This window comes from Streptomyces sp. CB02056 (assembly GCF_001905545.1).
In the GTDB taxonomy this organism is placed as follows: Bacteria; Actinomycetota; Actinomycetes; order Streptomycetales; family Streptomycetaceae; genus Kitasatospora.
This window is the reverse complement of record NZ_LIPD01000023.1, coordinates 652-56,634: the sequence shown is the minus strand read 5'-3', so window position 1 is coordinate 56,634 and position 55,983 is coordinate 652. Positions and strand designations below refer to the sequence as shown.

The window sequence follows — 55,983 nt, the reverse complement described above, 5'->3', positions numbered from 1 at the left end:
TGTTCGGCTCGTTCGAGGCCGTGGTCGTTCGGGTGGTTGGAGAGCTCGACCTCCACGTTCGTCCGGCGCATGACGGCCCGGAAGGAGTGGACGGAGGCGAGGAGGGTGCGCAGTTCCGCCACCGTCGAGGGCGGGTTGAGGCCGCCCCACAGCATCGCGCTGTGGTACCGGCCGCCCGCCCGGACCGGGATGACCGGGGACACGGTGCCGGGGGTGTGGCCCGGGGTGTGGTGCAGCTCGATCGTCGTGCTGCCGAGGGTGAGCTGCGCGCCGTCCGCGATGTCGAGGTCGCGGACGGGGGCGTCGGCGGGGCGGGTGCGGGCGAGGAGGTCCCAGTCGGCCGGGGACATGTGCACGCGGGCGCCGTAGCGGTCGGCGAGGGTCTGGGCGCCGCCGAAGTGGTCCGCGTGGCCGTGGGTCACGACGACGTGCCGGATCGCCGCCGGGTCGGCGCCGACCGCCCGCAGCCCGGGGACGACGACGCCCTCGGCATCGGCGGGTGAGGTGAGCGCGTCGATCAGCACGATGCCGTCGTCCGTCAGCACCGCCATCGCCGAGACCCAGCCCGCGCTCAGCAGCACCAGGTTGTCGAACAGCTTGACGGGCGCGGGCGCGGGCAGCGGGGGAAGGACGGAGCCGGGCGTCAGCGCCGTCACCAGGGCCCGCAGCACGGGGTCGTCGGCGGCGAGGCGGCGGGCGCGGTCGTAGTGCGGACGGCCGGCGGACGACGCCTTCACCGAAGAGGGGACGGCGGCCGAGGCCGTGCCTGGAAGGGCGGCCGGCGTGGCCCCGGCGGCGAGGCCGAGGACGGCGAGCTGGGCGAGACGGCGCCGGGTGAAGTCGGCGTCCGTGTCGGCCCGGCGGGTGGGTCGGATCATCGCGGTCGGGGCTCCTGGTCGGTCGGGAAGGGGCGCTCCTTCGGGAGGGGACGCTCCTTCGGGACGGATGCGGATACGGACGTCAGCCGAGGGCGCTGACGACGGTCTTCGTCGCCTGGGCGATCAGGGCGTCGTCGGAGGTGGCGTCCGCCTTGCCGCGGTCGGTCAGGACGACGATCACGATCGGGGCGCGCCCGCCCGACGGCCACGCCACGGCGACGTCGTTGCGGGTGCCGTAGCCCGCGTTGCCGGTCTTGTCGCCGATCCGCCAGTCGGCGGGCACCCCCGCGCGGATGTACGGGCCGCCGGTCGTGTTGCCGACCAGCCAGTCCGTCAGCAGCCCGCGTCGGCCTTCCGGGAGGATATCGCCGAGCACGTAGCGGCGCAGGTCGGCGGCGAGGACGCGCGGCGTGCTGGTGTCGCGGGTGTCGCCCGGGGTCGCCTCGTTGAGGGTGGGTTCGGTGCGGTCGACGCTGGTGGTCGAGTCGCCCAGGTCGCGCAGGGACTGCTGGACGGCCGCCGGGCCGCCGAGTTCGGCGAAGACGAGGTTGGCCGCGGTGTTGTCGCTGTACTGGATGGCGGCGGAGGCCAGGTCGCGCAGCTTCATGCCGGTCGCCACGTGCTGCGAGGTGATCGGTGCCCACGCCAGCACGTCCTCCTGGCGGTAGGGGACGACCTTGTCCAGGTCCGCGTCGGAGGCCTTGCGCAGCAGGGCCCCGGCGGCGAGCGACTTGATCGTGGACGCGAACGCGAAGCGCTCGTCGGTCCGGTGGACGACCTCCCGGCCGCTGCCGGTGTCCACCGCGTACACGCCGAGCCGGGCGCCGAACCGCTGCTCGAGTTCCGCGAAGGCCGCGTCCGCCGCGGCGGCGGAGGCCGCCCCCGCGCCCGCCGTCGCCGCCGTCGCAGTCGCGCCGGAGGCCGCCGCCGTCGAGGCGCCACCCGACGGGCCGCACCCGCCGACCAGCGCGGCCACGAGCAGGGCCACCGCGGGCAGCGCGGCGCGGGTGCGGACGCGGGTACGGGTGCCGGTGCCGGTACGGCGGAGGTCGGGCGTCATCAGTGGTCTCCCCAGGTGGTTCGTGTCATCACGGTCGCGCCCCGCGGCGGTGGTCCACACCGCCGCGATCCGCGCGATCACGCTCAGCTAAACAGGCCACGGGCTACCCAGTCCAAGACCGCAATCGTGAAGTGAGCGATAAGAAAACCCCTATGATTGCTGGCCATGGACCTGCTGGGGCATCTCCGCCACTTCCGCGCCGTCGCCGAGGAACGGCACTTCGGCCGCGCCGCCGAGCGCCTGCGGATCGCCCAGCCCTCGCTCTCCCAGCGGATCCAGCGCCTCGAACGCGAACTCGGCGTGACCCTGTTCGACCGCGGCCCGCGCGGCGTCGACCTCACCCCGGCGGGCCGGCTGCTGCTCGCCGAGGCCGAGGAGACCCTGGACAGCGCCGCCCGCCTCCTCGCCACCGCCGCCGACCTGCGCAGCGGACGGGCCGGCACCCTGCGCGCGGCCGTCCCGCCCGAACTCGGGCCGGCCACCCTCGCCGCGCTGCTCACCGGCTTCGAGGCCGCCTCCCCGGGCACCCGGCTCGAACTGCGGGAACTGCCGGTCGCGGCCGTGGTGCGCGAACTCGCCCAGCACACCGTCGACGTCGCCGTCGTCCGCCACCCCTGCCCGGCCGACGGACTGGCCTTCGGCCCCGTCCTGCACCAGCCGCTCGGGGCCCTGCTCGCCGCCGGCGGCCCGCACGCCGACCGCCCCGAGCTCGCGGTGGCCGACCTGACCGGCCTGCGCCTGGTCCTCTTCCCGCGCGCCACCGCCCCGGCCCTGTACGACGAGGTCCTCACCACGCTGACCAGGCACGGCTGCACCCCCGAAGCCGTCGTCGACCCGCCGGGACCGGACGTCGCGGGCGCGCTCGTGCTCACCGGCAGCGCCATCGCCCTGGTGCCGCGCACCACACCCCCACCGGGTACAGTCTGGCGTCCGCTCACCGGCACCCCGCTGGCCTGGCGGACCTCCACGGCCTGGCCGACCGGGCGGGGCGGGCCCGCCGTCCGGCTGTTCGCCCAGGCCGCCCACGAGGCGCTGACCGGACCCGGCGGCCTGCTGCCCCAGCCGCCCCACCGCCCCCCGCTCTACCCCCGGCCCGCAATGGAGTTCCCGCTGTGACCAGCGACCGCACCACAGCCCACCGCCCGGCCGCCGACCGGACCCCGCACGGCCGCGCCGCGCGCACCCGCATCGCCGCTGCCTTCGCCGACGCCGGCGTCACCGGCCGACTCCACGCACGCGACCTCGACACCGGCGCCGAGATCGGCCTCGGCGCCGACACCGCCGTCTCCACCGCCAGCGTCCACAAGCTCTGCCTGCTCGTGACGCTCTACCGCGAGGCCGCCGCCGGACGCATCGACCTCACCCGGCAGGTCGACGTCCCCGCCGCCGGCCGCACCCCCGGGTCCACCGGCCTCGGCGCCATGCTCGACGACGCCCGCCTCTCCCTGCGCGACCTCGCCTACCTCACCGCCGCCGTCAGCGACAACACCGCCGCCGACACCCTGTGGGACCGGATCGGCCTCGACACCGTCAACCGCACCATGGCCGACCTCGGCCTCACCCGCACCGTCGCCGTCCACAAACTCCGCGACCTCATCGCCGCCCTCGCCGAGGACACCGGCCCCGACTCCCCGGTCGACCCCGCCGTCGTCGCCCGCCTCAGAGTCCTCGACCCCGCCTTCACCAACCACAGCACCCCCCGCGACATGACCACCCTGCTCGCCGCCCTCTGGCACGGCGACGCCTGCCCCGGCGACCACGGCGCCGCCCTGCGACGCCTCCTCGGCCTCCAGGTCTGGCCCCACCGCCTGGCCTCCGGCTTCCCCTACGACGACGTCCGCGTCCACGGCAAGACCGGCACCCTCCCCACGCTGCGCCACGAGGTCGGCGTCGTCGAATACCCCGACGGCGGCCGCTACGCCCTCGCCGTCTTCACCCGCGCCGCCGCCACCACCATCACCCTGCCCGCCGCCGACGCCGCCATCGGCACCGCCGCCCGCCTCGCCGTCGACGCCCTCCGGGCCCAGGCGGCAGCCGGCCGGGCGCGCTGACCGGGCCCACCGCGTCCCGACCTCCGCCATCGCGTACCCGTCGGCGGTCGTCTGACGGCCCGTACGCCGAAGGGCGTCCCGACCCGGGCCCGAGGGCCGCGACGCCAACGGCACGACGGGCAGGACGAAGGCGACGGCCCACAGCCACGGGTGCCGCCACCGCGCGCGCCGGGCGCCGGTCACCGCCCCCCGGGGGACTCGTGACCACCAGGGTCGGGAACCACGCCGCCACAAAACCGCGGCCCACGGGGAATCGCGTGACCGCCGACAGCCGACAGCCGACAGCCGTCAATCCGGTCGACCCCCTCCTCACGCGTACCGGGGAAAATCCGCCCCTTCACCGGCCACGCACCGCGCCGGAGCGCTACGTTGACGGCCGCCGACCATGGGGAGAACCGCTGACATGACCATCGACAGGGCCGCCCTCGACAGCGCGATGAAGGCGGTCGTCGTCGCCGCGCACGCCGACGACCCGGCCGCGCTGTACCAGGCCGTGATGCCGCCGGCGGGCACGGACACGCCCCCGGCTGAGGTCACCGCCTGGTTCGGGACGCTCCTCATCCACCTGGCGCTCTCCGCCGCGACCACCTCGAAGCTGGAGCGCGGCTGCCCCCGGGAGGCCGTCTCGGGGTGGATCGGGGAGACGCTGGGCCCGCCGCCCACCCCGGCGCTGCTGCGCGCCGCGGATCCCGGTCGCATCGACCATGCCGAAGCGGTGAGCGCCGCCGCGGACTACTCCCGGTGCCACGAGTACACCGTCGACCTGATCCGGCTGGGCCTGGCCGAGCCGAACGAGGCACCGGACGAGCGGGGCGTCGACGCCCACTGCGCGGCGACGAACGACAGCAGGACGCGGATCACCGTGATCGCGATGCTCGGCCGCCTCGCCCCCGTCCCCGGCGGGCGGGCTTGACGCCGCTGCTCCGGCAGCGCCGGGCCGCCGGGCCGGTCGAGTCCGCCGCGCCCGGGCGCCCGCCCGGTGCCGGGGGAGGGCCGGAGCGGGACGACGAGGGGTCAGGGAGCGCGCTGATGCCCTGCCCTCGGCGGCGCGGCCACACGTTCGTATGCTTGCGCACGGGCGGTGGCGGCACCCCCGAACCCCGGACGGCGCCGCGCGCCGCGGACAGCGGAAAGGGGCGCGGGCATGCGGAAGCGGACGAGGCGTACGGCCTGGTCGCTCACCTACTTCCTGCTGGGCGGCGCGTGCCTGCTGATCGCCGTGGTGATGGCGACGGGCCTGGTGACGACGGGGGCCGCGCGCGGGCTGGGACCCCTGGTCCCGGTCCTGCTCCTCGGCATCCCGGGTGCGGTGCTGACGTTCCGCGCGCCGGTGTTCGGCGTCTCCTACGGGCCGGCCGGGGTGAAGTACTCCGGGCTGCTCGGAGCGCGCTCCTATGCGTGGGCGGACATCCGGGAGGTACGGGTGGCCGTCCTGGAGGGCAGGGTCTACACGTCCGACGTCCCGGAGCTGGTGCTGGCCTCCGGCGGGACGGACCCGCTGTACATGCTGGCGGGCCACAGCTCGGGCCGGACCAACAAGCGGGTCAAACGGCTGGTGGCCGAACTCGAGGCGGCGCGCGCGGCCGCGTCCTGACGCCGGTCGCCTCCACCGGCGGCACGCGGCACCGACATCTCCCGGCAAGGCCTCCCGACAGTCCCGACGCCGGTCACGGCCGCGCGGGGTCGGTGGTGCCGTCGCCGTTCGCGCTGCCCGGGCCGGCTGCCAAGTCCGGGCCCGGGCGGCGAGCGGCGTGCTCCGGGGACGGCGGTGTCGGCGGTGTCGGCGGGGTGAAGCCGAGGGAGGTCAGCAGGCCGACCGCCGCGTCGCGGTAGTGGGCGGGCAGCTCGCGGTAGATGGCGAGGGCCTCCTCCCAGGAGCGCAGGGCGTCGGCGTCGCGGCCGAGCGCCTGCTGGGCGGCGGCCAGGGCGGTCAGGGAGTTGGCGCGCTGGTCGGCGTATCCGGTGATGGTCCGGCCGACGGCCAGCGAGCGCTCCAGGTGGACCAGCGCCTCCTCGGGGCGGCCGGCGGCATAGCGGGCCATGCCGACGACGTTCAGGAGGCTGCACTCCGGGACGCCGCCCAGCCGGCGGATCTCCGGTGCGAGCAGCCGCTCGGCCAGGGCCTGTGCCTCCTCGGACCGGCCGAGCATCAGGAGGCTGCTGGCGAGGTTGGTCTCGCACAGCAGGACCGTCCACCGGGCGGCGCCCGGACCGTCCGCGGCCAGCAGGCGCAGGGCGCGTTCGAAGTGGTCGGCCGCCCCGGCGTAGTCCGCGCAGTTGAAGTGCGAGACCCCCAGGCTGGCCAGCACCAGTGCCTCGACGGCCCGGTCGCCGGCCGCGCGGACGAGTTCCAGGGCCTGCTCGTAGTGCCGGCGGGCCTGCGGCAGGTCGCCCGCGGAGCCCCAGGCGTGCCCCTGGTCGTTCAGGCTGAGGCCCAGGGCGAGCGGGTCGTCGAGCCGGCGGGCGGCGGCCACCGCGGTCCGGCTCACGGCCAGGCGTTCCGCGTGCGGCCCGGTCCGGTGCAGGTAGGGCCACAGCAGCGAGGGGAGCTTCCAGGCGACGTCGTCGTCCTCGTGCTCGAAGGCGTGGGCGGCGGTGGCCAGGAGGTTGGCCCGCTGCTCGTCGCACCACCGCAGCGCCTGGGCGGGGTCGGCGAAGGCGGTGGTCTCCAGGTCCCGGGGCGGCGGTGGCAGCGCCACGTGGGGCCGCCCCGGCACCAGCGTCCGGGTGGCGGCACAGGCGTGGTGGAGGCACCACGCGTACCAGCGCTCCAGGCAGAGGCGGCGGGAGCGTCGGCTCTCCTGCCGCGTGCCCTGCTCGGCGGCGAACAGGCGCAGCAGGTCGTGGAAGCGGTAGGTGTCGGCGCGGTGCTCGGTGAGGAGGTGGACGTCGGCCAGCCGGCGCAGGACCCGCGCGCCGCTCCCGCGCTCCAGGCCGCCGAGCACCTCGGCGACCGGCGCCGACAGGTCGACGGCGGGGCTCGTCGCGAGCAGCCCCAGCAGGCGTCGGGCGGGCCCGTCGAGCGCGTGGTAGGAGAAGGAGAAGGCCGTGCGCAGGCAGGCGGACCGGTCGTCGCCGTCCGCGCTGAGGACGTCGAGCCGGTTGCCGGCGAGTTCGGCGGCGAAGTCCGTGAGGTCGTGGTGCGGGCGGTCGCGCAGCCGGGCGGCGGCGAGCGCGACGGCCAGCGGGAGGTGGCCGCAGGCGTCGAGCAGCCGGGCGACGGCCTGCTCCCGGGCCTCGACGCGTTCGGCCCCGAGCACCCGGCGCACCAGGGCGCGGCCCTCGTCCGGGCTGAACTCCGCCAGCTCGATCCGCTGGGCGCCCTCCCGTACGACGAGGCCGGTGAGCCGCTCACGGCTGGTCACGAGGACCGCGCAGCCCCCGGCGCCGGGCAGCAGCGGACGGACCTGCGCGGCGTCCAGGGCGTTGTCCAGGACGATCAGGACCCGCCGGCCGGCCAGCGTGGACCGGTAGAGCGCCGCCGTCTCGTCGAGCCGGGCGGGGACGTCCTCGGCCGGCACGCCCAGGGCGCGCAGGAAGGAGCCCAGGACGGCGTGGGGGTGCTGCGGGCCGGTGGACGACCAGCCGTGCAGGTCGGTGAAGAGCTGGCCGTCGGGGAAGCGGTCCCGGGTGCGGTGGGCCCAGCGCAGTGCCAGGGCCGACTTGCCGGCCCCGGGGGCACCGGTGACGAGCGCGATGGCCCCGGGGGCCGGGGCACGGCCGCCCGGCCCCCCGGGGCCGACCAGGTGGCGTCCGAGGGCGCGAAGCTGCGCCTCGCGGCCGACGAAGGCGGGTGACTCCCAGGGGAGTTGGGCGGGACGCGGCAGGGGCCGCTGCACCGAGGCGGCCGGCCGCCTCGATGCGGCGGGCTCGCGGGGCGGGGCCGGGTTCGGCGCGCCGGAGCCCAGCAACTCCTGCTGGAGGCAGCGGAGTTCGGGCGACGGGTCGAGGCCCAGCTCCCGCGCGAGGTCGGCCGCGTACCGCCGGTACGCGGCCAGGCCCTCCGCCCGGCGCCCGCTGCGGAGCAGGGCCGTCAGCAGGTGCCGCACCAGGCCGTCGCGCAGGGGAGTGGCCCCGACCAGGCCGATGAGCTCCGGGACGATCCGCTCGTGCCAGCCGGCCGCCAGTTCCAGCTCGAAGAGCCGCTCCAGGGCGGCCATCCGCTGCTCCTCCAGGCCCGCGGCGATGGTGGCGAGGGCGCGGCCCGGCAGGCCGTCCAGGGCGGGGCCGCGCCACAGGTCCAGGGCCTCGCGCAGCAGGGGCGCGCCGTCGGCGCCCGCACGGGCGGCGGCGTCGACCCGGGCGGTGAACTCCCGCGCGTCGACGCGGACCCCGTCCGCGGCGAGGAGGTAGCCCGGCCCGTCGGTGCGGATCGGTGAGGGCCGCCGCGGGCCGGGCGAGAGCGCGCGGCGCAGCAGCCCGACCATGTTCCGGACCTGGCGGTCGGCGGTGGCGGGCGGGCACTCGTCCCACACCGCGTCGACGATCCGGGGCACGGACACCGTCCGGCCGACGTGGGCCACCAGCACGGCCAGGAGCGCCTGTTGGAGCCGGCCGCCGACGGCGAGCGGGCCGGAGTCCCGGGCCCGCACCTCCAGTGCTCCCAGGATCCTGAACTCCACCCCATGGCCTCCGACGATCGAACGGTGCCGTGCGTCGTCCTGCGCCCCGAGCCCCCGTGACGGGTGCGGCAGGGCCATCCTCGCCCGGGCGCGGCGGCGTGTCCATGGCGCCCTGGACGCGGCGCCGCGCTCCGGGGCGCCCTCCCGCGGCGTGATGGGGTCGTGAGGAATTCATGACGGCCTTGCGCAGGATCGTCACCGGGCCGGACGGCATCCCCCACGACGGACCGCCCCACCGTTCCCCGCCCGCACCAGCACCGGCACGGTTCCGGCCGCAGGGGTGCGGCCCATCCACCAGAGCACGGAGGAGAACAGATGACCCTCGTCCACCGGCCTCGCCGACGGACGGCGACGGCCGCGGCCGCCGCCACGATCATCATGACCCTGCTGGAGATCGGGGGCATCGGGGCCGGCACCGCCCACGCCGGCGCCCGCCCGCCGACGACGAGCTGCAACCCCGCCGTGGACCAGACCTGGCTGGACGTGACGTCCCTCCAGGTCGACCCCGTCGTCACCGACTTCCTCGCCGTCTACGTCGCCCCGGGAACCACCGGCCAGCGCACCGAGACCCTGGGCCGGGTGGACTCCGTCACCACCGTCGTCAACCGCAGCACCGAGATCAGCGTCTCGGCGAGCGTGCTCTTCGTCAAGATCGAGGCCAAGGTCGGCTTCTCCGTCCAGAAGACCACCTCGACCACCACCAGCACCACCGTCTCGACCACCTGGAACCTCAACCAGCCCGGCTACTACGGCCTCTACCGCGGCACCCGCCGGGTCCAGGGCGAGTACGCCAAGTTCGTCTGCGCCCAGACCGGCCCGACCACCGGCGTGTGGATCAACGCCTTCCCGGACGGCGGCGGAGGGAGCTTCACCACCTACGAGCTGCCGGAGATCGGCAGCGTCAACTGCGCCCAGACCGAACCGGCCGGCACCCTGCGCCGCACCGCCCAGATCCGGCTCTCCTGCTGACCCGCCCACCCCACACCACGACGGAGGAGCCCATGACGAACCCGCTGCGGCGCCGGACGACGGGCGCCCTGCGCACGCTCGGCGCCGGCATCCTGGCCGCGCTGGCCGGCGGCACGCTGCTCGCCGCTCCCGCGTCCGCCGACACCCCGCCGAAGTTCGGCTGGTCCGACTGGAACGGCTGGAGCTGCTCGGGGTACTACCGGATCAACACCCCGGCCGGGCAGGTCCTCGACATGAGCCAGGGCGGCACCTTCTTCGACGGAGCGCTCATCCAGTACCCCTGGAACGGCCAGCGCAACCAGCAGTGGGGCCTGTGCCGGTGGCCGGGCGTCCCCGAGGACACCAGCAGCTACGTGCTGCGCAACCGGCAGAACGGCGACTGCATCGGCAGCTACGACGGCGGGAGCGTGGACGCCTCCTGGATCAGCGTGTTCGACTGCTCGGGCGACATCGGCCCCAATCAGAAGTTCTGGAAGACCGTGGACCCGGCCTCCGGCGCCTTCGTCCTCAAGCTGCAGCACTCCGGCAACTGGCTCGCGGTCGCGGAGGCCGCCAACGCCAACTCCATCGTGGCCCAGTACTCCTACCGGGCGACGGCCTTCACCCTGCAGCAGCTGAACCCGTGACCCCCCGCCCGCCGGCCCGGCCCCCGGCCGGCGGGCGGCCACGGGGGAGTCAGGGGACGTAGAGGCTCCGGGCGCCGGTGGCGCTCTCGTCGTCACCGGCGCTGATGCGGCCGAGCTCCTCTCCGTCGCAGTCCGGCCCCGAGTAGAGGGTCACGGCCGTGTCGGTGTTGTTGTCGACGATGCTGGAGTCCTCCAGGGGGTAGCAGCCGGAGGGGTCCGTGTAGACCTCCGCGTTGTTGAGGTAGAGGTTTCCGGTGGCCGCGGCGGCCGGGCCGACGGGCAGGACCAGGGCGGCAGCGGCCATCAACGGGACGCCGAGGGCGGCGCGGCAGGTGATTCTCATACCCTGCGCATATCCATTCCGGGCCGGTGCCGTGGCCGGGACGGGCAGGCGTCGCCCTTGGAGGGCGGGCCCGATGGGCCGAATGCCGGGTGCCCCACAGTCGCCGCCGGCCCCGCACCCGGCCCGGGTGACGGCAGACTCGAACCGCCCGGCTCGGGAGCTGTGCTCCCGCCTCCCCGGCATCCCGTCGCCGACGTGCTGGAGCCGACTGCGGGCGGTGACCCGGCCCTGACGTCCCCGAGGGACTGTGCCGTCGCTGTAGCAGCCCTTGTTGTCGGACACCTCGCAGCACTCGCCCACCGGCACCACACCGTCCGACGGGCCCAGCCCCATGGCCGCGCCCGTCCGCTCCGCGCACAGCCACCAGGCCGGCGCCACCGCCCCGGTCGGGAGCGCCACCGCCAGCCCCCTCGTCACCGCACGCCACAGACCCCTCTCCTCATGCGGCTGCCGTCGGTGTCGCTGTCCGCACTGTCGCTTTCGCGGGTGCCGGTGCGCCCGGAGGGGTCAGGAGTAGTCGGTCTCGACGGTGAGCTGGGGCACCCAGGCCTGGTGGATACGGGAGTGGAGCGGGCCGCCGGGCGTGTAGTCGTACTCGTAGTACATGTACGGGGACCAGGAGAGCCGCATCGGACCCGAGCCGGGAACCGGCGGCGGGAGGGCCCGCGCGGTGAACGTCACGGACCGGCTGTCACCGGGCGCGATCGGGACCCGGGGGTGGAACACGGCGGTCTTGCCCGAGACGGAGCAGTCGGTGACATCGCCGCCGCAGCCGACGGCCTCGACGATGCCCGGTGTCACGTTCATCGGCCAGTTGGGCTCGATGTACTCGTAGGAGAACACGATGTCCGTGGTCTCGGTGTTGGTCAGGGTCATCGTGATGGTGAAGGTCTCACCGGGACGGACGGTCTGCCGGTCGATGGAGTAGCTGTCCCAGGTCGCCTCGGCGGACGCCGGAGACGTCAGCATCGCAAGCCCAACACCTAAGAGCAGGGCGATAGTTGTGGTGATCCTCTTCGTTCGGAAGGGTCTCATGGGGGAGAGGATACGAACGCTTCGGGCCGCTGTCCGCCGGTTCACGGCATCCGGTCGGAGCCGCACCGCCGGGCGGCGGCCCCGCAGCCGCCGGTACGGCGGGCTCCGCCTGGTGGCCTGACCTCCGCTGAAGTACGGCGCCGGTGCGCACGCCCGCCGCCGTACCCGCCGCGGGTTCAGCCGAAATCCGCGCGTTCGGCAGCGCGAACCGCTTGCCGGGCGAGCCCACGGTGAGTAGGAACTGGCCCATGCTGGCGGCGAACCCCATCGCCAGCGTGGAGACGTCGTTCGGGATGAGCCGCATGGTGTCGTAGACGGCGAGCCCCGCGCTGACCGACCCGCCGGGGCTGTTGATGTACAGGCCGATGTCGGAGCGCGGGTCCTCCGCCGACAGCAGCAACAGCTGTGCGCACACCCGGTTCGCCGACACGTCGTCGACCTGGGTGCCGAGGAGGACGATCCGCTGGGCGAGCAGCTGCGCCGCGAGGCGGTCGTCGAAAGGGCTGGACGGCGTCGGCCAGTTCGCGGACGGCGTGGTCGCCGACGGGGCGGTCCAGCTCGGAGGTGTCGTTCATGGCGCCCTTCGGTCCCGACCTGCGGTCAGCAGCCCGAAGGCTACCGGCGCTCTACCCCGAAGGCACCGGGGTTTCCGGCCGGTGCACCGGCACCGGCAACCCGGGGCGCGCCGCCCCTCGGCCCGGCAGGCCTGGGATCCGCTCCGGGGCGATCCCGAAGCCGCCGCGGTACGCGGCGAGGGTCCGTCCGAACACCGCATCACCCCCCCGCTGCACGGGCGTCACGCGATGGTCTCGCCGAGGTCGGTGAGTGTCGCGAGATTCGTCGCGGGGCGGCAAGGCGCATACCCCTTGTCGTTTGCCTTCGGTAGTTCGTTGTTCACCGCTTCGACCCCCCAATTGCCGATCGGCTCAGGTGCCGCCCGTCTGCTGGTATGTGCGACTCATAAACGACCTACAGAACCTTCATGGCGTCATGTAGAGTCTGCGCCGCCATGCATGACTGACACTCAGAAATGGATGGCTTGGGCAAACCGAGTCGAGGTCGAACCGACTTCGATATCAAGTCAATTCATATCGATCAACCACGGACTGTCCTGGTTTGCACCGCCTTTGATGCAAACTTACCCAGGAAAAGGAAATGCGCACAGAAGAACATCGCTGGCCCATCGCAGGGGGCGGGGCCATCGCCGTCACCGGCTTGGGAGCCGCCCTCACCGCCTCGGCCGACACCGTCTCGACCGCCGGCTCCGCGCCACCGGAAGGGGCCACGAAGGCTCCACCGCAGGCCCGTTTCCTCGCGGGGGCGCGTCGACGTGCCTCCGACCCCTCCCGCAGCTCCGGTGGATCCACGATAGGAAGTCCCATGTCCCGCAAGTCCCGGTCTCGTTCCCGACGGGCAGGTGTGCTGACTGCCGTTCTCGCCGCCGGTGCGCTGTCCACCCTCGGCACGGCCCCGGCGGGTGCCGTGGTCGGCGACGCGGCCGCGGCCGGCGCCTCCGCCACCACCGCGCGCCTGGTGATCGGTGACAGCCTGCGCGGCTGCACCGGCGCGCTGGTCGATCAGCTCTGGGTGATCAGCGCCGCGTCCTGCTTCTCCGACGACCCGGCGCAGCCGCAGGCGCTGGCCGCCGGCGCGCCGAAGTGGAAGACCACCGCCACGGTCGGCGCGACGTCGACCCAGGTCGTCGAGCTGGTGCCGGGTCAGGGCCGCGACCTGGTGATGGCCCGCCTGGCCACGCCCGTCCAGGGCGTCACGCCGCTGACGGTCGGCACCTCGGCGCCGGTCGCCGGTCAGTCGCTGACGGTGACCGGGTTCGGGCGCACCAAGACCGAGTGGGTGCCGCCCCAGGCGCACACCGGCTCGTTCAGCCTCGACACCGTGAGCGCGACCGGTGTGGGCATCACGGGTACGGGCGGCGCGGCGGTCTGCAAGGGCGACACCGGTGCCCCGGTGGTCCGCGAGGTCAACGGCAAGTCCGCCCTGGTCGGCGTCATCTCCCGTTCCTGGCAGGGTGGTTGCCTCGACACCCCCGCCGGTGAGACCCGCACCGGTGCCTACGCCACCCGCGTCGACGACCTCGCCGCGTGGGTGTCGGCCCAGACGAGCCGGTCGTACGAGATCCTCAACCCCGCCAGCGGACGCTGCCTCAACCTCAAGGGCGCCGGTCCGACCTGGCCGAACAACACCGAGATCATCGCCTGGGACTGCACCCTCGGCGCCAACAACGAGAAGTTCCAGCTCACCCCGGACGGGCTGCTGCGCAACCCCGCCAGCAACCGCTGCCTGAACGTCGCCGGTGCCGGGCCGTGGAACAACGGCAACCCGGTCATCCTCTTCGACTGCGTCGCCTCCGCGGGCAACGAGAAGTTCGAGTGGACCGCCGACGGCCAGCTGCGCAACCCCGCCAGCAACCGCTGCCTCAACGTCTTTGGCGCCGGCCCGTGGGCCAACGGCACACCGATCGTCCTGTGGGACTGCGTCGCCTCCGCGGGCAACGAGAAGTTCCAGCTCGTCGCCGACAACGAGATCCCCCACCCGGTCGGTCGGATCAAGAACCCTGCCAGCGACCGTTGCCTCAACATCTCGGGCGCCGGCCCGACCTGGCCGAACAGCACGCCGATCATCCTGTTCGACTGCAACGGCCAGAACAACGAGCTGTTCCAGCTCACCGCCGACGGGCAGCTCTACAACTACACCAGCAACCGCTGCCTGAACGTCGCCGGTGCCGGGCCGTGGAACAACGGCAACCCGGTCATCCTCTTCGACTGCGTCGCCTCCGCGGGCAACGAGAAGTTCGAGTGGACCGCCGAGGGCCAGCTGCGCAACCCCGCCAGCAACCGCTGCCTGAACGTCGCCGGCGCCGGCCCGGTCTGGAACAACGAAACCCCGATCGTCCTGTGGGACTGCACCGGCGACCCGAACGAGAAGTTCCAGCTCATCGCCGTACAGGCCTGACCGCAACCCCGGATCAAGAGTGGTGGGGTGGCCGTGGCCGGATGCCGCGGTCACCCTTCCGGTTTCGGCTGTTTCAGCGGTGGGCGGCCCGTGGAACGCGCCGTCGCCCCACCGTCGGCGGCGAGGTACCGCGCGGACGTGAGGTCCCGGATGGATTCGCTCCGGGGCGCGGTCCTGCCGCCGTCGTCCTGCCGTCGCCGCCTCGTCGCGCCGGCGGAACCTGGGGCGGAGCCTGTTCCCAAAGATCCGGGCACCATCTGGCCAGGTCAGGAATCGAACGTCGAATCGCAGGGCGGACTCCCGGTGTGCCAGGATCTGCTGCTGTGACCCGCGATCCTCTTGCCGGCCTGGACGATGTGCCCTGGGCCCAACTGCAGCACTCCTATGGCAAGGCCGACGATGTACCCGGACATCTCCGGGCGATGCAGACGGGGGATCGGGAGGGCCCGTACCCGTCGAGCGCGCTGCTCGCGAACAAGATCGTGCACCAGGGCACGCGGTCGCAGGCCGCGGTGCACACCGTCCCTTTTCTCGTGCGGATGGCGCTCGACCCGAGATCGGTCGACAGGCATCGGTTCGTCGGTCTGCTGGTCGCCATCGCGATCGGGCTGGACAACAACCATCTGCCGAACGGCTACAACCCTCGGGAAGACCGCGACTACCTGGCAAGGATGCGAGGCGAGGCCGACGACTGGGCCCGGTGGATCGCCGAGGCCGCGGACGACGAGCAGCGCAAGCAGCGCGAGGAGGGCTGCGAGCAGGTGCTCATCGACGCCGAAGCGGTGGTGGTGTGCTACGACGCCGTTCGGGAGGCGCTTCCCGCACTCGCCGTCCTGCTGACCTCGAACAGCCCTGAACTGCGCGCCGAGACGGCGAACCTGCTCGCGTGGTTCCCCGAGTCCGCGTCGACGTCGATCCCGCTGCTGAAGGCGTTCGTCGCCGACGAAGCCTCGCCGGGCGCCGCGGCGACGGGCCTGGTCGCCCTCGGGCTGCTCGGCGATCCGGCGGTCGTCCCCTTCGTCGAAAGCTACCTGGACAGCCCCGTCGTCGAACTGCGCTGGGCCTCCGCCTTCGCGTTGACCCGGCTCGGCATCGCCGGCCAAGCCGTCGTCGACGTGCTGGTCCGGGTCGTCGCCCGGCCGCCGGAAAGGACCGCGACGATGTCGTTCCTGAGTGGCTCCTACGGCGGCCTCGCAGTGACGGCCCTGGCCGAGATGCCCGAGGCCACGACGCTCCGGGCGGTCGATGCCATGCTGGCCGGCCTGGCTGACTGCGCGGGCGGCGACAGGCAGGGCGACAGGTACTACATCACGCACACGCTGTTCACGGCGGTCTTCCCGGGCGAACCAGCCGAACCGCCGCAGTCCTTCGGGGACCTGAGTGACGTGCAGCAACGTGTCGTGCGGTTCGTCGCCGACCAGGACGACGCCGGCTGGCCGTACCACATGACGGACGCCCTGAACCGGTGGAAGGTGCCGACCGGACACTCCGACCTGCGCGTCTACGTCGGGAGTGTCTAGGGCGTGTCTTCAAACTCGCGTCTGCGGGGCGACGCTCCCCCAGCCTTCGGCCGGGAGGTACCCCCAGGGCACAAGCGCACCTCGCCGCGTTGTCGTCGGTCGCCAATGGCCCCCAGCCTTCGGCCGGGAGGTGCCCCCACCGCAGTGGCCCCCTCCTCCGCCTTGCGATGCACGCACCCCAACGCCGCCCCGCCCGCCCTCCGGGCGGACGACGCGAGTTCGAAGACAGGCCCCAGGCCCGCCGACGGGTTGACCTCCGACGCCCGGCGCCGGTGGGACCGATCCGGCAGTGGAAACCGAAGCGCGGAGCTTCGCCTGAGCCTCTGCCCCCATCAGGACAACCCAGGACCGAATGCCTGGAGGCCGCCGTCCCGCGGGGTGATCGACGGCGTCCTGTGGGCAGGGCCGGGTGCCCGCCCTCGTCGACGGACTTGCCGGGCGGCACGGGACGTTCCCACACTTGAGTGATGCGAAGGGGGCGTCATGTGGGTGGTACCGGGCCTGCTGGTGGGGGCAGGGACGGCAGTGGCCGCGACCTGGCTGAATGCCGGCGTCTGGATGGGCAAGCTGTACGGCATCGAACGGCGCGCGAAGGGACGGGAGTTCGACCCCAGTGTGGAGGAAGTGGCCTGCCTGGCGGGCCACCTGGTGGAGCTGAGGCTTCTGAAGATGCACGACGCGGGCCGGATCGTCGTCTCCCGCTCGGGGGACGTCACCGCGACCGTGACCGCGACCGACCCGGAGGACTACTTCGAGGCGGCGGCCGTCCGCAGTCTCGGTCCCACCCGCACTGGTGACATGAGGACGCTGACCATGTGGTTGGACGACGACGCGCCGCCACACGCCGTGCGCCGCCGCCTGGTGGCAGCGGGTCTGCTCAATGACGCAAAGCTCCTCGACCGGGCGTCGCTGGCCGAGGAGTTGATGGTCCTGGTGTCCTTCGTGGTGGCCGCGGTGGGCGTGGCCGCCTTCGTGTACGCACTCGTGCGGGACGAGAGCTGGCTCCTCCCGCTGCTGGCCTTCCCCACGCTGTTCGCGGTGGCCCGGCTGGCCGTCGCACTGGTGGACATGTACGGGGACTTCAGTCGGCACACCGGGCTCGGCTCCCGGGTGCTCTCCGAAGCCCGGTCGGCCGACCGTCGCGAGCACGGGCCCACGGCCGACCGTCGCGAGCACGCGCCGATGGCCGTGGCCCTGGTCGGGATGTCGGCCCTGCCGGCCGAGCACGCCCTGCGGGTCTGCCTCGAAGCCTCCCGCGCCCGTGCCTCGGCCCGAGCCCGGGCCAGCAGGAGCACCCGCCGCTCCCACAGCGGGGGCAGCTACAGCGGCAGGAGCTGCGGCAGCAACGGCCCGATCGGCTGCGGGACCAGTTGCGGATCGAACTGCGGCTCCTGACCACGGGAGAGTACGAGTCCCCGGCGGTGCTTCCGGGAAGAGCGGCCGGGAGATGTGGACACCCGTCAGCTCGACGCCAGGACGGGCCCGAAGCCCGTTCCGGGGCTCCGCACCTGATGGACCGAACGGGTGCGGTGGCGTGGGCGTCCCACATCGACCCGGGGGCCGGGCGTCTGGCGGATCCACTGGGCCGGGGGTGTGGCGGCCGGGACGGCGGCACGGTCACGGTGCTGCGGGTCGGGCCGTACCTGTGACGCGGTGTCGGCGGGCGGGCCGGTTCAGCGCAGCACCTCCAGCTCCGGCCAGTCGTCGCCGGGCCGGTCGAGGAAGCCGGTGGGCCGCCCCGTCAGGTACCGCGCGAAGAAGGCGGCGACGGCGGTGCGCTGGGCGGCCAGGGAGCGCCGGGGGTCGACGGTGCCGATGAGTCCGGCCGCGTCGGGGACCGGGAGGCGGCGGACGAGCTGGGGCAGGAGGACCTGGAGGTCGGTGTACGAGCCGTGGGCGGCGTTGCGCAGCCGCAGGGCATGCCGGGGGCCGGTGGACGCCGCCCAGCACGAGGCCCAGCTCGGTTCGGTGCGCAGGGTCTTCGTGCCGGAGGCCATCAGCAGGAAGGGCTTGGCGAGGCCGCTGTCGGCGACGGGTCCGAGGAGGGCGCCGTCGAGGTCGGCGGCCGCGCGGACGCGGGGCTCGTCGTGGGCGAGCTGGGCGGCGACGGAGCCGCCGAGGGACTGCCCGAGCACGCCGGTCCTGGCCGGGTCGGCGGCTTCGGCGAGCCCGTCCGGGAGCGGGCCGGTGCCGGTGTCGGTGCCGGTGTCGGGGCGGTCCCCGCGGGCGAGGCGGTCGAGTGCGCCGAGGACGAAGCGGGCGTCGGCGAGGCGGGCCCGGGAGTGCCCGGCGAGGAGGGCGGCGACGACCTCCGGGGTGAGGTCGTCGGGGAGCGGGAGGGCGCGTTCGACACGGCCGCCGGGGAACTCGACCTGTTCGGCCTCGTACGTGGAGTCGAGGGTGACGACGAGGTGGCCGCGGCTCGCCAACTCCTCGACCAGGGTGGTGCCGAGGGCGCGCGTGCCGCCGTCGCCGGGGGAGAACAGCACCACGGGCAGCCGGCCGGCGCGGCGGGCGACGGGCGCGCCGGTGCGGGCGTGGGTCCTGATCCCCCGCCAGTCGGCGGCGCCGGCGGGGACACCGAGGGCCGGCGCGGAGTGCGCGTCCCAGTCGGCCGCCGCGGCCGGGGGCAGCCAGGGGGCCGTCGGGTGCCCGGCGCCGGGTTCCGCCGGGTACCAGAGGCCGGCCATGAGCTCCCGGTAGGGCTTGGCGGGGAGGAGGGGGTCGGGGCGGCTGTCGTCGACCAGGTGCAGCGCGACGGTGCCGACGGGCCAGGGCCCGGTGGGCGCGGGCAGGCGCAGCGGGACGGGGGCGGCGGGGCCATGTCCCCCGGCCGGGGCGGCGGCCACGGTGGCGAGCGCGGCGACGCCGAGCGTGCCGAGCAGGGCGCGGCGGGTCGGGGGCATGGGCGGGGGCATGGCGCGTACTCCTCAGGTGGTGCGGCTGCGGGGTCGCCACCAGGGTTCCGCCGCCGGGGGGTGCGGGGCGCCCTGCCGGGGGACGATCCCGCCGGTGGGCGCGGGTCGCCCCGGCGCGCGTTCGCTCCTCCGCGCGGAGGAGCCCCCGGTGTCCCGGGGTCTCCCTCGGTGTCCGCCGGCGGGCGGACGCCTTCGCGGGCGCGAGGGCCCTACCGTGGGGCTCCGGCGAGGACGCCGGACGACGCGGACGCGAGGACGGACACGATGACCGAGACCGGCGCGGTACGGACGGGCCCGCCGGGAGCCCTCGCCCGGCTGCCGGGGCGGGTGCCGCCCCTGGTGGCGGACGCCGCGCTCGCGGCGGCCCTGTTCCTGGTGACACTCGGGCCGGGGCGGGTGGCGAACGGTACGGGCTTCGCGCTGCAGACCGCCCTGGTGCTGCCGTTGGTGTGGCGGCGGCGGGCGCCCCGGGCCGCGTTCGGGGCGATCGCCGCCGCGGCGCTCGCGCAGTGGCTGCTGGGCGTTCAGCTGCCCGCCGACGCGGCGTTGCTGGTCGCCCTCGGGACGGTGACCGCGCGGGCGCCGTACCGGTCCGCGTGGGCGGCGGCTCTGGTGGCGGTGGCCGGGGCGGTGCTGGCGGCGGCGCGCTGGGCGCCCGAGGGCCGGTTCCCCGCCTCGGCCGCCGCGATGACGGCGGCGGTCGCCGCGAGCGCGCTGCTCGGGGCGAACGCCCGGATCCGGCGGGCCGCGCGGGCGGAGCGGCTGGCACGGCTGGAACTGGACCGCGACGAGCGGGAGCGCCTGGCGGTGGAGGAGGAACGCGCCCGGATCGCAAGGGAGTTGCACGACAGCGTGACGCACGGCCTGTCAGTGGTGGTGGCGCTGGCGGACGCGCTCGGGCACGCGAGGCCGGCCGACGCCTGCGCCGTGACGGCCCGGATCGCGGAGACCGGGCGGCAGGCGCTGACCGACATGCGGCGGGCCCTGGGCCTGCTCCAGGACGCCGGTCCCGACGCCGGTCCCGACACGGGGCCCGGGGACGACCGGCGGTCGCCGCCGGGGATCGGGCAGCTCAGGGCGTTGTGCGAGCAGATGGAGGCGGCGGGCCTCGTGACCCGGCTGCGGGTGGACGGCGAGGCCGCCCGGGTGCCGGCCGCGGCGCAGCTGACGGTGCACCGGCTCGTCCAGGAGTCGCTGACCAACGCGCTGCGCCACGCGCCGCAGGGGTCGCGCGCCGAGGTGCGGGTGTCCTGCGCGCCGGGGGCGGTCACGGTCGAGGTGACCGACGACGGGCGGGCCGCAGGGACCGGGCGGCCGGGATCCGCCGGGTCCGGGCGGGGTCTCGCGGGGATGCGGGAGCGCGCCGCGGCCTTCGGCGGGGTGCTGGAGGCGGGTCCGCGGCCGGGCGGCGGCTGGCGGGTCTTCGTACGGCTGGATCCCGGGGGCGCGCCGTGAACGTCCGGGTGCTGCTGGTGGACGACGAGGAGCTGCTGCGGCTGGCGTTCGGCATGATCCTGCGCGCCGAGCCGGACATGGAGCCGGTCGGGGAGGCGGCCGACGGGGCGGCGGCGGTGGAGCTGGCGCGGCGGCTGCGGCCGGACGTGGTGCTGATGGACGTGCGGATGCCGGGCACCGACGGCATCGGGGCGACCCGGCGCCTGCTGCGCGAGGTGCCCGGGACGCGGGTGCTGGTGCTCACGACCTTCGACCTGGAGGCGTACGCCGTCGAGGCGCTGCGCGCCGGGGCCTGCGGCTTCCTGCTGAAGAACAGCCGGCCGGAGGAGCTGCTGGGGGCGATCCGCGACGTGGCCCGGGGGGACGCCGTGGTCTCCCCTCGGGTGACCCGGCTGCTGCTGGACCGCTTCGCCCACCGGCTCCCCGCCGCCGGAGCCGGGGGCGGGGGCGGGGGCGACGCGGAGCGGCTGCGCGTGCTGACCGCGCGCGAGCGGGAGGTCCTGTTGGGGGCCGCCCGCGGCCTGACCAACACGGAACTCGCCGCCGCCCTCGGTCTCGCGGAGCCCACGGTGAAGAAGCATCTCGGCCGGGTCATGGCCAAGCTGGGCCTGCGGGACCGGGTGCAGGCGGTGATCTTCGCGTACGAGTGCGGGCTGGTCGGGCCGAGGTAGGCGCGAGCGGCCGCCGTCCGGCCGCCGTCCCCGCGCGCCGCCGCCGGTCCGCCCGCCGGGTCCCCGCGCGCCGCCGCTCGGCCCGTCGGGAGCCGCTGGCGCGCCCGTGGCGAAGCAGCCCGTCCGGGCGCACGGTGTCTTCCCTGCCTTCGGCGAAGTGGTGGGTGGTCAGCGGGAGCACGGCTTGCCGACCTCTTGGATCCTGCCAACCTTCGGGGCGTGTCGGGCCCGTCTATGGCCGGTACCGGTCGGCGAGGTCGCCGTAGCCGCCCGCTGTCCAGACCGTCTTGCGGAACTCCGCGAGGCCGAGCGACCCGGTGCCCTGTCCGGCGGCGGGCGGGAAGTGCGTGGTGCCGCAACGGGCGCAGTACCAGGCCTGGTTCCAGAGCCGTTCGGCCCGGGGCCGGCCTGCCAGGTGCCGCCGCCTGGCGAGGAACAGTGCGGTCGCGCCCGCCAGCAGGGCGATCGCGACGGCCAGGATCAGACACGACCCCCAGAGCGGGACCAGCGCGTCGTTCGCGTCGGCGAGCGCGGCCGCCGTGTGCGTGGCCGGGGAAGCCGGAGCGGCCTTCGGAAGGTCGCCCGGGAGGAGGTCGGTGGGGAAGTCGTTCGGGAACCCCGGGTGCGCGGTCACCCAGTCCGGCGGCGAGAGGTCGGGCTTCCGGGCGACGGGCGCGTCGCGCGCCATGGTCCCCTGGACGAAGGTGAAGACCGCCCCGACCAGCGTCACGAAGCCCAGGGATGCCAGCGTCTGGACCGCCGTGCCGACCGCGGGCGGCGCGGGCGCCAGGGCCCGGCCGAGGGCGGAGACCTCCTCGCGGGTCTCAACGCGGCCGTCGCGGCCGGAGGAGCGCACGGTGACGTTCCGCCGCTCGCCCAGGTGGACCGCCGGCACACTGCGGACCTGGTCGGTCAGCGCGCAGCTCGGGCAGGGCGTCAGGGCACCGGGCGGCGGTGGCGCAAAGACGGCGTCGTTGATCGGCATGTACGGAAATCCCCCCAGGAGCACGACGGTCGGGCGACCGTTCGTATCCGGGTGGACGCAGCCGCACGGCCTCCGGTTGCCGCCGCCCCGACCGCCCCGTGCCCGCCGCTGCGCGTCCTCGGCTTCGGCCTGGGCCGGCTGCCCGCCGGGCGCCCCCCACGGTGCGGCACGGCCGGCCCGGTGGGTCTCACCAGGCGGGGCGCGGATCCAGGGGCGAGGTGAGGGCACCCTCCCCGAAGGCTCCCGCCACCGTCTCCGGCCGCCACAGGTAGCCCGGTGAGGGCGGGTCGGTTCGGGAGGTTCCGAGAGGCACGGGGTTGTAGTACCGCTGGTGGCCGGGGATCGGCACCTCGGTCAGGGCGCCGTCGCGCATCATCCACAGCCCGTAGCAGTCGTCCTCCTCGTCGTGGATCAGCACCTGCACGCTCTCCGGGTGCGGCCACGCCAGGGACTCCAGTTGCCGGAGCAGTCCGCTACGGTGGCGCAGCCCGTAGAACTCGATCACCCACCCGCCGGCGAACAGACCGAGCGGCTTGAAGCGCCAGTGCGGCGAGTCCTGCCGCGTCAGCGGCTCCATGGCCTCGTCCGCGTACGTCGCCAGCACGATCACCTGCGCGATTCTGCTCATGCCGCAGTATCCGCGCGGCCTGTGCGCCCCTGGCAAGAGGATTTCCGTCCCGACCGCGCCCGCGAAGCCGCCCACTTCCTGTGCGCGTGGTCTGGGCGGGGGAGCGGGCCGGTGCGCACGACCGCCGTTCCCGTGTCCACGTCCGCGCCGCGTCGGGCGGCAACGCGGCGGCGTTGCACCGGGAGCCGACCGGACCACCCCGCCGCCCGGTCGGCCCGGCCCGTCGGCCCCTGCGGCCCGCCCCTCTATCTCCAATGACCATTGTTCCTAGAATGGCCGCATGGAGCACATCGAAGCGATCGCCGCCCTGCACGACCCCGTGCGCCGCCGCCTCTACGCGTACGTGGCGGCCCAGGGCCGCGAGGTGGGCCGGAACGAGGCGGCGGAGGCCGTCGGGGTGGCGCGGACACTGGCGGCGCACCACCTGGAGAAGCTGGTCGAGGCCGGGCTGCTGGAGAGCGGCAGCCGCAGGCTCACCGGGCGGTCGGGGCCGGGGGCGGGGCGGCCGGCGAAGGTGTACACGCGGACGCGCGCCGAGCGGGTGGTCTCGCTGCCCGCGCGCGACTACCGGACGGCCGCCGAACTGCTCGCCGAGGCCGCCGAGCGGGCCGGGCTGGACGACGGGCTGCGCGCGGCCGCGCGGCGGCGGGGGGAGGCCGAGCGCGGAGCGGCCGCGCCCTGCGGGGGGCTCGACGAGGCCGTCGCGCTGCTGACCGCCCGCGGGTACGAACCCCGCCTGGAGGAGGGGGCCATTCGCATGCGCAACTGCCCCTTCCACTCCGTCGCCGAGCGATTCCCGCCCCTCGTCTGCGGCATGAACCTCGCCCTCCTGGAGGGACTTCTCGGCGCGGACGGCGCCCTCCATGCCCGGATGGACGCCCGGCCCGGGGAGTGCTGCGTGGTGGTCGAGCCTTCTAAAAACAATATTGATTGACATAGAAAGAAGGCCCGTGCTGGGATGGCGCCATGACCTCCCACCACCTCGCCCAGTTCAACGTCGCCACGCTCCGCCACCCCGTCGACGACCCGCGCATCGCGCCGTTCGTCGATCTGGTCTCCCCGGTCAATGCCGCCGCCGACACCGCCCCCGGCTTCGTCTGGCGGCTCGCCGCGGACGGGAAGGACGACGCGACCGCCCTGCGCCCGGCGGGCGAGGACGTCATCGTCAACATGTCGGTGTGGGAGAGCCGGGAGGCGCTGTGGGAGTTCACCTACCGCAGCGGGCACCTGGAGGCGATGCGGCGGCGGCGTGAGTGGTTCGAGCGGAACGTCGAGGCGCACCTGGTCCTGTGGTGGGTCCCGGCCGGGCACCTGCCGGACGCCGACGAGGCCCTGGAGCGACTGGCCGACCTGCGCGCGAACGGCCCCTCCCCGCGCGCCTTCACCTTCAACTCCCCCCGTACTCCGGACGGAGCCGCACCACACCCGGGCGCGTGAGCGGGCCGCTCCCGCCGACCTGGGGGCCGGTCCCGCGGGCCACTCCTCCGCCACCGCGCCGCGTGCTTCGGAGGCCGCGGCGCCGGCCAGGGCGACCAGCGGCCGGGGGAGGGAGCGCCGGCGTCGCTCCCACGCCCGCCCCGCCCCGTCCTCGCCTGCCGGCGCCCGGAGCGGGCCGGCGGCCGCGGGCGGTGACAGGACCGGCCAGGGGGAGCCCTGGTGACGGAGCATCCCCGGGAAGTCCGCCTCGGCGCCCCGGCCGTCCCCGGCACGCCGCCAGGCCGTACGGGCCCGAGCGCGGGGGGCGAGCGGCTTCCCCGTGCCCGGTGCGCCCCGGTGTGCGCTCCCAGGAATCTGGGATGGGACGGTCCCCGCGCGAATGTGAGAATTTCCTCCACGGTGTCACGTCATGCACATGACGTATCGCTGCGCATCCCTTCCACCGGAGGAGCTCCCCCATGAGTTCGCGCACCAGGCACACCAAACGCACCAGGCACGTCAACCGCACCGCCGTCACCTCGGGAATCTCCGCGCTCGTCGCGGTTGCCGGGCTTGGCCTCGGCGCGGCGCCCGCGCACGCCACCCCCTATCCGCCGACCACCCAGTGCGACCCGGCCAAGGACACCTACTGGGAGGACGTCGACAACGTCAGGGTCGAGCCGACCGTCACCGATTTCCTCGCGGTCGCGGTCGCCCCCGGCACGACGGGCACCTACACGAAGACCCTCAGCGAGGTCGCCACGGTGAGCACCACGATCAACTCCAGCGTCGAGGTGAGCGCCGAGTTCAAGGCGATCTTCGCGAGGGTGAGCGTCAAGGTCGGATTCTCGGTGTCGGACACCAAGGCCACCACCCGGACCACCACCGTCACCGACACGGTGAACTTCAACAGCCCCGGCTACTACGGCCTCTACCGCGGTACCCAGAAGGTCACCGGCGAGTGGGTGCGCTTCATCTGCGCCCGTGACGGCAACATCGGCTACTGGGTCGAACTCAACCCGGGTGGTCCGGGCACCTTCACCACCTTCAACGTCATGGAGCAGGGAACCGTCGCCTGCTCCTTCCCGGAGCCCGCAGGCACCCTTCGAGCCGCCGCCCGCGCGCGGCTCGCCTGCTGATGCCCCCGACCACCGGAGCAGCCAGGCCCGCCCCTTGCGAAAGCGAGTCCACGATGCCTCCTCGCCCGCACCGTCGGCACGCCCGTGCCCGCCGTCCGCTGAACGTCCTCGGCGCGGCGGCCGCCGCGTGCGTCCTGCTGTCCACCGCCGCCCCCGTCGCCTCGGCCGCCCCCTCCTCGGCCGGCCCCCTCGCCGCCGACCCTTCGAGCAACTACCGCTGCGACCCGGGCCTGTACCGGATCAACACGGCCGACGAAGGCCGGCCGCTGACCGTCGCCCTCTCCTCCGGGAACTACGGCACCGTCCTCCAGTACTTCTGGAACAACGAGTCGAACCAGAAGTGGCGCGTCTGCCGGAAGCAGACCTCCGACGGCCGCACGCTGGCCTACCTCCAGGACGCCATGCGGCGATGGTGCATGGCGGTCGACCACTGGGGCCAGGAGAACGGCGCCCTGATCACCACATACGGCTGCATCGACGAGGACGTCCCCGCGAACCAGTCGTTCTGGATGGCGTATGTGCACGGCAGTACCCTGTTCGCGCTCCAGGCCCAGCACTCCGGCAAGTGGGTCGCCGCCGCGAACCACTCCGACAAGGACATCGACCAGATGGTCCAGGACGTCAAGCCGGACCTTTTCCACCTCGTGGCCGTCTGACCATCGGGCGGTGAACTCCTCGACACGGCGGGCGCCCAGCCCGCCGTGTCGGGCCCGCAGGCGGTGACCGCGGCCGGGTCGCCGGCCGCGCGCAGGACCAGGAGCTCCCGGTCCGCCGGCCGCTCGACCACCACGACGACGCCCACCACCCCACCCTCCTCCCCAGCGGGCGCCCGTACCCGGGAACGCCCACCGGGGGAGGAGGACCGCGTCCCGCGGCTTGCCGGACCGCGACGCGGCCGCCGGACCGGTCCCCGCCGCCCGCCCGGGCAGCGCGCTGTGCCGGGTGACAGACTGTCACCCATGAGTGATCATTCCGGCCGTCCGGCCCGGCGCCCGCTGTGGCAGCCGTTCTCCGAGTCCGCCACCGACCAGGCCGTCCCGCAGGCCGGCCGGCCCCGGCTGCTCGCGATCGAGCGGGCCCCGTTCCTGGAGCCCGCCGACGGCAGCGGCATCCCCGCGCGGCAACCGGCGCCCGCCCGCCGCCGGCTCGGCCACGGCGCCCTCCCCGACACGGCGGCCGACGACCGCACCTGACCCACCGCTGAAGGGCGGTGCGATGCCCGAATCCGGTGCCGGCGGTGGCCACGGCTCCGTGCCAGTGGCGATGACGGGACCGCAGGCGAGGTCCCGCGCGGCCGCCATCCGTTCGCGGTCCTGGGTGGCTGCGGCGAGGTTTCGGGCGTCTTTCTCCGCCTCTGTCACCTTCGCGGCCGGTCAGTTCCGGTCGGCGACGCCGGCCTCCAGGACGGAGACCACGGCGAACAGCGAGAAGCAGACGGCGCCGAGGCCGACCAGGACCCGGGCCGCGACCGTCACGTCCGGGTCGGCCGACTCGAACAGGAACGCCGACATGAACAGGCACAGCAGTGTGGTGCCGACCGGGACCAGCGGGACGCGGCCGGCCGGCGGCGCGGCACGGCGCCAGCCGAGGGCGAGCAGCAGCACCGCGCTCAGCACTGTCCAGCACAGCAGACCCAGCCCGATCTGCACGTACCCGGTGGCCAGTTGACCGGGCCGGGGGTCCAGGGCGACGACGACCAGGCCCCCGGTGATGTCCATGGCGCCGAGCACGGCTGCCGGGACGAGCCACCAGACCCGCTCCCGCCGGGTGTAGGTGTTCCGGATCTGCCGCAGCAGGGTGATCACCAGCCCGATCAGGGCGGTGCAGACGATCGCCTGGTCGACCACCACGTGCCCGGCCGTGAAGCGCCCGTCCGAGTCCCCGCCGCCCCCGTTGGCCAGCATGACGGTCGCCCACGCCCAGGCGGCGGCGGCCGCAAGGACCGGGACCGCCACCAGCGCCCGGGCCGCGGACCGGCCGAACGGCGCGGGCGAGCGCGGCGGGGAACCCTCCGGCAGGACGGCGTTCTGCCCGATCAGCGTGAAGCGGGTGGCGACCGCGGCCACCGACGAGACGCACACGCAGACCAGGCCGATGCCGAGGACCACGCTGCCGGCCACGAAGTCGGCCACCGGCCGGTGGCTCTCCGCCAGCAGGCCCAGCCCGTAGCCGACGGCGGCCCCGGACACCGCGAAGCCGAACGCCGGGTAGCCGATCCGGTCCAACGCGCCGAAACGGCCGGTCAGTTGCCGCACGACGGTCGCCGCGACGGCGAACAGGCAGAGACAGACGGCGGCCAGGAAGACCAGCGTCAGGCCCGCGACCCGGGCGCTCGGCCCGGTGGAGTGCGCGAGGACGTAGCCGCCGAGCGCGGCCGACACCGCGCCCATGAGCAGCGGAATCGCCCGGAGCAGCACGCTCATTCCGTGGTCCACCAGGTCTCCTCGTTCCCTCGCGCTCGCCGGTTCCGGGCGGCAGTCAGTGTTCAGCCCACCGGCTCTCCGGTCGGCACCCCGGCGGCGGGTGTCCACGGATTTCGTCCGATCGGCTCACGGCTGCTCCGTCCCGACTGGATCCCAGCTCACGTGTCCCGCACCCTTCTCGCTGCCGGCCCCGGGAAAATCCCGGGGCCGGCTGGCTCTTCCAGCTCGGGGGAGCGTACGGCGGGACAGTGACAGCCCGTACCGGTGAGCACTTCACCGCGCTGGTCAGGATCACTTGGCAATCGGTCAGGACCGCGTGTCAGAGGACATCGGGCTCAGCCCCGCGCTCGACCCGAGGCCCTGACCGGGTACCCGCCGGTGGCCCTGATCGTCACCGGCGCCGGAGCGATGTCCCGGTCAGTCTTCCAGGTCCGACGAGATGTTGAGACTGCCGTCCTCGACGACCCACTCGTGGTGGCCGAGCCTGCGGCCGATCTCCTCGAACCGGCTCAGCCGCGCCGGGCCAATGGGGATGAAGTACACCTTCATCGCCCCCTCAGGCCCCGGAGGACTCGCGCACCGTCAGGTCCGGCAGGAGGTCCAGGTGGTGCACCGGCAGGGCGGGGCCGGTGGCGGCCAGCCGGCGGACCAGGAGGTCCACCGCGGCGGCGCCTACGGCGCGCTTGGGCGGGGCCACGGCGGTCAGCGGCGGGGCGCCGAGGGCGGCGAACACGTCGTCGTAGGCGACCAGGGCGAGGTCCTCGGGGACCCGTACGCCGCGGGTGCGCAGCAGGGGCAGCAGTTGCAGGGCGTCCTGGTCGTTGTGCACGAGGGCGGCGCGGACCCCGTCGGCGACCGCCTCGGCGAGCCGGGCGGCGACGGAGTCGACGCCGGCGGCCGGGGTGCGGACGTCGATGACGGGTTCGGCGGGCAGGTCGAGGGTGCGGCAGGCGTCGGTGTAGCCCAGGCGGACCTGGTAGGCCGTCCAGGTGTCGGTGCGGGCCGCCAGGGCCACCCGGCGGTGGCCGAGGGAGGTGAGGTGGCGCAAGGCGAGCAGGACGCCGTGGCGGTGGTCGGAGCCGACCGCGTCGAGGGCCGCGGCGGGGCTGCCGGGGGCCGGGCGTCGTTCCAACAGGACGGCGGGGACGGGGAGTTCGGCCGCCCAGGCGTGGTCCTCGGGGCGGTCGGCGGCGGTCCAGTTCGGGGCGAGCAGAAGGCCCTGGGCGCCGGAGGCGAGGAGCTGGTCGACCTGGACGCGGTCGGCGCTGGCCTCGTAGGAGGAGATGCCGAGGACCAGGTGCGCGCCGGCCTCGGCAGCGGCGGTGCGCGCGCCGGCGATGACCTCGTCGAAGTACTGCACCACGGCGGGGACGAGCAGGCCCAGGGTGGGGGCCTCGGCGGGCCGGGGCGGCACGGGGGCGGGGGCGTCCGCGGGGCCGCCGAAGGAGACGGAGCCGTGGGTGCGGCGGAGCAGGCCCGCGTCGGCGAGGCCCGCGACGTCCCGGCGGACGGTGACGGCGGGCAGGCCGAGCCGCTCGGCGAGGTCCACCACCCGGACGGTGCCCAGGCCGCGCACCGTGTCGAGGATGCGGGCGCGGCGATCGTCCGCCGGGATCGGCATGGCACTCCCTGTCGGTGGGCCGGTCTGTCGAGGTGGACAGGAACCTACCATTCGGTCACCGGGCGGACGGCCGGTGCGGGGCCCCCGCGGGCCCGGGCCGGGGGCCGGCGCGCGCCCGCGGGGCGGGAGGGGTCAGGAGCCGTAGCGCTCCTCGGGGACGGCGGGGCCGAGGTCGGGGCCCTCGACCAGTTCGACGCGGTCGCCCGGGCGGTGGAGTTCGAGGACCAGCAGCTCGTTGGCGCCGGCCCGCCAGAGCGGCGCGGGGGCGTAGAGGGTGCGCTGCGGGCCGCGGTCCCAGTAGCGGCCGAGCGCGAAGCCGTTCAGCCAGACCATGCCCTTGGTGAAGCCGGGCAGGGCGAGGAAGCCGTCGGCGGGGGTGTCGACGGTCAGTTCGGCGCGGTGGAAGCCGGGGCCGTCGGCGGTGGAGGGCGCGCCGAGGGCGAGGGCCGTCAGGTCGTCGAGGGGCAGCGGGCGTATCTCCCAGCCGAACTGGTACTGCCGGTCGACCCGGACACCGCCGGTGATGCCCTTGGGGTCGTGCAGCAGCGGGCCGTAGTTGATCCGGCCGAGGTTCTCGACGAGCAGTTCCAGGACGGCGCCGCCCTCGGGCACCCGCAGCGGCAGGGCCTGTTCGGGGTGGTTGCGGTCGAGGACGCCGAGGGGTTCGCCGTCGAGGAAGACCTGGGCGCGGTCGGCGAGGCCGTCCACCCGCAGTTCACCGCGGGCGAGCGGGCCGCGCAGACGGGTGCGGTAGTGGATGAGGCCGAGGTTCTGGCCGAGCCGCTCCATCGGGAGGGGCTCGGGGAGGCGGTGCGCGGTGGAGAGTTCGCCGAGGGCGCCGCCGGCGCCGAGCAGCGGGCGGCCGGCGGTGACGGGGGCGCTGCGGGGGGCGAGGCGGGCGGGCAGCGGCGGCAGCGGGTGGGGGTTGGGGCCGAGGTGGCGTTCGATCACCGCGCGGAAGAGGTGGAACTTCTCGGTGAGTTCGCCGGCTTCGCCGACCGGGGCGTCGTAGTCGTAGCTGGTGACGTCCGGCTGGTAGCTCGTGCCGTCGTGGTTGGCGCCGTTCCACCAGCCGAAGTTGGTGCCGCCGTGGCCCATGTACATGTTGACGGAGGCGCCGGCGGCGAGCTGGGCGTCGAGGACCTCGGCGGCGTCCTCGGCGTCGCGCACGTGGTGCGGTGCCCCCCAGTGGTCGAACCAGCCGCACCAGTACTCCATGGTGACCAGCGGGCCGACCGGCTGGTGGCGGCGCAGGCAGGCGAGGGACTCCTCGGGGCGGGAGCCGAAGGTACCGGTGGTGAGGAGTCCGGGCACCCGGCCGCCGAGCTGGAAGCCGTCCTCGGCACCGTCGGCGGTGAACAGCAGGACGTCGACGCCGCGGGCGACCAGGGCGTCCCTCAGATGTTCGAGGTAGGCGGTGTCGTTGCCGTAGCTGCCGTACTCGTTCTCCACGGCGACGGCGACCACCGGGCCGCCGTGGGAGGAGAGCAGCGGGAGCAGTACGGGCACCAGGTGGTCGAACCAGGCGTCCACGGCGGCGAGGAAGGGCGGGTCGAGGCGGCGCAGCCGCATCGCGGGGTCGGCGAGCAGCCAGCCGGGCAGGCCGCCGAACTCCCATTCGGCGCAGATGTAGGGGCCCGGGCGGACGATGACGTCGAGGCCGAGGTCGCCGGCGGCGCGGACGAAGGCGGCGAGGTCGCGGTCGCCGGTGAAGTCGGCGCGGCCGGGGGCGGGCTGGTGGAAGTTCCAGGCGACGTAGGTCTCGACGGTGTTGACGCCCATGGCGCGCAGCCGGGTGAGGCGGTCGGTCCACTGTTGGGGGCGGATGCGGAAGTAGTGGACGGCGGCGGAGACGATCCGGTGCGGACGTCCGCCGCGCAGGAAGGTGTCGCCGTCGGTGGTGAGGGCGGGGTGGGGGGCCTGGTCGGCCATCGGGTCCTCCGCGGGAGGGGAGCGGGAGTGAGGGGGGTGTGGGGACCTCGGTGGGTCCGGGCGCACGGCTGCGCGGGTGGCCGCGGGCGGATCGGCGGCGGCCACCGTGGTCACCCTAGGAGTTCGGTGATCGCACGGTCAATCGATCGGCGATCATCGGCTTTATTGATCAATTTCCGATCGAACGATACTCTTCGATCGGAATATCATCGGCTGACCGCTTCCGGACGACGCGTCGGCCGGCACGACGGATGGAGGCCGGAATGGCCATCTCGGGGGAAGAGCGCCGCAGGCTGATCGTGTCGGCCGTCGGCGAACTCGGCGGGCGGGTCCGCCTCACGGAGCTGGCCGACCGGCTGGGCATCCCGGCCGTGACGGTCCGCCGGGACGTCGCCGCGCTCGCCGACGCCGGCCGGCTCTCCCGCTCGCACGGCTTCGTCTCCCTGGAACGCCCGGACGACGGCGCCGGGCCGCCGCTCGCCCCCGGCCCCGGGCAGGGCCGCGCCCTCGGCCTGCTGGTGCCCTCGGTCGGCTCCTACTTCGACGAGGTGATCGCCGGGGCCCGGGCCGCCGCCGCGGCCGCCGGGGCCCGGCTGGTCCTGGGCATCGCCCCGTACGGGGCGGGCGGCGACCGGCTACAGGCCGAACGCCTGCTGGAGTCCGGAGCCGAGGGCCTGCTGCTGGCCCCGGGGCTGGTCCCGGGCCGGACGGCCGAGGACTACGCCTGGCTGGACGCCCTGCCGGTGCCCGCCGTGCTGGTGGAGCGCCGTTCCCCCACCCCGGACGGCCCCGGGGCCGGACTGGACACCGTGGCCTCCGACCACCGGCACGGGGTCCTGAGCGCCCTGCGCCACCTGGCCGGGCTCGGCCACGGGAGCGTGCTGCTGGCCGCCCGCGGCGACTCCTGGACGGCCGCCGAGGTGCGGGCCGGATACCGGGAGGGCACCCGGCTGCTCGGACTGCCCGACCTGCCGGCGCTGGACATGCTCGGGCCGGGCAACCTGCCGGCCGATCCCGAGCCGCTGGTGGCACGGATCGCCGAGGCCGCGCGGTCCGGGACCCGGGCGCTGCTCGTCCACAACGACCAGGACGCGCTGCGGCTGGCGCCGCTGCTGCGCGCGTACGGCCTGGCGGTGCCCGCGGACGTGGCACTGGTCGCCTACGACGACGTCTTCGCCGCGCTCGCCGCGCCCCCGCTGACCGCCGTCGCCCCGCCCAAGCACGCGGTGGGCGCGGCGGCCGTCGACCTGCTGCTGCGCCGCCTGGCGGCGGGCGCCGAGCTGCCGGTGCACCGCACGGCGCTGCTCCCGGTCCTGCGCGTGCGCGCTTCCTGCGGGGCCGAGCAGACGGCCCCGCGGACGGGCGCCGCGACCCTGGGGTGAGGGGCGCGGCGCCGCCTCGGCCGGACAGGGCCTGAGGAACCCGTGTGCGCCTCAGCCCGGCAGCAGCGCGGACAGGTGGCGCGCCCCGCTGCCCAGCCGCGGTGCCAGGGGCGCGGCGCGCGGGTGCCAGGGGGCCTCGTACTCCCAGGCCGCCCAGGTGCCGGGCGGCAGCAGGTGCAGGCAGTCGGCGATCGGCAGCACTCCGGTGCCGAGCGGCAGCGGGGTGAGGTCGTCCGCCGAGGCGACGTCCTTGACCTGCGCGTAGCCGAGGTGGGGGCCGAGCGCGCGGTGGGTCCGTGCCGGGGTCTCGCCGGCCAGCCAGGTGTGCAGCAGGTCCCAGAGCGCTCCGACCGCGGGGTGGTCCACCCGGTTCAGCAGGGGTGCCAGGGCTGCCCCGGCGCGGTGGGAGTCGTGGGTCTCGACGAGGATCCGCACGCCGAGGGCCGCCGCCCGCGGGGCCGCCGCGCGCAGGCGGCGGACCGCGCGCTCGTCGGCCTCGGCCGCCGGGCCGGGGCCGCCGTGCGGGAAGACCCGCAGGTGGCGGCAGCCGAGGTCGGCGGCCAGCCGCAGGTGGGCGGTCAGCGCGGCGAGCACCGGCGCGTCCGGCCCGGGCGCGGCGACGCCGACGTAGGAGGCGAGGGTCAGCGGGAGGACCCCGGCGGTGGACAGCAGGCGGGCGGCGCGGCGGCGTTCGTCCGCGTCCAGCCCGAGGCGGACCGGCTGGTCGTCGGCGCAGCGCAGTTCGAGGCCGTGCCAGCCGTGTTCGGCGGCGAGGGCGGCGGCCCGGTCGAGCGGTGTCCCGGGCAGGCCGAGGGTGGCGAGGGCGAGGGGCACGGCGGTTCAGTCCCCTTCGGCGGGGTGGACGGTGACGGCGGCGGGTGCCAGGCGGATCCGCAGGCCCGGTGCGCCGGCGAGGCGGACGGTCAGCAGGACGGCCTCCGGGTCCTGCCCGTCCGGCCGGGCCGTCAGCTGGACGGTGTCCGCGAGCGCCGGCGGCCGCGCGACGGCGGTGAGCCGGGCGGCGCAGGCGAACAGGGCCGGGCCGTCGGCGGGAAGCTCGCCGGTGAGCACCGGCAGGGCGGCCTCGGGGCCGAACGCGGTACCGCCGGGGACGTGCTCGGCGCCGGCGGTGGTGAAGCCGCGCAGGGCGTGCAGCTCCGAGGCGAGCCCGCCGTCGGCCCGCACACCGGCACCGGCGCGCTGCCCGCCGTCGGCTCGCACTCCGGCACCGGCACGCTGCCCGGCGCCCCGGCCCGCGACGGCCCAGCCGGTCTGGGTGACCGGGGTGCCGGCCGGCCCGCCGGTGACCAGGTGGGCCCGGAACTCCTCGGCGCCGTGGGCCAGGGTGAGCGAGGTGACGGTGACGCCGGGCAGTTCACGGCCGCCGACGCGCGGGTGCCAGCGGGAGGCGGCCCAGCCGGGCCCGGTGCCGAGCGGGTGGACGCGGCCGCGTTCGGTGGGTCCGGCGTCGGTCAGCAGGGCGAGGTGGTTGTCGGCGGGGCCCTCGAAGGCCGGCCCGGTGGCGGTGGAGTGGGCGAGCCGCGCGTAGTACGGGTCGTCCGGGCCCACGGCGTCGGCGGGCTGGTCGTCGCTGCCGTGGTTGTGCAGCCGGACCAGGCCGTCGGCGGCGGTGGACTGCACCAGCCAGCCGGGCCCGTGCAGGGCGAGGACGGTGTCGCGCTCCTCGACGGGTGCGAGTCCCTCCGGCGCGGTCCACACCGGGTGGCCGGGCGGGAGCAGCAGGCCGAGGAAGGCGCTGCCGGCCCAGTACGGGGAGGCGGGGCCGGAGTAGACCTGGACGAGCCGGAGGTCGGGTCCGTGCCAGCCGAGGGTGAGCAGGCCCCGGTCGTCGACGGCGCCGCGGTCGAGGAAGTGGCGCAGGGCGCCGGAGGCGAGGCGGCGGGTGGTGCCGGGGGCGAGCGGGGTGTGGCCGGTCAGAGCCCCGGCCCAGAGCGGGGCGGTGGCGGCGAAGCGGTAGGTGAGCGAGCGGCCCTGGTGGACGGGCGCGCCGTCGGCCCCGAAGGTGTGGGCGTAGCCGGCCAGGTGGGCGGCGAGGCGCTCGCCGTACACGGCGCCCAGGGCCCGGTCGCCGGCGAGGTGGGCGTGCAGGACGGGGTACAGGTGCAGGGCCCAGCCGTTGTAGTGGTCGAAGGCGCGGGGGCGGCCGTCGGTGTACCAGCCGTCGCCGAGGTACCAGCGGTCGATGTGCTCCAGCCCGCGGCGGACGGCGGCGCGGGCCTCGGGTTCGGCGATGCCGGCCTCGGCGAGGAAGCCGCCGACGGACAGCGGGAAGAGCTGCCAGTTGTTGTCGTTGGGCACGCGGTGCAGGGCGTCGGCGAGCCAGCGGCCGACCCGGTCGCGGACGGGCCCGGACAGCCGGTCCCAGAGCCAGGGGCGGGTCAGGCGCAGGGCGAAGGCGATGGAGGCGGCCTCGACCATGGCCTGGCCCCGGTCGGTGATCAGCGGCCAGGACTCGCGGTCGCCGTCGGCGAGGTCGCGCTCGCCGGTGGGGGTGCGGGTGCCGGCGTCGAGTCCGGCGGCGTAGTGCGCCAGCAGGCCGTGCGGATCGGTGCCGCCCGCGCCGGCCACCCGCAGGGCGGCGGGCAGGAAGGTGCGGGCGAAGCCCTCCAGGGCGTCGGAGCGGCGCCCGGAGCGGCTCGGGCGGGGACCGGGCAGGTCGATCAGCGCCCCGGCGGGACTGGCGTGGGGGAGGACCGCGGTCAGCAGGCCGTCGGCCACCACCTCCCAGTGCTCCCTGGTCCAGCCGGTGTGCGGGCTGAGGTCGCGGTCCTCCGGGGGCAGGCGCATGAGGTCCTCCGTGATCGGGTGGTGGGCCGGAATCTAGGTAGTGCCTGATCGTTCGTCAAGCTGGAGCGATCAAATGAGCGGCTTGATCGGATTGTGATGTTGTCGCCGCGGCAGCGTATTGCCCCGATTTTCCGGCATTCCAGTGATCGCGAGGGCGGCTTCGGAAGCCCGGCAGGTCGATCATGTCAGATCATTTGATCCAAATCTCTTGACTCCGATCGCCTATCTGCTCAGGATGACAGCCAATCGCCCCCACCCTCTGACGGGTCCCGGCCGGAGCCGACCGTTTCCGGGCCCTGTGCACCCTCGTCCTAAGGAGCCCACCGATGCGCTCGACCCCCCTCTCCCGGCGCAGAGCCCTCCGCACCGCCGCCGCGGCCACCTCGGCCGCGCTCTGCGTCACCCTGCTCGCCGCCTGCGGCAGCAGCGGCGACGGGGCGGCGGCCACCGCCGCGGACGACGGCAAGCCGGTCAGCCTGACCTTCTGGGGCTGGGCGAAGGGCACCAAGGACGTGGTCGCCGCGTTCAACGCGAGCCACCCGAACATCCAGGTCGTCTTCGAGGAGATCCCGGCCGGCGCGGCCGGCGGCTACGCCAAGCTCTCCAACGCGGTGAAGGCCGGCAACGCCCCCGACGTCTTCAACGTCGAGTACCCGCAGCTGCCGGACTTCGTCAGCCAGGGCGCCGTCCAGGACATCAGCAAGCTGGTCGACGGCGACCTCAAGGCCAAGTACCTGCCGCAGGCCGTCGAACTCACCTCGCTCGGCGGCCGCACCTGGGCCCTGCCGCTGGACGCCTCCCCCCAGGTCTTCTACTACCGCAAGGACCTCTTCGCCAAGGCCGGCATCACCGTCCCCAAGACCTGGGACGAGTTCCGCACCGCGGCGCAGCAGCTGAAGGCAGCCCAGCCCGACACCCGCATCGCCACCTTCTTCCCCGACGACCCGACCACCTTCGAGGCGATGGCCTGGCAGAACGGCGCCCACTGGTTCGCCGCCGCCGACGAGGCCTGGAAGGCCGACCTGACCGGGCCGGAGACCCGCAAGGTCGCCGACTACTGGCAGAAGCTGGCCGACGAGGACCTCGTGCGCGTCATGCCGTCCTTCAGCCAGCAGTGGACCGCCTCCCTGCAAAAGGGCGAGACGGCCGGCTACCTCGGCGCCACCTGGGGCGGCGGCGTCCTGAAGGCCAACCTCGGCACCGCCCCCGAGGTCAACGGCACCTGGGCGGCCGCGCCGATGCCCAGCTGGGACGGCAGCCCCGCCAGCGGCATGCTCGGCGGCACCACCTTCGCCGTGTCCAAGGACAGCAAGAAGGCCAAGGCCGCCGTCGAGTTCGCCACCTGGGCGACCACCACCGCGGACGGCTTCAAGGCCCGGATCTCCTCCGGCACCTCCTCCGCCTACCCGGCCGCCACCGAGCTCGTGCCGGCCGCCAAGCAGGCCTTCAACACCGACTTCTACGGCGGCCAGGACCTCTACGCCCTCTACGCGGACGCCGCCAAGTCCGTCAAGCCGGGCTGGACCTGGGGCCCGGCGATGGGCGTCACCAACGGCTCGCTGAAGGACTCCTTCGGCAAGGTCGCCGGCCGGACCGGCACCATCGACGAGTCGCTCACCGCCGCGCAGCAGGCCACCCTCGCCGAGTTCAAGAACCGCGGACTGAAGGTCGCCCAGTGACCACCGGCACCCATCCAGGCCGTACCGCCCGCGCCACCGCCGGCCGGTGGCGCGGGCGGTACGGGGCACCGGCCGTGCTGCTCGCCCCGTTCCTCCTGCTCTTCACCGCGTGCACGCTGATCCCGATCGGCTACGCGATCCGGCTCAGCCTCTTCACCGAACACCGCTCCGGCCTCGGCTTCGGCGACGCCGAGACGGTCTTCACCGGGCTCGGCAACTACACCCGGGCACTGTCGGACGCGGCCTTCCGCGGCGGCTTCCTGACCGCCGCCCAGTACTGCCTGATCTACATCCCGCTGATGACCGGCCTGGCGCTCGTCCTGGCCCTGCTGCTGGACTCCACGCTGGCCCGCGCCCGGCGCTTCTTCCAACTGGCGCTGTTCATCCCGCACGCCGTGCCCGGCATCATCGCCGCGCTGCTGTGGATGTACCTCTACACCCCCGGCATCAGCCCCGTACTGGACGCACTGGAGTCCCTGGGCACCCAGCCCGACCCGCTCGGCCACCCGCTGCCCGCCGTCGTCAACATGGCGCTGTGGCAGTGGACCGGCTACAACCTGGTCATCTTCTACGCCGCGCTGCAGGCCGTCGACCGCTCCGTGCTGGAGGCCGCCGTCGTCGACGGCGCCGGGGAGCTGCGCACCGCCCTGAACATCAAGGTGCCGCTGATCCGGCCCTCGATCGCCATGGTCGGCCTGTTCACCGTCATCGGCTCGCTCCAGCTGTTCACCGAGCCGATGATCCTCTACGGCACCTCACCGGGCGTCACCTCCTCCTGGACCCCGAACATGTACGCCTACACGGCCGCCTTCGAACGCCACGACTACGGGCTCGCCGCTTCCGCCTCGGTGCTGCTGGCCCTCGCCGCGGCGGGGCTCTCCTTCGCCGTCACCCGGCTCACCCGGGGCCGCTCCGACCGCCGGCGGGAGGCCGACGCATGACCACCACCGCCACCCGCCCCAGCGGCGCCCCGCCCCGCCGCCCGGCCCGCGCCGCCCGGCCGCGCCGCCCCTGGACACTCTCCAAGACCGCCGTCAACGGCACCCTGGTCCTGGCCACCGTCTACACCCTGTGGCCGCTCGGCTGGCTGCTCACCGCCTCCGCCAAGAACACCGCCGACCTGCTCGGCGGCAACGCCCTGGGCGCCGACAACTTCCGGCTCGGCCAGAACCTGCACGACCTGGCCACCACCGGCGGCGGCATCTACTTCCGCTGGTACCTGAACTCGCTGCTGTACGCCGGGATCGGCTCGCTGCTGTGCGCGCTGGTGTGCGTCGCGGCCGGCTACGCCTTCCACGTCTACCGCTTCCCCGGCAAGGAGAAGGTGTTCGGCCTCGTGCTGCTGGGCGTGCTGGTGCCCACCACCGCGCTCGCCCTGCCGATGTACCTGCTGGCCTCCGAGCTCGGCATCGTCAACACCTTCTGGGCGGTCTTCCTGCCCTCGCTGGTCAACCCCTTCGGCGTCTACCTGGCCCGGGTGTTCTGCGCCGGCTACGTGCCGAACGAGGTCCTGGAGGCCGCCCGGATGGACGGCGCCGGGGAGCTGCGGACCTTCTGGTCGATCGGGCTGCGGATGGTGATGCCCGGCTTCGTCACCGTCCTGCTGTTCCAGTTCACCGCCATCTGGAACAACTTCTTCCTGCCGCTGGTGATGCTCTCCGACAGCCGGCTCTTCCCGGTCAGCCTCGGCCTGTTCAGCTGGAACGCCCAGACCAAGGCCTTCCCCGAGTACTACCCGCTGGTCATCACCGGCTCGCTGCTCGCCGTCGTGCCGCTCGTCCTCGCGTTGGTGCTGCTCCAGCGGCACTGGAAGGCCGGCCTGACCGCGGGGAGCGTCAAGTGAGCCCGAACCCCGCCACCGCCGCGACCGGCACCGCCACCACGCCCGCCCCTACGCCCGACCGGGAGACCACCGTGCCCGACGGCCGGCCCGCCAGCCGCCCCCGCGCCGTCCTCGCCATGCACCGCGAGCTCGCCGGGCGCCTGATCGACCCGCACACCATGGCCCGGCTCACCGCCCTGGCCGACCTCGACCCGGCACTCGTCCTTGACGACTTCACCACCCCCGAGGCCCGCGCGGCGCTCGCCGACGCCGAGGTGATCGTCTCCAGCTGGGGCTGCCCGCCGATCGACGAGGAGGTGCTGGCCGCCGCCCCGCGGCTGAGCGCCGTCATCCACGCCGCCGGCTCGGTCAAACACCACATCACCGACGCCTGCTGGCGCCACGGCCTCAAGGTCACCTCCGCGGCCTGGGCCAACGCCCTGCCGGTCGCCGAGTACACCGTCGCCGTCGTCCTGCTCGCCAACAAGCGGCTGCTGCCGATCCGTGAGGAGTACCGGCGCCGCCGCGCCCCCCACGACTGGCAGCTGGCGTACGGGGCTGCCGGAAACTACCGGCGCACCGTCGGCATCGTCGGCGCCTCCCGGATCGGCCGGCGGGTGATGGAACTGCTGCGCCCGCACGACCTGGACCTGCTGCTCCACGACCCGTACGTCGACCCCGCCGAGGCCGCCCGGCTCGGCGCCCGCGCCGTGGAGATGGACGAACTCTGCGCGGCCTCCGACGTGGTGAGCGTGCACGCCCCCGAACTGCCGGCCACCCGGCACCTGATCGACGGCCGCCGGCTCGCCCTGATGCGCGACGGCGCCACCCTCGTCAACACCTCGCGCGGCTCCCTGGTCGACCAGGAAGCACTGGTGCGCGAGGCCGCCTCCGGACGCCTCGACGCCGTCATCGACGTCACCGAGCCGGAGGTGCTGCCCGCCGACTCCCCGCTCTACGAGCTGCCGAACGTCTTCCTCACCCCCCACGTGGCCGGCTCGCTCGGCGGCGAGCTGCACCGGATGGCGGCCGCCGCCGCCGACGAGCTCGCCCGCTACACCGCCGGGCATCCGTTCGCCCACCCCGTCCTCGCCGAGGACGGACACCGCACCGCGTGACCCCGCGCCGCGCCCCCGTGCCGCGCGGCCCCGCAGCACGCTCCTCTCAGCACGTCCCTCGCACCACGTGCTCCCCGCACCAGCAACGAATCGGAGAACCCCATGCCCCGCAGGGTGATCGGCATCGTCATGAACGGCGTCACCGGCCGGATGGGCTACCGCCAGCACCTGGTCCGCTCCATCCTCGCCATCCGCGACCAGGGCGGCCTGCCGCTCGGCGACGGCGACACGCTGTGGCCCGAGCCGATCCTGGTCGGCCGCAGCGCCGACAAGCTCAAGGACCTCGCCGACCGGCACGGCCTCACCCACTGGACCACCTCGCTCGACGAGGCCCTCGCCCACCCGCTCGCCGAGATCTACTTCGACGCCCAGGTCACCCCCGCCAGGGAGACCGCGCTGCGCACGGCGATCGCCGCCGGCAAGCACGTCTACACCGAGAAGCCCACCGCCGAGTCGCTGGAGGCCGCGCTCGACCTCGCCCGCCTCGCCCGCGACGCCGGGGTGTGCAACGGCGCCGTCCAGGACAAGCTCTTCCTCCCCGGCCTGCGCAAGCTCAAGCGGCTGGTGGACGGCGGGTTCTTCGGCCGGATCCTCTCCGTGCGCGGCGAGTTCGGCTACTGGGTCTTCGAGGGCGACTGGCAGCAGGCCCAGCGGCCGTCCTGGAACTACCGCGCCGAGGACGGCGGCGGCATGGTCCTCGACATGTTCCCGCACTGGCGCTACGTGCTGGACGGCATCATCGCCCCCGTCCGCTCCGTGTACGCGCACACCGCCATCCACATCCCCGAGCGGACCGACGAGCGCGGGCAGGTCTACCGGGCCACCGCCGACGACGCCGCGTACGGCGTCTTCGAGCTGGAGGGCGGCATCACCGCCCAGATCAACTCCTCCTGGGCGGTCCGGGTGGACCGCGACGAACTGGTGGAGTTCCAGGTCGACGGCACGGAGGGCAGCGCGGTCGCCGGGCTGCGCGAGTGCCGCTTCCAGCACCGCGCGGCGACCCCCAAGCCGGTCTGGAACCCGGACCTGCCGGCGACCGAGCCGTTCCGCGCGCAGTGGCAGCGGGTGCCGGACAACGAGGAGTTCGACAACGGATTCAAGGCGCAGTGGGAGCTCTTCCTGCGCCACGTGACCACCGGCTCCCCGTACCACTGGGACCTGCTCGAGGGTGCCAAGGGCGTGCAGCTCGCCGAACTCGGCCTGCGCTCCGCCCGCGAGGGACGCCGGATGGACGTCCCCGAGCTGTCCCTGTGACGGCCGCCGGCCGCATCCGGGCCGGCCACCGAGCACCCGGCCGCCGGGGAGACCCGAGCGCCCCGCAGCCGCCCGCCGACGAGACGAATGCGCTGACACCATGACCGAGATCCACCTGCCCGGCCACGGCCGGCTCCGGCTGCGCGAGCCCGCCGTCCTGCCCGCCCCGCCCGCCCCCGCCCGCTCGCGGACGGCCTTCGCCGCCGCCCACGTGGTCGCCGACCCGCTGGGCGACAACGCCCCCGGCGCACCCGCCGCCGTCGACTGGGACGCCACCCTCGCCTTCCGCCGACACCTGTGGTCGCTGGGCCTCGGCGTGGCCGACGCGATGGACACCGCCCAGCGCGGCATGGGCCTCGACTGGCCGGCCACCCGCGAGCTGATCACCCGCTCCGGGGCCGAGGCCCGCGCCTGCGGCGGCCTGCTGGCCTGCGGCGTCGGCACCGACCAGCTCGCTCCCGGCCCCCACCCGCTGGACGCCGTCCGCGCCGCCTACGAGGAGCAGCTGACCGTCGTCCAGGAGGCCGGCGCGCAGCCGATCCTGATGGCCAGCCGCGCCCTGGCCGCCGCCGCGCGCGGCCCGGAGGACTACCTGGAGGTCTACGGCAAGCTGATCGCCGCCTGCGAGCGGCCGGTGCTGCTGCACTGGCTCGGCGAGATGTTCGACCCGGCGCTGGCCGGCTACTGGGGCTCCGCCGACCCCGACCCGGCCGCCGCGACCGTGCTGGAGCTGATCGGCGCGCACGCCGACCGGATCGAGGGCATCAAGGTCTCCCTGCTGGACTCCGACCGGGAGATCGCCCTGCGCCGCGCGCTGCCGGCCGGCGTGCGGATGTACACGGGCGACGACTTCCACTACCCCGAGCTGATCCGCGGCGACGAACACGGCCACAGCCACGCCCTGCTGGGCGTCTTCGACCCGATCGCGGCCACCGCCGCGGCGGCGCTGCGGGCGCTCGACGAGGGCGACCTCGACCGCTACGAGGAGCTGTTCGCGCCGACCGTGCCGCTGGCCCGGCACCTGTTCGCCGCGCCGACCTTCCACTACAAGACCGGCGTGGTCTTCCTCGCCTGGCTGGCGGGCCACCAGGACCACTTCACCATGGTGGGCGGCGCGCAGAGCGGACGTTCGGTGCCCCACCTGGTGGAACTGTTCCGGCTCGCGGACGCCGCCGCCGTGCTCCCCGACCCGGATCTCGCGGCCGACCGGATGCGCCGGCTGCTCGCCGTCGCGGGGGTGGCGGCATGAGCGGCGCCGGCGCGGCGAACGGCCTCGCGAGGCTGTCGCTCAACCAGATCACCACCCGGGGCTGGAGCCTTCCGGAGGCCGTGCGGGGCTGCGTGGACGCGGGCATCCCGGCCATCGGGCTCTGGCGCGACAAGGTCGCCGAAACCGGCCTGGCCCGCTCCGCGAAGCTGTGCCGGGACGCCGGACTCGCCGTCAGCAGCCTCTGCCGGGGCGGCTTCCTCACCGCCGACGGCCCCGAGCGGCGCCGGGCCGCGCTCGCCGACAACCTCCAGGCCATCGAGGAGGCCGCCGAACTCGGCACCGACACCCTGGTCCTGGTCGTCGGCGGCCTGCCGGCCGGCAGCCGCGACCTGGTCGGCGCCCGCGCCGCCGTCGCCGACCTGCTCGCCGAACTCGCCACGCACGCGGGCGACTTCGGTGTGCGACTGGCGATCGAGCCACTGCACCCGATGTTCTGCGCCGACCGGGCGGTGGTCTCCACCCTGGCCCAGGCGCTCGACCTCGCCGCCCCGTACCCCGCCCGGCAGGTCGGCGTCGTCGTCGACAGCTACCACGTCTGGTGGGACCCGGCACTGCCCGAGCAGATCGCCCGCGCCGGTCGAGAGGGCCGGATCGCCTCCTACCAGGTGTGCGACTGGACCCTGCCGCTGCCCGCCGACGCCCTGCTCGGCCGGGGCCACGTCGGTGACGGCCACATCGACTTCCGCACCCTCACCGACCTGGTCACCGCCGCCGGGTACGAGGGCTGGATCGAGGTCGAGATCTTCAACCAGGAGATCTGGGACACCCCGGGCGAGCTGACGCTGCGCACCCTGATCGAGCGGCACCTGACGCACCTGGCCTCGCCGTGAGAGTCGTCGTCGCGCCCGACTCCTTCAAGGGCACCGTCACCGCCCGGGACGCCGCCCTGGCGCTGGCCGCCGGCTGGCGCTCGGTGCGGCCGGACGACGAGCTGCTGCTCCGTCCGATGGCCGACGGCGGGGAGGGCACCCTCGACGCGCTCGCGGCCGCCCTCCCCGGCGCCGTCCCGTACCCGGTCCCCGACTGCACCGGCCCCGACGGGGGGCCGGTCACCGGCCGCTACGCGCTGCTGCCGGACGGCACCGCGCTGGTCGAACTCGCCGACACCGGCGGCCTGCCGCTGCTCGGCGGCGCCCTCGCCCCGCTCACCGCCGGCACCCGCGGCACGGGCGAGACCATCGCCGCCGCACTGGACGCCGGCGCGCGGCAGGTGACCGTCGCACTCGGCGGCTCCGCGTCCACCGACGGCGGCGCCGGGCTGCTGGCCGCCCTCGGCCTGCGGCTGCTGGACGACACCGGCGCCGACCTCCCGGACGGCGGCGGCGCCCTCACCCGGGCCGCCCGGCTCGACCGCACCGCCCTGCGCGCCGCCCCGCCCGGCGGCGTCCGGCTGCTGACCGACGTGACCAACCCGCTGCTCGGCCCCACCGGGGCGGCCGCCGTCTACGGGCCGCAGAAGGGTGCCGACCCGGCCCGGATCGCCGTCCTGGAGGCGGGGCTGCGCCGCTTCGCCGACCTGCTCGGGGGCGACCCCGCCCTCCCCGGCTCCGGCGCGGCCGGCGGCACCGCCTACGGCCTGGTGACCGCCTGGGGTGCGCAGGTGGTCCCCGGCGCGGCGGCGGTGGCCGAGCTGACCGGCCTCGACGAAGCCCTCACCGGGGCCGGCCTGGTGATCACCGGCGAGGGCCGCTTCGACCGCACCAGCCTGCTCGGCAAGGCGGTCGGCGAGGTCCTCGCCCGCGCGGAGCGGGCCGCCGTCCCCGCCCGGGTCGTCGCCGGGGAGGCCTCCGACCCCGGCGCGCTCACCCTCACCGGGCTGTCCGGGGACCCGGCCGACGCCCGCCACCGGGCGGCCCACTGGCTCACCGCCGCCGGCGCCCGACTGGCCCGCGCGGCGCCTCCTTTCACCGTCTGACGACGTGGAAGGCCTCCCGCGATCCGGACCACGCGGCCGAGAAGGCCCGCGCCGAGCACCTCCACCCGAGCACCTCCACTCGATCGCCGACGGCGAGGTCATACCGAAGACGCCCACCGTCGTCCCGCCCGGCCCCCACCTCCCAGGAGGAGCTCCCCCCATGACCGCCGCGCCGAACCCCGCCCTGCTCTCCCGCCGCCGCCTGCTGCGACTCGCCGCCATCGGCACCACCGCCCTCACCCTCGGTGCCCTCCCCACCCCCGCCACAGCCGCGGCCGACGCCTACGACACCCTGCGCCTGCGCTGGCTCGACCTGCTCACCGGCACCGGCTTCGACCCGGCCACGGCCCCCTACGCCACCACCCTCGCCGCCCTCGGCGACCGGGCCCGCACCCAGCTCCAGGCCATGGCCCCGACCTCCACGTCCCTCTGGCCGGACCTCCCCCTGGGCACCGCCTCGGCGAACGTCACCGCCTCCCACACCCGCCTGCGCACCCTGGCCATGGCCTGGGCGCAGCCCGGCACCGGTCTGACCGGTGACCAGGCCCTGGCCACCGCGATCACCACCGGCCTGAACCACCTCAACACCACCACCGGCGCCTACACCCCCACGGCCACCGCCTACGGCAACTGGTGGGACTGGCAGATCGGCACCCCGCAGGCCCTCCTCGACACCTGCGTCCTGGCCCACGACCTCCTGCCGCCCACCCGGCTCTCCGCCCTGCTCGCCGCCGTGGACCGCCAGGTCCCCGACTCCCTGGTGTCGAGCTACACGGGCACCAGCACCGGCGGCAACCGGGTGGACCTGTGCCGCGTCCTGGCCCTGCGCGGAGTTCTGGGCCGCACCTCCGCCAAGCTCACCACCGCCACCACCGCGCTCTCCCCGGTCTTCCCGTACGTCCTGGCCGGCGACGGCCTGTACGCCGACGGCTCCTTCGTCCAGCACACCTGGGTGCCGTACACCGGCTCCTACGGGGAGGTGCTGCTCGGTGGCCTGAGCAGGCTCTTCGCCCTGCTGGCCGGTTCCGCCTGGCAGATCTCCGACCCGTCCCGGCAGAACGTCTTCGACGCCGTCACCGACGCCTACGCGCCCTTCCTCTACAACGGCCTGGTGATGGACGCCGTGAGCGGGCGGGCCGTCAGCCGGGGCCGCCAGAGCGGCGACCAGCTCCAGCTCCAGCAGGACGACCACGTCCGGGGCCACACCCTGATCGGCCACATCCTGCGCCTCGCCGACTCCGGCGCCGCCCCGGCCGCCCAGTCCGCCGCCTGGCGCTCCGCCGTGAAGGGCTGGCTCACCCGTGACCACTACCTGCCCTACCTCTCCAACGCCTACCTCGACGTCCCCGAGCTCGCCCGTGCCCAGGCCCTCCTGAACTCCGCCACCGCCGCCGCCCCCGAGCCGCTCGGCGCCCGGGTGTTCGCGATGGACCGCGCCGTGGTCCGCCGCTCCGGCTGGGCCGCCTCGCTCAGCCTCTGCTCCGCCCGCACCACCTTCTACGAGACCGGCAACGGCGAGCACCTGCGCGGCTGGCACACCAACAACGGCATGCTCTCCTGGTGGGGTGCCACCTTTGGCAACGGCCAGTACTCGGACGCCTTCTGGCCCACCGTGGACCCGTACCGCCTGCCCGGCACCACCGTCTCCGCCAAGCCGCTCGCCGACGCCGCCGGCGGCACCTGGGGCGCACCCCGCCCGGACTCCACCTGGGCCGGCGGCGCCACCGACGGCACCTACGCCGCCGTCGGCCAGGACCTGCGCGGCCTCTCCTCCACCCTGACCGGACGCAAGTCCTGGTTCCTGCTGGACGATGCGGTGGTCTGCCTCGGCGCGGGCATCAGCTGCACCGACGGCACCCCGGTGGAGACCGTCGTCGACAACCGCAACCTCGGCCCCGCCGGCACCCACGCCCTCACCGTGGACGGTGCCGCCCAGCCCACCACCCTCGGCTGGTCCCAGCGCCTCGACGGCGCCCGCGCCGTCGCCGTCGCGGGCTTCGGCGGCTACGTCCTGCCCGCCGGCACCACCCTGCGGGCGAAGCGCGAGGCCCGCACCGGCAGTTGGCACGACATCAACACCGGCGGCTCCACCGAGCAGCTCACCCGCCGCTACCTCACCCTCTGGTTCGACCACGGCACCAACCCCACCGACGCCGGGTACGAGTACCAGGTGCTGCCCGGCGCGACCGCCGCGGCCACCGCGGCCCGGGCGGCCGCCCCCACCGTCACCACCCTCGCCAACTCCCGTACGGTCCAGGCGATATCCGACTCCGCCTCGGGTGTCACCGCCGCCAACTTCTTCGCCGCCGGCACGGCCGGGCCGCTCACCGCCTCCGCCCCCTGCTCGGTGCTGGTCCGCGACACCGACAGCACCCGCACCGTCACCGTCGCCGACCCCTCCCGCCGGGCCGCCACCGTCACGCTCACCCTCGCCGGCACGGGCCGCCCCACCGAGGCCGCCGAAGGCGTCAGTGCGCTCTCCACCGAGGGCGCGGTGACCCTCCTGGTGGAGCTCGGCGGCACCCAGGGCGCCGGCCGCACCATCACCCTCACCACCGCCTCCGGCGCCCCGGCGACCGCCACCGCGACCCTGCTCGACCCCACCCAGGACAGCTACGTCCGCGACGGCTCCTACGCCACCACCAACTACGGCACCGCCACCACCCTGACGGTCAAGAACACCAACACCACCGACAGCGGCTTCAGCCGGCGCGCCCTCCTCACCTTCGACACCACCGCCGTCCCCGGCACCGTCCGCCGCGCCGTCCTCTGGGTCCACGGCGCGGTCGCCGACTCCGGGGGCACCCTCGCCACCCTCCAGGCCTTCACCACCGCCCCCACCCCCTGGACCGAACCCGCCGTCACCTGGGCCAACGCCCCCGGCCTGGCCCAACCCCTCGGCACCGGCCGGATCTCCACCACACCCGACTGGATCCCCCTCGACGTCACCCCCGCCGTCACCCCGGGCAACCCCTCCCTCACCCTGGCCCTCTTCCAGCCCCTCGCCACCGTCGGCCTCGCCGTCAACCTCGACGCCCGCAGCCACACCACCTTCCACCCCGTCCTGGAGGTGATCACCTCCTGACCGGCCACCGCCGCACCATCGGGTCGCGGGACCGGGCGCATCCATGGACGACGAGACGCCGCTGCGGGGCCGGGTCTACGGAACCGACCACGACGACCCCGTCCCCGGGCACGTGTACCGCGAGCGTGTCGGTGGTCCGCTCGACGGCCTCTCCTGGACGTCACCGCCTGGGACGCCGACCGGCTTGCCGGCGGCGCCGCGCTCGCCACCGAGATCGGTCGGTACGGCGCCGGCGGCCCCGGGGCCACACGACCGCGAGGTCAGCCGAGAACCCCGCCACCGGGTCCCACATCGCGTCAGTTGGCATCGTGGCGGTGGCGGTGGTGAGGTTGCCGGAGAAGTCAGTCGTCCGCGTCCGCGAAGGCCGGATCCCACGCGGTCGGGGCCCCGGAGGCCACGGTCCGCCTGGTGCCATTCGACCCTCGGGCATCCGCCCGACTGCTTCTTGACGCGCTGGACCACCGCCAGGCCGTCCAGATGGCGGCTGAACTGCTCGAACTCCCGAAGCGCGAGGCCGAGTCCCAGGCCCGATGAACAATCGATCAGCGCGTGCGGCGTCCGGCACCAGCCGGGTGCCGCACGCGTTTCCAAGGTTCCACCCCACCGCCGACAGATCACCAGCGGATAGCGCCACCCCCGCCGGGGCATAGCCAGAACCAGACCCACCAGGGGAAGGAGACCAGCAGGATGTCGTGGCGGGATGCGGTACAGCCGGCGTTGAGGGTGGTGCTGCAAAGGGAGGCCTACCCGGACCCCTACCTGGAGCTGCTGCGCGTTGGCGTGGAGCACCAGGACGTCGCCGAGGACATCGTTCTGACGCTGGCGGTGGACGGGGCGCTCGTCACCGGGACCGTGATCCCGACCGCGGAATGGGAGGACCTGTACGTCCGACAGGTAGCGGAAGCCGACTATTACGGGATGCGGAAGGTCGTGCGGGAGGTGATCGGGCACCTGGACCAGGCCGTCGAGGGCGGGCGTCGCCGCAGGGCGGCCGACCCACGCTTCCTGCACCTGAAAGACGTCACCGTCCGCTCGGGGCGGAGCGCCCGGAGGCTGTCGGCCTGGCGGGGGCCGCTCGCGGCCGTCGGTGGCTGGAGCCTGGGCGAGCCGGACGAATGCTGAGGGTCCCGTCGGGCGCGCGCGACCGACAGGTACGGATCGTCGCCGGGTGCCGTTCGTCAGCTGCGGCGACTCAGGAAGCCCCTGCCGGGTCTACGTGGCGACGACCGGCGAGGCCGAGGCCGGCGGCGTACCAGTCGACGTGGGTGGCGACGGCGGCGAAGACGCCGGGCCACGTCTCCTCCTGGAGGATTGCCCGGAGCAGCAATTCGCGGACATCGGCGAGGTAGGCGTCGAGGCGGTGGCCGGTGCGGGTGAGTACCGCGCCCGCCGACCGGGACCTGGGCCGCCCGATCCTGGATTCCCCGCTGGTGCGCGGCGCGATGTGGCTGCGCTGGACCGGCCACGACGGCATCCGCACCCTCCACCAGGGCGCCGACCCGGCCCGCGGCTGGACCGAGCGCGACGTCGACGGCCTGGACGGCTGGGTGGCCCTGGTCGACGGCCGGATCGTCCTCGCCGCCCGCCCCGGAGGCGGCCTGCCGGAGCCCGTCGTCCACGCCGAGGCCTGGCAGGCCGGCGCGACGCTGCACGCCGCCCTCGCCCAGCACCCCGCCGACCAGGACGAAGAGGATGAGGGGGACGGGTACGAGGGCGACGACCAGGAGCACGGGCTGCTCGGCGGCATCCGCCACCGGGTCCGTCGCTGGGCGGCCGGGATGACCCGGGAGGACCTCCAGCAGGCCCTGCACCGGGCCCGGGTCGACGAGCGCGCCGCCGACCGGTACGCCGACGCCGGCCACGAGGCCGCCTACGCCACCGCGGACACCATCCGCGCCGAGTGGCAGCGCGTGCGCGACCACACCGTCGAGACCGGGGCCGAACGCTACGACCCCGACCACGACACCGCCCTCCAACACGCGCTGCGCCGCGAGCGCCACCGGCGCGACGTCGCCGACTGCGCCCGCGAGGCCGCCCACCGAGCCGGCCGCCCCGCCGCCTGCTCGCCGCCGAGTGCATCTGCCTGGGCCGCCGCCCGGCACTGGGGCCCTGCCTGTTGAGGCGCCAGCCGCCCGGTACCAAGGCCTCGTCCGCTGGCGCTGCCTGCTGTGCCTTTCCCGGTCCGCCGCCTGCTGTGCCGGGCTCGCCCAGCCTTCAGCGGCCGCCGGACCACCCCGCCGCTCGGCCCGTCGGCCGCCGTCGCCTGGTGGCTGGTGGATTCGTCACGGGCCGGGTGGTGGATCGTCGTGTGGTCCCGCTGCTGCGGTGTCGTCTTGGACAGCGCTGTTCCAGGCGTGCTGGTAGGTGGTGAGGGCAGCTCGTAGGCGCCGGCCTTGGGGGGTGTCGGGCAGGCGGAGCCGGCCGCGGCGACTGGCGAGGTCGGCGGTTGCCTGGCGGGCGGCGGGGAGGACCGTGGTGCTGCCGGCGGCCAGGGCTGCGCTGTGCCAGTAGAGCTGTCGGTCGACGGCTTTCGACAGGCCGGACGTCGGGTCGCCGATGAGCGCCTGGGCGGCGGTGGCGAGTTCGGCTTCGGCGGCCGCGAACGTGTCGTGGTTGTCGGGTGTCGGTGCGGGCACCACCGCGGTGTCGGCCCGCCCGCCGTCGGCGACAGGCTCGTCCCCGGCGTCCGTCTGCCGCCGCGTCCCGCCGCTGTGGGGCGGGGCTGTCCCGCTCTGGCCGGGGCGGGGGCTGTGGTCGGAGCCTTCGTCGTGGCCCTGGCCGCCGTCCGGACCGGCTGGAGGGACCGGAATGAACGTCCCGGGCCAGCGTACTTAGACACCACCGCGGGGACGGTTCCTGCTATTGTCACGCCCCTAGACTTTGAACGTGTTCAATATTGGGGGGCGAGTGGATACGTCGGGCGTGTGTCGGCCGGTGCCGCGGGCGGCACGGGTTCTGGTGGTACTGGCGATGCTGTGCACGGCACCAGCACTGGTCTGGGCGGCCGCCAGCGGCGGGACCTTCCTCGACGGTCCGCTCATGCTCGGTTCACTGGTAACACCCGTACCCCTTCTCGCGCGGAGTGCGGACAACTTTCGGGCAGCTTGCCGGGTCACCGGCTGGGGGGTGCTCGCGCTCTCGGCTGTCGGCTTCCTCTTCGGCCTCTTCGTGCTGGCGCCGGTGGGCATCGTTCTGCTCGCCGCGGCAAGCCGGTCGCGTCCCGGGTCCCGCCGCCTCCCGCTGCTGGTCGGCACCCTGGTGCCGGTGGTGACCCTCGGCCTTGCCGGCTGGGTGTTCGGCCCGTTGCTGATCGGCCCGTACTTCAGGGAGCCGGACGCTTTCCTCGCCACCGTTCGTGAGGGCAGTTCACTCCTTGGCCCGTCGCTTCCGGCGGAGCTCCTGGTCGACGGCTCAGGCCTCGGCCACGGTGCCACAAGCGTCAGTGTGGGGCAGACCGGCGGAGTGCCGGGCGGCACGCTCACGGTCGTCTTCGCCCCTCGCACTCCCGCCGCCGATCTGGCCGTCCTGCGGCAGAGGATCGCGGGCCTGCCGGGCGTCAGCGATGTCAGGCTCTGCAACCCACCCGCCCACAACTGCCGCTGACCGGGAACCGGACCCGCCGCCCGGTTGGCCGCTGCCGCTTGCCCGCGCGCCGGCCGCCCGCCCCGGGCACCGAGCGGGTGCGGACGGTCCGTTCTGCACCAGGTCCTCGATCCGGGCGGCACCGGGCCGGGGCTGCGGCCAACGGCTCGTCGACGGCGGGGTTCTCCTCGGCTGCCGGCAGCTGGTCGACTCCCGCGTCGCCCCGATCGGCGTCCAGCTCGTCTGAGCTTGACTCTGTCGGGGATCTTGGTGTTCGGCTGTCGGTGAGCATGGTGGTGCGCCAGTCTCGCGGGTGTACAACGCCCGCGAGATTCCCAAGGAGTGCAGATGTCGATCCGTCCCCGTCCGGGTGACGAGGTCCCGGAGTTGACGGCGAGGATGGCGCGGGCCAGCAACCCGGGTGGCACGACGGCAATGTGGGTGCGGGACCGGCTCGACGGCTTGTGGCGGGACGAGGACTTCGCCGACTGGTACCCGCGCGACGGGCGCCGGGGGCTCTCGCCCGCGCAGTTGGCCACGGTGAGCGTGCTGCAGTTCCTGCTGGGCCTGTCCGACCGTGATGCCGCCGAGGCTGTACGCTGCCGGATCGACTTCAAGTACGCGCTCGGCCTGGAACTCGACGACCCCGGTTTCCATCACAGCGTGCTCGGTGACTTCCGCGACCGCGTGCTGGAGGGTGGCCGCACCGACCGCCTCCTCGATCTCGTTCTGGCCCGATTGAAGGAGGCCGGGCTGGTCCGGGAGCGCACCACTCAGCGCACCGACTCCACCCACGTCCTGGCCAGCATCCGGGACTTGACCCGCCTCGAACTGGTCACCGAAGCCGTGCGCGCGGCCCTGGAGGACCTCGCCCGCACCGCCGACCACACGCTGGACGGCCTGGTCGAGGAGGACTGGGGCCGCCGCTACGGCCGACCGGTGCGCCTGGGCAAAAACCCCACCCGGCCCAAGACCCGGATCGCCACCACCGGCGAAGACGCCCGCCGCCTGCTCGAACACCTCAGCCGGCACCATCCCGGCCTGCTCGGCCGCCCCCAGGTCCAGGTCCTGCGACAGGTCCTGGTGCAAAACTACTACTGGGATCCCGCCGGCCGCCTGCGCTGGCGCGACGACGCCGATGCCGACGGCCCGGGCCTACCGCCCTCGGCTGACCGGATCGTCTCGCCCTACGACCCGACCGCCCGCTATGCACGCCGCGGGCAGGTCACCCGCTGGACGGGGTTCCTCGCCCATGTGACCGAGACCTGCTCCGACGACGGCCCCAACGTGATCACCGACGTGGCCACCATGTCGGCCACCAGCGCCGACACCGAGGTCCTGCCCGGCATCCACACCCGGTTGGAAAGCCGGAGCCTGCGGCCCGACCAGCACCTGGTCGACGGCGGCTACACCTCCCTGCCCCACCTGGAACAGGCGGAACGCGAACACCGGATCACCCTCGTCGGACCGCTGCCGGGCAACCCCACCCGACAGCACCGCCGGGGCGACCAACTACTACGGCAGCACCGTGGTCAACGGCGACATGAGCGGCGGGGTCGCCTCCACTGGCGACTTCAACACCATCAACGCGGGCAACGGCATCGACACCCAGGAGCTCACCCGCCTGATCCACGGCCTACGCGAGGTCGCCCCGCAACTCGAACTCGACCCGATCGACGCCGAGGACTTCGAGGCCGAGGTCGTGGCCCTCGAGCGCGACGGCGCTGACCCCGAGCAAGGCGGCCGTATCTGGCGCAGGATCATGCGCCTGGCTGGCCCCGCGCTCACCACTGCCGTCGCCACCGGCGCCGGCCAGCGGCTCGTAGAACTCGGCGCGAGCCTCTACAGCTGACCTGCCTGGACACGAAGGGGCACCGACCGCCGACGGCGGTTTCTAGCAGTCGGTGCCCCTTCGTGGTTGTGGGTGCCGAGCCTCTGCCCGCCTCTACGAAGCGGGAGCGTCTCCGTCCCAGCCGATCCGGGTGGCAGGACCGGCTCCTGCACGCCAAGCGCTACCCGCCCAAGGACTGCACCAGGTGCAGACACGCGGTAGCCGGGGGTGCCTGCCGCAGTGTTGGGAACGCGGGGTCGCGGTGCCAGCGTGATCGCTACTCTGAGGGCAGTTCTCTGGACCGGAAAGGGGCCGCTGTGCCCAGTCGAATGAAGGCTGTCATCGGCGCCGTGGTCGTCGGCATGGCCAGTGTGCTGGTCCAAGCCGCCAGGAAGCGGTACGACGCCGTGGAGATTGAGGCAGACGAACCGCCTGCCAGGCTTCTGACACCGGCGGAACGCGAGTTCGACGCCATGGTGGACGAGGTCGCCGACGGCATGAGGAGCGTCAAGAAGGTCTTGACGCACGGCTTCAACGTGACAGCGGAGTTCTGGAGCGGTTCCCGGAAGCAAACTTGGCACGCGGACTACGAGTTCGACAGCGAGACGGGCAACTACAAGTGGTCGTGCCCCTACCCGAGCGCGGGCGAGCCGCGGAGGTTCGGCGACGAGGTCCGACGGCGAATCAGGGGAGAAGGGTCGGAGTACTGGTAGTCGGATCTATCCCGGGAGGGCAGAGCGGCCGACCGTGCTGCCACCACGCACCGGTGTGCAGCTGAGGGCCGGCCCCTGCAGGGGCCGGCCCTCAGCTGCACACCGGTTTGTCAGTCCTGGTTGCGCAGCGAACCGATGATGACGCCGTCTCGGCTGCGGCGCCAAGCGGTCCAGCCGTCAGCAGCGGTGTGAGCGGCGGCTACGGCCGCTCCGGAGGGAGTCCGGTACGCCTTGCCATCGAACTGCAGCCAGCCGTTGGGCAGGACGGTAGCGAGATGCTTCACGCCCAGGCGGGGACGTGACCAGTAGAGCTCCTCGCCAGCTACGAGGTCGCCCCTTTCCAACATTGGCGCCAGGCCGCCCGGTGTGGTGCTGGTAGCACTGTCAGAGCCGTCCTCGGCAACGCGGATGTCGATGTGGATGTCGTCGCCTACAGTCTTGGTTTCGACCGTGGCGTTAGGCAGTGAGACGCGGATGACTACGGTCACTTTGGAGCCCCCCTAATCTTGATCTTTCACTTCTCAGAATAGTACCACCTTGATCTGAGGGGGCGTCGTATGTGACCTGTTGGGGGATGTGGGCGTGAAATGGCCTTTCTCGCTGGGTTGTCTGGACCTTTGGTTGTGCCTGTCGGGGCGGTGGCGGGGTGGGTGTTCGGGGCGGGAAGCGGTGACTGTGTGTGGGTGTTGGATGAGATTGGAGGTGGGGTCGGGTCGGTTGGGGGTGGTTCGGCGGTGCGGGTATTTTTTCGGGCGATGAATTTCGCCGGATATTCCGCCTGGTTGTTTTGGTGGCTTGGCTTCCGGGTGGTGGTCTGAATTCGGGTCGAATTTGCGGGGCGGGGGGCGTCCGGGCCCTTCCCGCCCTTCCCGCCGTCCGGGTCGTGTCCGCCGCTGCGCCCCTCTCTGGGCGGCTGGGTGGCCGTCAGGCCGCCCAGGAGGCTGCCCTGGTGGTCCTGGGAGGACATTCAGGCTCCGTCTGGGGCGGGTGGGTTCTGTCGCATGAGGTGGTGACGCGGCAGATGTCAGGTTTCCCCTGTTGCGGTTGGGACGCGACGGTTCCTGGGACCGTGCGGCTGACGGGTTCGTAGGGTGTGGGCTGGGTTCAGGGCAGGGAGGGCAGTGGCTGGTGGATGTGTGGGGGATGGCGTCGTGGTCGTCGTGGGTGGGGCTGGAGGAGGCGAGGTTGGCGGTGCCGCGTTTGCCGGGGGTGTACATGGCTCGGTCGGGGCTGGAGGACCGGGTGGTGTACGTCGGCTGCGCCGCGGAGCGGCGAGGGACGAGCTCGCGGCCGCCCCAGGGCATGAGAGGGCGGATCGCGAAGTACACCGGCGGATTGGCGTCGGGGCTGGGCGAGGCGGCGCTGGACCGCGCTCTGGCCGATCCGCACTGGCTGCGCGAGCGCCTGGTCGAAGTCGAGGCCGGCCAGCCGATGAGGGCCGCACACTGGGCCAAGGCCGCGATCGTGCGGGCTGAACTGGAGCTGTGCTGGGCGGTCACGGGCACCGGCGAGGAGGCCGTGGAGCTAGAGGAACGGGTGATCGCAGCACTGCACCCGTTTCTCTGGAATCGGCGAGGCCCGCGCTCCTAGTGGGGTGCAACGCGGGGCCGTGTTGCGGGTCTGACCAGGTGCTATGCGGCTGTGGGCGAGGCGGGTGGGCGTGTTGCACCTCGTGTTGCACCGGGTGGCGCCCGGTTGGCCGGCCTCGACGTCTCGCCCGCGTCGCCCCTGCCGCGCTCCGCTGCCGGGCCGGCCCTGGTCGTCGTCCTGGTCGGCTGTCAGGCCGTCCCGCTGTGCCCGTGCCCGTCCTGGTCCGGTGTTCGGTTTGGTGTCGTCACTCCGGGAATTGCCAGGGTGGCGCTGGGCGGGATTTCCTGGGCGACCTGGAAGGGCGGTCGCCGTGTCGGAGGCTGGGGCCATGGGCCCCTTTCTGGCGTGCCTTAATTCGATTACTTGCCGCTGCGCTCCGAAAGGGTTTAGGAGTGTCGACCGAAAGGGAGTGGAAGGTAATTCGGATTTCCGCCGTGAGTTCGGCCGGATAGAGCCGGGATGGACGGTCACCGCGAGGTTGTCTGTTCGCTTCCGGCGCCCGCCCGGGAACCGGTACGATAGAGCTGCAAGGAAGTCAGGGAAACGTTGCCGGATTTGGTTCGGATCCCGGTCGGGAGTCTGCGGTTGAGGGCCCGTCAGTCACCGCAGTGCGGGGCGCCCGTGAGGGCCCGCCACAGGGGCGGGGGAGCCCGAGCCCGAGCCCGAGCC

General features: G+C 74.3%; 50 protein-coding genes and 2 pseudogenes (1 of these 52 only partly in view). 34 read left to right on the top strand and 18 right to left on the bottom strand.

Features of this window, described 5'->3' with window-relative positions:
- Together AMK13_RS37945 and bla are read right to left on the bottom strand one after the other, a co-directional pair.
- Positions 1 to 878: the 5' portion of an MBL fold metallo-hydrolase gene (locus AMK13_RS37945; protein ID WP_074006111.1), read on the bottom strand. The gene continues 190 nt to the left of window position 1, outside the view; the window shows 878 of its 1,068 coding nt (coding positions 1–878); its start codon is at positions 876 to 878; its stop codon lies off the left edge, out of view.
- 82 nt (positions 879 to 960) lie between these two features.
- On the bottom strand, positions 961 to 1,938 hold the full coding sequence (bla, locus tag AMK13_RS37940) for a class A beta-lactamase (protein WP_079272888.1): 978 nt from the start codon (positions 1,936 to 1,938) through the stop codon (positions 961 to 963).
- A gap of 165 nt (positions 1,939 to 2,103) precedes the next feature.
- On the opposite strand from bla, the gene AMK13_RS42620 reads away from it, so the two are divergent.
- The 4 genes from AMK13_RS42620 to AMK13_RS37920 all read left to right on the top strand — a co-directional run bounded on the left by AMK13_RS42620 (position 2,104) and on the right by AMK13_RS37920 (position 5,583).
- Positions 2,104 to 3,054: a LysR family transcriptional regulator gene (locus AMK13_RS42620; protein WP_074006110.1), complete on the top strand. Its 951-nt coding sequence runs from the start codon at positions 2,104 to 2,106 to the stop codon at positions 3,052 to 3,054.
- 71 nt (positions 3,055 to 3,125) lie between these two features.
- A complete protein-coding gene (locus AMK13_RS42615) occupies positions 3,126 to 3,989 on the top strand; it encodes a serine hydrolase (RefSeq protein WP_074006235.1) in 864 nt (287 codons plus the stop codon).
- A 403-nt stretch (positions 3,990 to 4,392) separates the two neighbouring features.
- Positions 4,393 to 4,902, top strand: coding sequence for a hypothetical protein (locus AMK13_RS37925; RefSeq protein WP_074006109.1), 510 nt, complete (start codon positions 4,393 to 4,395; stop codon positions 4,900 to 4,902).
- Positions 4,903 to 5,133: 231 nt separating this feature from the next.
- Positions 5,134 to 5,583, top strand: a complete 450-nt coding sequence (locus tag AMK13_RS37920; protein ID WP_074006108.1) for a hypothetical protein — start codon at positions 5,134 to 5,136, stop codon at positions 5,581 to 5,583.
- Positions 5,584 to 5,656: 73 nt separating this feature from the next.
- Here the strand turns inward: AMK13_RS37920 and AMK13_RS37915 are convergent, their stop codons facing one another.
- A complete protein-coding gene (locus AMK13_RS37915; protein WP_074006107.1) occupies positions 5,657 to 8,611 on the bottom strand; it encodes an AfsR/SARP family transcriptional regulator in 2,955 nt (984 codons plus the stop codon).
- A gap of 315 nt (positions 8,612 to 8,926) precedes the next feature.
- On the opposite strand from AMK13_RS37915, the gene AMK13_RS46225 reads away from it, so the two are divergent.
- Complete coding sequence (locus tag AMK13_RS46225) at positions 8,927 to 9,580, top strand: hypothetical protein (protein ID WP_074006106.1); 654 nt, start codon at positions 8,927 to 8,929, stop codon at positions 9,578 to 9,580.
- Between the two features lie 32 nt (positions 9,581 to 9,612).
- Entirely contained in the window at positions 9,613 to 10,206 is a 594-nt protein-coding gene (locus AMK13_RS43195) for an RICIN domain-containing protein (protein WP_074006105.1), read from the top strand.
- Between the two features lie 49 nt (positions 10,207 to 10,255).
- Here the strand turns inward: AMK13_RS43195 and AMK13_RS37900 are convergent, their stop codons facing one another.
- From AMK13_RS37900 to AMK13_RS37890, 3 genes and pseudogenes are all read right to left on the bottom strand, one after another.
- A complete protein-coding gene (locus AMK13_RS37900) occupies positions 10,256 to 10,549 on the bottom strand; it encodes a hypothetical protein (protein WP_049649250.1) in 294 nt (97 codons plus the stop codon).
- A 507-nt stretch (positions 10,550 to 11,056) separates the two neighbouring features.
- Positions 11,057 to 11,518, bottom strand: coding sequence for a hypothetical protein (locus AMK13_RS37895; RefSeq protein ID WP_074006104.1), 462 nt, complete (start codon positions 11,516 to 11,518; stop codon positions 11,057 to 11,059).
- Between the two features lie 229 nt (positions 11,519 to 11,747).
- A pseudogene (locus AMK13_RS37890) lies at positions 11,748 to 12,098 on the bottom strand (ATP-dependent Clp protease proteolytic subunit); the annotation flags it as partial.
- 905 nt (positions 12,099 to 13,003) lie between these two features.
- Here AMK13_RS37890 and AMK13_RS37885 point away from each other — a divergent pair.
- The 3 genes from AMK13_RS37885 to AMK13_RS37875 all read left to right on the top strand — a co-directional run bounded on the left by AMK13_RS37885 (position 13,004) and on the right by AMK13_RS37875 (position 17,472).
- Entirely contained in the window at positions 13,004 to 14,557 is a 1,554-nt protein-coding gene (locus AMK13_RS37885; RefSeq protein ID WP_074006103.1) for a ricin-type beta-trefoil lectin domain protein, read from the top strand.
- Between the two features lie 323 nt (positions 14,558 to 14,880).
- Positions 14,881 to 16,077: a HEAT repeat domain-containing protein gene (locus AMK13_RS37880; RefSeq protein ID WP_143204737.1), complete on the top strand. Its 1,197-nt coding sequence runs from the start codon at positions 14,881 to 14,883 to the stop codon at positions 16,075 to 16,077.
- A gap of 483 nt (positions 16,078 to 16,560) precedes the next feature.
- The gene (locus tag AMK13_RS37875) at positions 16,561 to 17,472 is read left to right on the top strand and encodes a TIGR04222 domain-containing membrane protein (RefSeq protein ID WP_079272885.1); all 912 of its coding nucleotides are present in this window, start codon (positions 16,561 to 16,563) and stop codon (positions 17,470 to 17,472) included.
- 278 nt (positions 17,473 to 17,750) lie between these two features.
- On the opposite strand, the gene AMK13_RS37870 is transcribed toward AMK13_RS37875, so the two are convergent.
- Positions 17,751 to 18,995: an alpha/beta hydrolase family protein gene (locus tag AMK13_RS37870; RefSeq protein WP_107418973.1), complete on the bottom strand. Its 1,245-nt coding sequence runs from the start codon at positions 18,993 to 18,995 to the stop codon at positions 17,751 to 17,753.
- 264 nt (positions 18,996 to 19,259) lie between these two features.
- Here AMK13_RS37870 and AMK13_RS37865 point away from each other — a divergent pair, with 264 nt between their 5' ends.
- Both AMK13_RS37865 and AMK13_RS37860 read left to right on the top strand, forming a co-directional pair.
- Positions 19,260 to 20,450, top strand: a complete 1,191-nt coding sequence (locus AMK13_RS37865; protein WP_074006099.1) for a sensor histidine kinase — start codon at positions 19,260 to 19,262, stop codon at positions 20,448 to 20,450.
- Entirely contained in the window at positions 20,447 to 21,121 is a 675-nt protein-coding gene (locus AMK13_RS37860; protein ID WP_074006098.1) for a response regulator transcription factor, read from the top strand. Before AMK13_RS37865 ends, AMK13_RS37860 begins: the two co-directional genes overlap by 4 nt.
- Before the next feature lie 232 nt (positions 21,122 to 21,353).
- Here the strand turns inward: AMK13_RS37860 and AMK13_RS37855 are convergent, their stop codons facing one another.
- Together AMK13_RS37855 and AMK13_RS37850 are read right to left on the bottom strand one after the other, a co-directional pair.
- Positions 21,354 to 22,106 carry a hypothetical protein gene (locus tag AMK13_RS37855; RefSeq protein ID WP_049655690.1) on the bottom strand — a complete coding sequence of 251 codons (753 nt, stop codon included), beginning with the start codon at positions 22,104 to 22,106 and terminating at the stop codon, positions 21,354 to 21,356.
- A gap of 187 nt (positions 22,107 to 22,293) precedes the next feature.
- Positions 22,294 to 22,734, bottom strand: a complete 441-nt coding sequence (locus tag AMK13_RS37850) for a hypothetical protein (RefSeq protein WP_074006097.1) — start codon at positions 22,732 to 22,734, stop codon at positions 22,294 to 22,296.
- 280 nt (positions 22,735 to 23,014) lie between these two features.
- On the opposite strand from AMK13_RS37850, the gene AMK13_RS37845 reads away from it, so the two are divergent.
- The 5 genes from AMK13_RS37845 (at position 23,015) to AMK13_RS37825 (ending at position 26,482) form a co-directional block, all read left to right on the top strand.
- Complete coding sequence (locus tag AMK13_RS37845; RefSeq protein ID WP_074006096.1) at positions 23,015 to 23,668, top strand: helix-turn-helix transcriptional regulator; 654 nt, start codon at positions 23,015 to 23,017, stop codon at positions 23,666 to 23,668.
- A gap of 32 nt (positions 23,669 to 23,700) precedes the next feature.
- Positions 23,701 to 24,171, top strand: a complete 471-nt coding sequence (locus tag AMK13_RS37840) for a DUF3291 domain-containing protein (RefSeq protein WP_074006095.1) — start codon at positions 23,701 to 23,703, stop codon at positions 24,169 to 24,171.
- Between the two features lie 458 nt (positions 24,172 to 24,629).
- Positions 24,630 to 25,289 carry a hypothetical protein gene (locus tag AMK13_RS37835; RefSeq protein ID WP_074006094.1) on the top strand — a complete coding sequence of 220 codons (660 nt, stop codon included), beginning with the start codon at positions 24,630 to 24,632 and terminating at the stop codon, positions 25,287 to 25,289.
- A 53-nt stretch (positions 25,290 to 25,342) separates the two neighbouring features.
- A complete protein-coding gene (locus tag AMK13_RS37830) occupies positions 25,343 to 25,945 on the top strand; it encodes an RICIN domain-containing protein (RefSeq protein WP_074006093.1) in 603 nt (200 codons plus the stop codon).
- 303 nt (positions 25,946 to 26,248) lie between these two features.
- Positions 26,249 to 26,482 (top strand): hypothetical protein, encoded by a 234-nt coding sequence (locus AMK13_RS37825; protein WP_074006092.1) that lies wholly within the window; start codon positions 26,249 to 26,251, stop codon positions 26,480 to 26,482.
- Positions 26,483 to 26,662: 180 nt separating this feature from the next.
- Here AMK13_RS37825 and AMK13_RS37820 read toward each other — a convergent pair whose 3' ends face one another.
- The 4 genes from AMK13_RS37820 to AMK13_RS37810 form a co-directional block, all read right to left on the bottom strand.
- Positions 26,663 to 27,724, bottom strand: a complete 1,062-nt coding sequence (locus AMK13_RS37820) for a DUF2776 family protein (RefSeq protein ID WP_074006091.1) — start codon at positions 27,722 to 27,724, stop codon at positions 26,663 to 26,665.
- Between the two features lie 405 nt (positions 27,725 to 28,129).
- On the bottom strand, positions 28,130 to 28,261 hold the full coding sequence (locus tag AMK13_RS46220) for a hypothetical protein (RefSeq protein ID WP_274538713.1): 132 nt from the start codon (positions 28,259 to 28,261) through the stop codon (positions 28,130 to 28,132).
- Between the two features lie 7 nt (positions 28,262 to 28,268).
- Positions 28,269 to 29,333, bottom strand: coding sequence for a substrate-binding domain-containing protein (locus AMK13_RS37815; RefSeq protein WP_074006090.1), 1,065 nt, complete (start codon positions 29,331 to 29,333; stop codon positions 28,269 to 28,271).
- A 132-nt stretch (positions 29,334 to 29,465) separates the two neighbouring features.
- Positions 29,466 to 31,265 (bottom strand): glycoside hydrolase family 35 protein, encoded by a 1,800-nt coding sequence (locus AMK13_RS37810; RefSeq protein WP_079272883.1) that lies wholly within the window; start codon positions 31,263 to 31,265, stop codon positions 29,466 to 29,468.
- A gap of 263 nt (positions 31,266 to 31,528) precedes the next feature.
- Between AMK13_RS37810 and AMK13_RS37805 the strand changes: the two genes are divergently transcribed.
- The gene (locus AMK13_RS37805; RefSeq protein ID WP_074006089.1) at positions 31,529 to 32,647 is read left to right on the top strand and encodes a substrate-binding domain-containing protein; all 1,119 of its coding nucleotides are present in this window, start codon (positions 31,529 to 31,531) and stop codon (positions 32,645 to 32,647) included.
- Positions 32,648 to 32,698: 51 nt separating this feature from the next.
- On the opposite strand, the gene AMK13_RS37800 is transcribed toward AMK13_RS37805, so the two are convergent.
- A complete protein-coding gene (locus AMK13_RS37800) occupies positions 32,699 to 33,481 on the bottom strand; it encodes a sugar phosphate isomerase/epimerase family protein (RefSeq protein WP_074006088.1) in 783 nt (260 codons plus the stop codon).
- Positions 33,482 to 33,487: 6 nt separating this feature from the next.
- Positions 33,488 to 35,455, bottom strand: coding sequence for a DUF2264 domain-containing protein (locus AMK13_RS37795; RefSeq protein ID WP_074006087.1), 1,968 nt, complete (start codon positions 35,453 to 35,455; stop codon positions 33,488 to 33,490).
- A 326-nt stretch (positions 35,456 to 35,781) separates the two neighbouring features.
- Between AMK13_RS37795 and AMK13_RS37790 the strand changes: the two genes are divergently transcribed.
- The 12 genes and pseudogenes from AMK13_RS37790 to AMK13_RS37740 all read left to right on the top strand — a co-directional run bounded on the left by AMK13_RS37790 (position 35,782) and on the right by AMK13_RS37740 (position 48,720).
- Positions 35,782 to 37,134, top strand: a complete 1,353-nt coding sequence (locus AMK13_RS37790; protein ID WP_079272882.1) for an ABC transporter substrate-binding protein — start codon at positions 35,782 to 35,784, stop codon at positions 37,132 to 37,134.
- A complete protein-coding gene (locus AMK13_RS37785) occupies positions 37,131 to 38,075 on the top strand; it encodes a carbohydrate ABC transporter permease (protein ID WP_049657191.1) in 945 nt (314 codons plus the stop codon). The genes AMK13_RS37790 and AMK13_RS37785 overlap by 4 nt, the downstream gene beginning before the upstream one ends.
- Positions 38,072 to 38,977, top strand: coding sequence for a carbohydrate ABC transporter permease (locus tag AMK13_RS37780; RefSeq protein WP_049657190.1), 906 nt, complete (start codon positions 38,072 to 38,074; stop codon positions 38,975 to 38,977). Before AMK13_RS37785 ends, AMK13_RS37780 begins: the two co-directional genes overlap by 4 nt.
- A gap of 116 nt (positions 38,978 to 39,093) precedes the next feature.
- Positions 39,094 to 40,074: a hydroxyacid dehydrogenase gene (locus AMK13_RS37775; protein ID WP_074006233.1), complete on the top strand. Its 981-nt coding sequence runs from the start codon at positions 39,094 to 39,096 to the stop codon at positions 40,072 to 40,074.
- 102 nt (positions 40,075 to 40,176) lie between these two features.
- Entirely contained in the window at positions 40,177 to 41,328 is a 1,152-nt protein-coding gene (locus tag AMK13_RS37770) for a Gfo/Idh/MocA family protein (protein ID WP_074006086.1), read from the top strand.
- Positions 41,329 to 41,428: 100 nt separating this feature from the next.
- On the top strand, positions 41,429 to 42,577 hold the full coding sequence (locus AMK13_RS37765; RefSeq protein WP_074006085.1) for a dihydrodipicolinate synthase family protein: 1,149 nt from the start codon (positions 41,429 to 41,431) through the stop codon (positions 42,575 to 42,577).
- Positions 42,574 to 43,428, top strand: coding sequence for a sugar phosphate isomerase/epimerase family protein (locus AMK13_RS37760; protein WP_049660487.1), 855 nt, complete (start codon positions 42,574 to 42,576; stop codon positions 43,426 to 43,428). The genes AMK13_RS37765 and AMK13_RS37760 overlap by 4 nt, the downstream gene beginning before the upstream one ends.
- Complete coding sequence (locus tag AMK13_RS37755; RefSeq protein WP_074006084.1) at positions 43,425 to 44,513, top strand: glycerate kinase; 1,089 nt, start codon at positions 43,425 to 43,427, stop codon at positions 44,511 to 44,513. The genes AMK13_RS37760 and AMK13_RS37755 overlap by 4 nt, the downstream gene beginning before the upstream one ends.
- A gap of 160 nt (positions 44,514 to 44,673) precedes the next feature.
- Positions 44,674 to 47,598 (top strand): polysaccharide lyase family 8 super-sandwich domain-containing protein, encoded by a 2,925-nt coding sequence (locus AMK13_RS37750; protein ID WP_074006083.1) that lies wholly within the window; start codon positions 44,674 to 44,676, stop codon positions 47,596 to 47,598.
- A gap of 43 nt (positions 47,599 to 47,641) precedes the next feature.
- Positions 47,642 to 47,925 (top strand): annotated as a pseudogene (locus AMK13_RS45575) (hypothetical protein).
- Positions 47,926 to 48,006: 81 nt separating this feature from the next.
- Positions 48,007 to 48,132 carry a hypothetical protein gene (locus tag AMK13_RS46215; protein ID WP_274538712.1) on the top strand — a complete coding sequence of 42 codons (126 nt, stop codon included), beginning with the start codon at positions 48,007 to 48,009 and terminating at the stop codon, positions 48,130 to 48,132.
- Between the two features lie 153 nt (positions 48,133 to 48,285).
- Complete coding sequence (locus tag AMK13_RS37740) at positions 48,286 to 48,720, top strand: hypothetical protein (RefSeq protein WP_074006082.1); 435 nt, start codon at positions 48,286 to 48,288, stop codon at positions 48,718 to 48,720.
- Between the two features lie 70 nt (positions 48,721 to 48,790).
- Here the strand turns inward: AMK13_RS37740 and AMK13_RS46210 are convergent, their stop codons facing one another.
- Positions 48,791 to 48,925 (bottom strand): hypothetical protein, encoded by a 135-nt coding sequence (locus tag AMK13_RS46210; RefSeq protein ID WP_274538711.1) that lies wholly within the window; start codon positions 48,923 to 48,925, stop codon positions 48,791 to 48,793.
- Between the two features lie 46 nt (positions 48,926 to 48,971).
- Here AMK13_RS46210 and AMK13_RS37735 point away from each other — a divergent pair, with 46 nt between their 5' ends.
- The gene (locus AMK13_RS37735; RefSeq protein WP_158077796.1) at positions 48,972 to 49,718 is read left to right on the top strand and encodes a hypothetical protein; all 747 of its coding nucleotides are present in this window, start codon (positions 48,972 to 48,974) and stop codon (positions 49,716 to 49,718) included.
- Positions 49,719 to 49,880: 162 nt separating this feature from the next.
- Here AMK13_RS37735 and AMK13_RS37730 read toward each other — a convergent pair whose 3' ends face one another.
- Positions 49,881 to 50,234: a hypothetical protein gene (locus AMK13_RS37730; protein ID WP_143204735.1), complete on the bottom strand. Its 354-nt coding sequence runs from the start codon at positions 50,232 to 50,234 to the stop codon at positions 49,881 to 49,883.
- Between the two features lie 250 nt (positions 50,235 to 50,484).
- On the opposite strand from AMK13_RS37730, the gene AMK13_RS37725 reads away from it, so the two are divergent.
- From AMK13_RS37725 to AMK13_RS37715, 3 genes are all read left to right on the top strand, one after another.
- Positions 50,485 to 51,201 (top strand): hypothetical protein, encoded by a 717-nt coding sequence (locus AMK13_RS37725; protein WP_143204734.1) that lies wholly within the window; start codon positions 50,485 to 50,487, stop codon positions 51,199 to 51,201.
- A gap of 327 nt (positions 51,202 to 51,528) precedes the next feature.
- Complete coding sequence (locus AMK13_RS37720; RefSeq protein WP_241853205.1) at positions 51,529 to 52,908, top strand: transposase; 1,380 nt, start codon at positions 51,529 to 51,531, stop codon at positions 52,906 to 52,908.
- Between the two features lie 432 nt (positions 52,909 to 53,340).
- Positions 53,341 to 53,724, top strand: a complete 384-nt coding sequence (locus tag AMK13_RS37715) for a hypothetical protein (protein ID WP_074006078.1) — start codon at positions 53,341 to 53,343, stop codon at positions 53,722 to 53,724.
- Positions 53,725 to 53,834: 110 nt separating this feature from the next.
- Here the strand turns inward: AMK13_RS37715 and AMK13_RS37710 are convergent, their stop codons facing one another.
- Positions 53,835 to 54,212, bottom strand: a complete 378-nt coding sequence (locus AMK13_RS37710) for a hypothetical protein (protein ID WP_074006077.1) — start codon at positions 54,210 to 54,212, stop codon at positions 53,835 to 53,837.
- A 640-nt stretch (positions 54,213 to 54,852) separates the two neighbouring features.
- Between AMK13_RS37710 and AMK13_RS37705 the strand changes: the two genes are divergently transcribed.
- A complete protein-coding gene (locus AMK13_RS37705) occupies positions 54,853 to 55,314 on the top strand; it encodes a hypothetical protein (protein WP_198959511.1) in 462 nt (153 codons plus the stop codon).
- Positions 55,315 to 55,983 lie beyond the last annotated feature (669 nt).

What these genes read in the sequence shown, in the direction of transcription:
- bla (WP_079272888.1), bottom strand. Translation starts at nt 1,938, where the DNA reads ATGACGCCCGACCTCCGCCGTACCGGCACCGGCACCCGTACCCGCGTC.
- AMK13_RS42620 (WP_074006110.1), top strand. Translation starts at nt 2,104, where the DNA reads ATGGACCTGCTGGGGCATCTCCGCCACTTCCGCGCCGTCGCCGAGGAA.
- AMK13_RS37925 (WP_074006109.1), top strand. Translation starts at nt 4,393, where the DNA reads ATGACCATCGACAGGGCCGCCCTCGACAGCGCGATGAAGGCGGTCGTC.
- AMK13_RS37920 (WP_074006108.1), top strand. Translation starts at nt 5,134, where the DNA reads ATGCGGAAGCGGACGAGGCGTACGGCCTGGTCGCTCACCTACTTCCTG.
- AMK13_RS46225 (WP_074006106.1), top strand. Translation starts at nt 8,927, where the DNA reads ATGACCCTCGTCCACCGGCCTCGCCGACGGACGGCGACGGCCGCGGCC.
- AMK13_RS43195 (WP_074006105.1), top strand. Translation starts at nt 9,613, where the DNA reads ATGACGAACCCGCTGCGGCGCCGGACGACGGGCGCCCTGCGCACGCTC.
- AMK13_RS37900 (WP_049649250.1), bottom strand. Translation starts at nt 10,549, where the DNA reads ATGAGAATCACCTGCCGCGCCGCCCTCGGCGTCCCGTTGATGGCCGCT.
- AMK13_RS37895 (WP_074006104.1), bottom strand. Translation starts at nt 11,518, where the DNA reads ATGCTGACGTCTCCGGCGTCCGCCGAGGCGACCTGGGACAGCTACTCC.
- AMK13_RS37875 (WP_079272885.1), top strand. Translation starts at nt 16,561, where the DNA reads ATGTGGGTGGTACCGGGCCTGCTGGTGGGGGCAGGGACGGCAGTGGCC.
- AMK13_RS37870 (WP_107418973.1), bottom strand. Translation starts at nt 18,995, where the DNA reads ATGCCCCCGCCCATGCCCCCGACCCGCCGCGCCCTGCTCGGCACGCTC.
- AMK13_RS37865 (WP_074006099.1), top strand. Translation starts at nt 19,260, where the DNA reads ATGACCGAGACCGGCGCGGTACGGACGGGCCCGCCGGGAGCCCTCGCC.
- AMK13_RS37855 (WP_049655690.1), bottom strand. Translation starts at nt 22,106, where the DNA reads ATGCCGATCAACGACGCCGTCTTTGCGCCACCGCCGCCCGGTGCCCTG.
- AMK13_RS37850 (WP_074006097.1), bottom strand. Translation starts at nt 22,734, where the DNA reads ATGAGCAGAATCGCGCAGGTGATCGTGCTGGCGACGTACGCGGACGAG.
- AMK13_RS37845 (WP_074006096.1), top strand. Translation starts at nt 23,015, where the DNA reads ATGGAGCACATCGAAGCGATCGCCGCCCTGCACGACCCCGTGCGCCGC.
- AMK13_RS37840 (WP_074006095.1), top strand. Translation starts at nt 23,701, where the DNA reads ATGACCTCCCACCACCTCGCCCAGTTCAACGTCGCCACGCTCCGCCAC.
- AMK13_RS37835 (WP_074006094.1), top strand. Translation starts at nt 24,630, where the DNA reads ATGAGTTCGCGCACCAGGCACACCAAACGCACCAGGCACGTCAACCGC.
- AMK13_RS37830 (WP_074006093.1), top strand. Translation starts at nt 25,343, where the DNA reads ATGCCTCCTCGCCCGCACCGTCGGCACGCCCGTGCCCGCCGTCCGCTG.
- AMK13_RS37825 (WP_074006092.1), top strand. Translation starts at nt 26,249, where the DNA reads ATGAGTGATCATTCCGGCCGTCCGGCCCGGCGCCCGCTGTGGCAGCCG.
- AMK13_RS46220 (WP_274538713.1), bottom strand. Translation starts at nt 28,261, where the DNA reads ATGAAGGTGTACTTCATCCCCATTGGCCCGGCGCGGCTGAGCCGGTTC.
- AMK13_RS37815 (WP_074006090.1), bottom strand. Translation starts at nt 29,333, where the DNA reads ATGCCGATCCCGGCGGACGATCGCCGCGCCCGCATCCTCGACACGGTG.
- AMK13_RS37810 (WP_079272883.1), bottom strand. Translation starts at nt 31,265, where the DNA reads ATGGCCGACCAGGCCCCCCACCCCGCCCTCACCACCGACGGCGACACC.
- AMK13_RS37805 (WP_074006089.1), top strand. Translation starts at nt 31,529, where the DNA reads ATGGCCATCTCGGGGGAAGAGCGCCGCAGGCTGATCGTGTCGGCCGTC.
- AMK13_RS37795 (WP_074006087.1), bottom strand. Translation starts at nt 35,455, where the DNA reads ATGCGCCTGCCCCCGGAGGACCGCGACCTCAGCCCGCACACCGGCTGG.
- AMK13_RS37790 (WP_079272882.1), top strand. Translation starts at nt 35,782, where the DNA reads ATGCGCTCGACCCCCCTCTCCCGGCGCAGAGCCCTCCGCACCGCCGCC.
- AMK13_RS37780 (WP_049657190.1), top strand. Translation starts at nt 38,072, where the DNA reads ATGACCACCACCGCCACCCGCCCCAGCGGCGCCCCGCCCCGCCGCCCG.
- AMK13_RS37775 (WP_074006233.1), top strand. Translation starts at nt 39,094, where the DNA reads ATGCACCGCGAGCTCGCCGGGCGCCTGATCGACCCGCACACCATGGCC.
- AMK13_RS37770 (WP_074006086.1), top strand. Translation starts at nt 40,177, where the DNA reads ATGCCCCGCAGGGTGATCGGCATCGTCATGAACGGCGTCACCGGCCGG.
- AMK13_RS37765 (WP_074006085.1), top strand. Translation starts at nt 41,429, where the DNA reads ATGACCGAGATCCACCTGCCCGGCCACGGCCGGCTCCGGCTGCGCGAG.
- AMK13_RS37760 (WP_049660487.1), top strand. Translation starts at nt 42,574, where the DNA reads ATGAGCGGCGCCGGCGCGGCGAACGGCCTCGCGAGGCTGTCGCTCAAC.
- AMK13_RS37750 (WP_074006083.1), top strand. Translation starts at nt 44,674, where the DNA reads ATGACCGCCGCGCCGAACCCCGCCCTGCTCTCCCGCCGCCGCCTGCTG.
- AMK13_RS37740 (WP_074006082.1), top strand. Translation starts at nt 48,286, where the DNA reads ATGTCGTGGCGGGATGCGGTACAGCCGGCGTTGAGGGTGGTGCTGCAA.
- AMK13_RS37720 (WP_241853205.1), top strand. Translation starts at nt 51,529, where the DNA reads ATGTCGATCCGTCCCCGTCCGGGTGACGAGGTCCCGGAGTTGACGGCG.
- AMK13_RS37715 (WP_074006078.1), top strand. Translation starts at nt 53,341, where the DNA reads ATGAAGGCTGTCATCGGCGCCGTGGTCGTCGGCATGGCCAGTGTGCTG.